The sequence below is a fragment of the Sanguibacter sp. Z1732 genome (assembly GCF_051020515.1).
Lineage (GTDB): Bacteria > Actinomycetota > Actinomycetes > Actinomycetales > Beutenbergiaceae > CALKWS01.
Genome location: NZ_CP194857.1, coordinates 3,266,659 through 3,324,329 on the forward strand (window position 1 = coordinate 3,266,659; position 57,671 = coordinate 3,324,329).

42 protein-coding genes, 4 tRNA genes and 11 pseudogenes (2 of these 57 only partly in view) are annotated in these 57,671 nt (G+C 69.6%); 37 read left to right on the forward strand and 20 right to left on the reverse strand.

The genetic code is table 11. The annotated features are described in order from the left end of the window. Positions 1-1,934 (forward strand): annotated as a pseudogene (gene gcvP, locus ACRRRO_RS17065) (aminomethyl-transferring glycine dehydrogenase) (it extends 863 nt beyond the left edge of the window). A 239-nt stretch (positions 1,935-2,173) separates the two neighbouring features. After that, positions 2,174-3,564 (forward strand): annotated as a pseudogene (locus tag ACRRRO_RS17070) (RNA polymerase sigma factor). A gap of 147 nt (positions 3,565-3,711) precedes the next feature. On the opposite strand, the gene ACRRRO_RS17075 reads toward ACRRRO_RS17070, so the two are convergent. Beyond that, complete coding sequence (locus ACRRRO_RS17075; RefSeq protein ID WP_424786051.1) at positions 3,712-3,936, reverse strand: DUF7455 domain-containing protein; 225 nt, start codon at positions 3,934-3,936, stop codon at positions 3,712-3,714. Positions 3,937-4,058: 122 nt separating this feature from the next. Between ACRRRO_RS17075 and ACRRRO_RS17080 the strand changes: the two genes are divergently transcribed. Together ACRRRO_RS17080 and ACRRRO_RS17085 are read left to right on the forward strand one after the other, a co-directional pair. Further along, complete coding sequence (locus tag ACRRRO_RS17080) at positions 4,059-6,233, forward strand: DNA gyrase/topoisomerase IV subunit B (RefSeq protein WP_424796077.1); 2,175 nt, start codon at positions 4,059-4,061, stop codon at positions 6,231-6,233. Positions 6,234-6,342: 109 nt separating this feature from the next. After that, positions 6,343-7,377, forward strand: coding sequence for a GNAT family N-acetyltransferase (locus ACRRRO_RS17085; protein WP_424796078.1), 1,035 nt, complete (start codon positions 6,343-6,345; stop codon positions 7,375-7,377). A 247-nt stretch (positions 7,378-7,624) separates the two neighbouring features. On the opposite strand, the gene ACRRRO_RS17090 is transcribed toward ACRRRO_RS17085, so the two are convergent. Beyond that, entirely contained in the window at positions 7,625-10,075 is a 2,451-nt protein-coding gene (locus ACRRRO_RS17090; RefSeq protein ID WP_424796079.1) for a DNA gyrase/topoisomerase IV subunit A, read from the reverse strand. Positions 10,076-10,147: 72 nt separating this feature from the next. Here ACRRRO_RS17090 and ACRRRO_RS17095 point away from each other — a divergent pair, with 72 nt between their 5' ends. From ACRRRO_RS17095 to ACRRRO_RS17115, 5 genes are all read left to right on the forward strand, one after another. Further along, the gene (locus tag ACRRRO_RS17095; protein WP_424796080.1) at positions 10,148-12,811 is read left to right on the forward strand and encodes a GNAT family N-acetyltransferase; all 2,664 of its coding nucleotides are present in this window, start codon (positions 10,148-10,150) and stop codon (positions 12,809-12,811) included. Between the two features lie 79 nt (positions 12,812-12,890). Next, positions 12,891-13,472: a DUF5998 family protein gene (locus ACRRRO_RS17100; protein WP_424786046.1), complete on the forward strand. Its 582-nt coding sequence runs from the start codon at positions 12,891-12,893 to the stop codon at positions 13,470-13,472. 5 nt (positions 13,473-13,477) lie between these two features. Next, positions 13,478-14,221: an alkaline phosphatase family protein gene (locus ACRRRO_RS17105; protein ID WP_434080626.1), complete on the forward strand. Its 744-nt coding sequence runs from the start codon at positions 13,478-13,480 to the stop codon at positions 14,219-14,221. Further along, entirely contained in the window at positions 14,194-14,616 is a 423-nt protein-coding gene (locus ACRRRO_RS17110) for a hypothetical protein (protein ID WP_434080627.1), read from the forward strand. The genes ACRRRO_RS17105 and ACRRRO_RS17110 overlap by 28 nt, the downstream gene beginning before the upstream one ends. Continuing rightward, on the forward strand, positions 14,616-15,308 hold the full coding sequence (locus ACRRRO_RS17115) for a thymidine kinase (protein ID WP_424796082.1): 693 nt from the start codon (positions 14,616-14,618) through the stop codon (positions 15,306-15,308). Before ACRRRO_RS17110 ends, ACRRRO_RS17115 begins: the two co-directional genes overlap by 1 nt. A 4-nt stretch (positions 15,309-15,312) precedes the next feature. Here ACRRRO_RS17115 and sepH read toward each other — a convergent pair whose 3' ends face one another. Then, entirely contained in the window at positions 15,313-16,515 is a 1,203-nt protein-coding gene (sepH, locus tag ACRRRO_RS17120) for a septation protein SepH (RefSeq protein ID WP_424796083.1), read from the reverse strand. A 323-nt stretch (positions 16,516-16,838) separates the two neighbouring features. Here sepH and ACRRRO_RS17125 point away from each other — a divergent pair, with 323 nt between their 5' ends. Next, positions 16,839-17,138, forward strand: coding sequence for a DUF4193 domain-containing protein (locus tag ACRRRO_RS17125; protein ID WP_424786042.1), 300 nt, complete (start codon positions 16,839-16,841; stop codon positions 17,136-17,138). 31 nt (positions 17,139-17,169) lie between these two features. On the opposite strand, the gene ACRRRO_RS17130 is transcribed toward ACRRRO_RS17125, so the two are convergent. Next, positions 17,170-17,676 (reverse strand): DUF3093 domain-containing protein, encoded by a 507-nt coding sequence (locus tag ACRRRO_RS17130; protein WP_424796084.1) that lies wholly within the window; start codon positions 17,674-17,676, stop codon positions 17,170-17,172. An 89-nt stretch (positions 17,677-17,765) separates the two neighbouring features. On the opposite strand from ACRRRO_RS17130, the gene dut reads away from it, so the two are divergent. The 7 genes and pseudogenes from dut (at position 17,766) to ACRRRO_RS17165 (ending at position 24,257) form a co-directional block, all read left to right on the forward strand. Beyond that, positions 17,766-18,275, forward strand: coding sequence for a dUTP diphosphatase (gene dut, locus ACRRRO_RS17135; RefSeq protein ID WP_424796085.1), 510 nt, complete (start codon positions 17,766-17,768; stop codon positions 18,273-18,275). Next, positions 18,272-18,586 (forward strand): annotated as a pseudogene (locus ACRRRO_RS17140) (DUF3710 domain-containing protein); the annotation flags it as partial. The gene dut and the pseudogene ACRRRO_RS17140, both read left to right, overlap by 4 nt. 88 nt (positions 18,587-18,674) lie before the next feature. After that, positions 18,675-19,073 (forward strand): DUF3710 domain-containing protein, encoded by a 399-nt coding sequence (locus ACRRRO_RS17145; protein ID WP_434080628.1) that lies wholly within the window; start codon positions 18,675-18,677, stop codon positions 19,071-19,073. Continuing rightward, positions 19,070-19,933, forward strand: a complete 864-nt coding sequence (locus tag ACRRRO_RS17150; protein ID WP_424796086.1) for a DUF3159 domain-containing protein — start codon at positions 19,070-19,072, stop codon at positions 19,931-19,933. Before ACRRRO_RS17145 ends, ACRRRO_RS17150 begins: the two co-directional genes overlap by 4 nt. A 78-nt stretch (positions 19,934-20,011) precedes the next feature. Then, positions 20,012-20,794 (forward strand): TRAM domain-containing protein, encoded by a 783-nt coding sequence (locus ACRRRO_RS17155; RefSeq protein ID WP_434080629.1) that lies wholly within the window; start codon positions 20,012-20,014, stop codon positions 20,792-20,794. Next, positions 20,707-21,288 (forward strand): class I SAM-dependent RNA methyltransferase, encoded by a 582-nt coding sequence (locus ACRRRO_RS17160; protein ID WP_434080630.1) that lies wholly within the window; start codon positions 20,707-20,709, stop codon positions 21,286-21,288. Before ACRRRO_RS17155 ends, ACRRRO_RS17160 begins: the two co-directional genes overlap by 88 nt. Before the next feature lie 123 nt (positions 21,289-21,411). Next, a pseudogene (locus tag ACRRRO_RS17165) lies at positions 21,412-24,257 on the forward strand (aconitate hydratase). 200 nt (positions 24,258-24,457) lie between these two features. Here ACRRRO_RS17165 and ACRRRO_RS17170 read toward each other — a convergent pair. Beyond that, positions 24,458-25,917, reverse strand: a pseudogene (locus tag ACRRRO_RS17170) (GuaB1 family IMP dehydrogenase-related protein). A 109-nt stretch (positions 25,918-26,026) separates the two neighbouring features. Here ACRRRO_RS17170 and dxs point away from each other — a divergent pair. Both dxs and ACRRRO_RS17180 read left to right on the forward strand, forming a co-directional pair. Next, positions 26,027-27,958 carry a 1-deoxy-D-xylulose-5-phosphate synthase gene (gene dxs, locus ACRRRO_RS17175; RefSeq protein WP_424796090.1) on the forward strand — a complete coding sequence of 644 codons (1,932 nt, stop codon included), beginning with the start codon at positions 26,027-26,029 and terminating at the stop codon, positions 27,956-27,958. A 45-nt stretch (positions 27,959-28,003) separates the two neighbouring features. Further along, positions 28,004-28,980 (forward strand): annotated as a pseudogene (locus tag ACRRRO_RS17180) (ribose-phosphate diphosphokinase). Between the two features lie 34 nt (positions 28,981-29,014). On the opposite strand, the gene ACRRRO_RS17185 reads toward ACRRRO_RS17180, so the two are convergent. From ACRRRO_RS17185 to ACRRRO_RS17200, 4 genes are all read right to left on the reverse strand, one after another. Next, on the reverse strand, positions 29,015-31,048 hold the full coding sequence (locus ACRRRO_RS17185; protein ID WP_424796091.1) for a 3-hydroxyacyl-CoA dehydrogenase NAD-binding domain-containing protein: 2,034 nt from the start codon (positions 31,046-31,048) through the stop codon (positions 29,015-29,017). Continuing rightward, positions 31,045-32,250 (reverse strand): thiolase family protein, encoded by a 1,206-nt coding sequence (locus ACRRRO_RS17190; RefSeq protein ID WP_424786031.1) that lies wholly within the window; start codon positions 32,248-32,250, stop codon positions 31,045-31,047. Before ACRRRO_RS17190 ends, ACRRRO_RS17185 begins: the two co-directional genes overlap by 4 nt. A 75-nt stretch (positions 32,251-32,325) precedes the next feature. Next, on the reverse strand, positions 32,326-33,624 hold the full coding sequence (locus tag ACRRRO_RS17195) for an HRDC domain-containing protein (protein ID WP_424796092.1): 1,299 nt from the start codon (positions 33,622-33,624) through the stop codon (positions 32,326-32,328). Next, a complete protein-coding gene (locus ACRRRO_RS17200) occupies positions 33,621-34,196 on the reverse strand; it encodes a DUF3000 domain-containing protein (protein ID WP_424796093.1) in 576 nt (191 codons plus the stop codon). Before ACRRRO_RS17200 ends, ACRRRO_RS17195 begins: the two co-directional genes overlap by 4 nt. 83 nt (positions 34,197-34,279) lie before the next feature. Here ACRRRO_RS17200 and ACRRRO_RS17205 point away from each other — a divergent pair, with 83 nt between their 5' ends. Together ACRRRO_RS17205 and ACRRRO_RS17210 are read left to right on the forward strand one after the other, a co-directional pair. Continuing rightward, positions 34,280-35,167: a hypothetical protein gene (locus tag ACRRRO_RS17205; protein WP_434080631.1), complete on the forward strand. Its 888-nt coding sequence runs from the start codon at positions 34,280-34,282 to the stop codon at positions 35,165-35,167. Next, positions 35,140-35,589 carry a hypothetical protein gene (locus ACRRRO_RS17210; RefSeq protein ID WP_434080632.1) on the forward strand — a complete coding sequence of 150 codons (450 nt, stop codon included), beginning with the start codon at positions 35,140-35,142 and terminating at the stop codon, positions 35,587-35,589. Before ACRRRO_RS17205 ends, ACRRRO_RS17210 begins: the two co-directional genes overlap by 28 nt. A gap of 27 nt (positions 35,590-35,616) precedes the next feature. Here the strand turns inward: ACRRRO_RS17210 and ACRRRO_RS17215 are convergent, their stop codons facing one another. Continuing rightward, positions 35,617-36,099 carry a hypothetical protein gene (locus ACRRRO_RS17215; protein WP_424786027.1) on the reverse strand — a complete coding sequence of 161 codons (483 nt, stop codon included), beginning with the start codon at positions 36,097-36,099 and terminating at the stop codon, positions 35,617-35,619. A gap of 53 nt (positions 36,100-36,152) precedes the next feature. On the opposite strand from ACRRRO_RS17215, the gene ACRRRO_RS17220 reads away from it, so the two are divergent. The 3 genes from ACRRRO_RS17220 to ACRRRO_RS17230 are packed head-to-tail and all read left to right on the forward strand — an operon-like array spanning position 36,153 to position 37,010. Further along, the gene (locus ACRRRO_RS17220) at positions 36,153-36,455 is read left to right on the forward strand and encodes a thiamine-binding protein (RefSeq protein ID WP_424786026.1); all 303 of its coding nucleotides are present in this window, start codon (positions 36,153-36,155) and stop codon (positions 36,453-36,455) included. Beyond that, positions 36,448-36,708 carry a hypothetical protein gene (locus ACRRRO_RS17225; RefSeq protein WP_434080633.1) on the forward strand — a complete coding sequence of 87 codons (261 nt, stop codon included), beginning with the start codon at positions 36,448-36,450 and terminating at the stop codon, positions 36,706-36,708. Before ACRRRO_RS17220 ends, ACRRRO_RS17225 begins: the two co-directional genes overlap by 8 nt. A 23-nt stretch (positions 36,709-36,731) precedes the next feature. Then, the gene (locus tag ACRRRO_RS17230) at positions 36,732-37,010 is read left to right on the forward strand and encodes a GNAT family N-acetyltransferase (RefSeq protein WP_434080634.1); all 279 of its coding nucleotides are present in this window, start codon (positions 36,732-36,734) and stop codon (positions 37,008-37,010) included. Between the two features lie 34 nt (positions 37,011-37,044). Here the strand turns inward: ACRRRO_RS17230 and ACRRRO_RS17235 are convergent, their stop codons facing one another. The 9 genes and pseudogenes from ACRRRO_RS17235 to ACRRRO_RS17275 form a co-directional block, all read right to left on the reverse strand. Beyond that, entirely contained in the window at positions 37,045-37,473 is a 429-nt protein-coding gene (locus ACRRRO_RS17235) for an HIT family protein (protein WP_424796096.1), read from the reverse strand. Positions 37,474-37,553: 80 nt separating this feature from the next. Next, entirely contained in the window at positions 37,554-39,317 is a 1,764-nt protein-coding gene (treZ, locus tag ACRRRO_RS17240) for a malto-oligosyltrehalose trehalohydrolase (RefSeq protein ID WP_424796097.1), read from the reverse strand. Next, complete coding sequence (locus ACRRRO_RS17245; RefSeq protein ID WP_434080635.1) at positions 39,314-39,460, reverse strand: hypothetical protein; 147 nt, start codon at positions 39,458-39,460, stop codon at positions 39,314-39,316. Before ACRRRO_RS17245 ends, treZ begins: the two co-directional genes overlap by 4 nt. Positions 39,461-39,467: 7 nt before the next feature. Then, entirely contained in the window at positions 39,468-41,804 is a 2,337-nt protein-coding gene (treY, locus tag ACRRRO_RS17250) for a malto-oligosyltrehalose synthase (protein WP_434080636.1), read from the reverse strand. Next, positions 41,804-43,977, reverse strand: a pseudogene (gene glgX, locus ACRRRO_RS17255) (glycogen debranching protein GlgX). Before glgX ends, treY begins: the two are co-directional and overlap by 1 nt. Positions 43,978-43,996: 19 nt before the next feature. After that, positions 43,997-46,132: a DEAD/DEAH box helicase gene (locus ACRRRO_RS17260; protein WP_424796100.1), complete on the reverse strand. Its 2,136-nt coding sequence runs from the start codon at positions 46,130-46,132 to the stop codon at positions 43,997-43,999. A gap of 83 nt (positions 46,133-46,215) precedes the next feature. Further along, positions 46,216-46,290, reverse strand: a tRNA-Val gene (locus ACRRRO_RS17265). A gap of 3 nt (positions 46,291-46,293) precedes the next feature. Further along, positions 46,294-46,364: transfer RNA gene (locus ACRRRO_RS17270), tRNA-Cys, on the reverse strand. A 47-nt stretch (positions 46,365-46,411) separates the two neighbouring features. Continuing rightward, positions 46,412-46,484: transfer RNA gene (locus ACRRRO_RS17275), tRNA-Gly, on the reverse strand. Between the two features lie 82 nt (positions 46,485-46,566). Between ACRRRO_RS17275 and ACRRRO_RS17280 the strand changes: the two genes are divergently transcribed. From ACRRRO_RS17280 to ACRRRO_RS17340, 13 genes and pseudogenes are all read left to right on the forward strand, one after another. Further along, positions 46,567-47,679, forward strand: a complete 1,113-nt coding sequence (locus tag ACRRRO_RS17280) for a chorismate-binding protein (protein WP_424796101.1) — start codon at positions 46,567-46,569, stop codon at positions 47,677-47,679. A gap of 107 nt (positions 47,680-47,786) precedes the next feature. Further along, on the forward strand, positions 47,787-48,629 hold the full coding sequence (locus tag ACRRRO_RS17285) for an aminotransferase class IV (protein WP_424796102.1): 843 nt from the start codon (positions 47,787-47,789) through the stop codon (positions 48,627-48,629). Positions 48,630-48,723: 94 nt separating this feature from the next. Further along, positions 48,724-48,798: transfer RNA gene (locus tag ACRRRO_RS17290), tRNA-Val, on the forward strand. Positions 48,799-49,060: 262 nt separating this feature from the next. Next, a pseudogene (gene thrS, locus ACRRRO_RS17295) lies at positions 49,061-50,933 on the forward strand (threonine--tRNA ligase). A gap of 76 nt (positions 50,934-51,009) precedes the next feature. Then, entirely contained in the window at positions 51,010-51,573 is a 564-nt protein-coding gene (locus ACRRRO_RS17300; protein WP_424796104.1) for an HIT family protein, read from the forward strand. Next, a pseudogene (locus ACRRRO_RS17305) lies at positions 51,479-52,093 on the forward strand (CDP-alcohol phosphatidyltransferase family protein); the annotation flags it as partial. The gene ACRRRO_RS17300 and the pseudogene ACRRRO_RS17305, both read left to right, overlap by 95 nt. A gap of 133 nt (positions 52,094-52,226) precedes the next feature. Beyond that, entirely contained in the window at positions 52,227-52,676 is a 450-nt protein-coding gene (locus ACRRRO_RS17310; RefSeq protein WP_434080637.1) for a hypothetical protein, read from the forward strand. Next, positions 52,667-53,287, forward strand: coding sequence for a hypothetical protein (locus tag ACRRRO_RS17315; protein ID WP_434080638.1), 621 nt, complete (start codon positions 52,667-52,669; stop codon positions 53,285-53,287). The genes ACRRRO_RS17310 and ACRRRO_RS17315 overlap by 10 nt, the downstream gene beginning before the upstream one ends. Then, a complete protein-coding gene (locus ACRRRO_RS17320; protein WP_434080639.1) occupies positions 53,287-53,778 on the forward strand; it encodes a glycosyltransferase in 492 nt (163 codons plus the stop codon). The genes ACRRRO_RS17315 and ACRRRO_RS17320 overlap by 1 nt, the downstream gene beginning before the upstream one ends. Beyond that, a complete protein-coding gene (locus ACRRRO_RS17325) occupies positions 53,685-54,452 on the forward strand; it encodes a glycosyltransferase family 4 protein (RefSeq protein WP_434080640.1) in 768 nt (255 codons plus the stop codon). Before ACRRRO_RS17320 ends, ACRRRO_RS17325 begins: the two co-directional genes overlap by 94 nt. Next, positions 54,449-54,748, forward strand: a complete 300-nt coding sequence (locus ACRRRO_RS17330) for a hypothetical protein (protein ID WP_434080641.1) — start codon at positions 54,449-54,451, stop codon at positions 54,746-54,748. The genes ACRRRO_RS17325 and ACRRRO_RS17330 overlap by 4 nt, the downstream gene beginning before the upstream one ends. After that, positions 54,652-55,017, forward strand: a complete 366-nt coding sequence (locus ACRRRO_RS17335) for a hypothetical protein (protein WP_434080642.1) — start codon at positions 54,652-54,654, stop codon at positions 55,015-55,017. The genes ACRRRO_RS17330 and ACRRRO_RS17335 overlap by 97 nt, the downstream gene beginning before the upstream one ends. A 133-nt stretch (positions 55,018-55,150) precedes the next feature. Beyond that, positions 55,151-56,550: pseudogene (locus ACRRRO_RS17340) on the forward strand (IS1380 family transposase). A 147-nt stretch (positions 56,551-56,697) separates the two neighbouring features. Here the strand turns inward: ACRRRO_RS17340 and ACRRRO_RS17345 are convergent. After that, positions 56,698-57,671 (reverse strand): annotated as a pseudogene (locus tag ACRRRO_RS17345) (IS110 family transposase); it runs 227 nt beyond the window's last position.

Genomic DNA, 57,671 nt, shown 5'->3' on the forward strand with positions numbered 1-57,671 from the left:
GCACTGCGGTTGGCCCTGCAGACCCGCGAACAGCACATCCGGCGGGAGAGGGCGACCTCCAACATATGCACCGCTCAGGTGCTGCTGGCGGTGATGGCCGCGATGTACGCCGTGTACCACGGCCCCGAGGGGCTGCGCCGGACGGCGCCCGGGTGCACACCCACGCAACGGATCTGGCGACCCGGCTACGCGAGGCGGGTGTCGCCGTCGTCCATGCCAGTTTCTTCGACACCGTCCAGATCCGTGTGCCCGGCCGTGCCGACGCCGTGCTGGCCGCCGCCCTGGAACGAAACATCACCCTCTGGCGGGAGGACGCCGACACAGTCGCTATCGCCTGCGACGAGACCACCACCGCTGAGGTCCTGGACGATCTGGTCGAGGCAGTGGTCGCCGCAGCGGACGACGCGGGCGCTGACGACGCCGAGACGGGCGAACCGTTCGCCGTCGATTCCGAACTGGCCCGCACCAGGGAGTTCTGCACGCACCCGGTGTTCTCCTCCTACCACTCCGAGACGGCGATGATGCGCTACCTGCGCCGCCTGTGCGACAAGGACTACGCACTGGACCAGGGGATGATCCCGCTGGGTTCGTGCACGATGAAACTCAACGCCGCCACCGAGATGGCCGCGATCAGTTGGCCGGAGTTCGCCCGGATCCACCCGTTCGCCCCGGCCGGGGACGTGGCCGGGTATCACGAGCTGATCCAGTCGCTGAACACCTGGCTCGCGGACTTGACCGGGTACGCCGCGGTGAGCGTGCAACCGAATGCCGGCTCCCAGGGGGAGTTGGCCGGGCTGCTGGCGATCCGGTCCTATCACCGCGCCAACGGTGACACCGAACGCACCATCTGCGTGGTCCCGGCCAGTGCGCACGGCACCAACGCCGCCTCCGCGGTGCTGGCCGGCCTGCAGGTGAAGATCGTGGCCAGCGCCGACAACGGCGACATCGACACCGCGGACCTGCGCCGGGTCCTGGCCGAGAACGAGGGCAGGATCGCGGCGCTCATGGTGACCTACCCCTCCACCCACGGGGTGTATGAACACGGCATCACCGAGGTGTGCGACCTGGTCCATGCCGCCGGGGGCCAGGTCTACATCGACGGCGCCAACTTCAATGCGCTGGTCGGCTACTCCGGCCTGGGGGACATCGGTGGGGACGTATCCCACCTGAACCTGCACAAGACGTTCTGCATCCCGCACGGCGGTGGGGGACCGGGCGTGGGGCCGGTGGCCGTGGCCGAGCACCTGGTGCCGTTCCTGCCCGGGCACCCGATGGCCGAGGAACTCGGAAGTGGCGCCGCGGTCAGCGCCGCCCCGTACGGGTCGCCATCGATCCTGCCGATCAGTTGGGCCTACATCCGGCTGATGGGCAGCGCCGGGTTGCGCGAGGCCACCGCGGCGGCGGTGCTGTCGGCGAACTACATCGCCGCCCGCCTCGATCCGTACTTCCCGGTGCTCTACCGCGGTGAGAACGGCCTGGTCGCCCACGAGTGCATCCTGGACCTGCGTCCGCTGACCGCCAGGACCGGGGTCTCGGTGGAGGACGTGGCCAAGCGGCTGATCGACTACGGCTTCCACGCCCCCACGATGTCCTTCCCGGTGGCCGGGACGCTGATGGTCGAACCGACCGAGTCGGAGGACCTGGGCGAGATCGACAGGTTCATCGAGGCGATGCGGTCCATCCACGACGAGGCAGAGCAGGTGGCCGCGGGAACCTGGTCCCGCCAGGACAACCCGCTCGTGCACGCTCCGCACACCGCGGCCAGTGTTCTCGGTGACTGGGACCGCCCCTACAGCCGGGAGCAGGCGGTGCACCCGGTACCGGCGGTGGCTGCGGACAAGTACTGGCCGCCGGTGCGCCGGGTGGACGGGGCCTACGGGGACCGCAATCTGGTCTGCACCTGCCCACCGGTGGAGGCCTACCAGGACGGCTGAACCGGGCCTCGCCGGGAAGAATTGGGAATGTCTGGCGCCCGCTGACGTTATAATGGAAAGGCACCGACACCGCGCCGCAGTGGCAGGCCACCGCTTGACCATCGGCGGGGACCCGATCGACACAGGATCGCATGCAGCGTCACCGGCGTCGATGCCCAGGGCAACACATCACCGGTCCGACCCAGACCGCACTGTTCGTTGCCTTGACATGACCCCGCGACAAGGAGATTTCCGAAGAGATGCCGGACACCACGATCGAGGACAATCCCGCGACGTCGACTCGCTCCCGTCGTACCAGCGGCACCGGGGCGAAGGGCACTGCGGCCACCAAGCCTGCGGCCAAGTCGGCCACCACGAAGAAGTCGGCCACCAAGACCGCGACCAAGCCACCCGCGAAGAGCGCTGCCAAGTCCACCACCAAGCCTGCCACGAAGAGCGCACCCAAGAGCGCCGGTACCGCCAAGAAGGCGACCAAGGCCGCTGCGAAGTCCACCAGCACCCGGAAGGCGGGTGCGAAGAAGCCCGGTGGTAACGGTTCCGAGGCCAACCTGACCGTGGTCGGGGAGACCGATGAGCAGGTCACGGGCAAGGACGACGTTGAGAAGACCGAGACCGAGGGGGTCGCGTTCGTCTTCTCCGACGCCGACGACGACGACGCACCCGCCCAGCAGGTCGTCACCGCCGGTGCCACTGCCGATCCGGTCAAGGACTACCTGAAGCAGATCGGTAAGGTCGCGCTGCTCAACGCCGTGCAAGAGGTGGAGTTGGCCAAGCGGATCGAGGCGGGTCTGTTCGCCGAGGAGAAGTTGGCCAACCCCCCGTACGGGTCGGATTGGGACAGGGCGAAGGCCAAGGCGGAGGAGCGGCGGATGTACCGCGACCTGCAGTGGATCGCCCATGACGGTAAGCGCGCCAAGAACCACCTGCTGGAGGCGAACCTGCGCCTGGTGGTCTCCCTGGCCAAGCGCTACACCGGCCGTGGCATGCTCTTCCTGGACCTGATCCAGGAGGGGAACCTGGGCCTGATCCGCGCGGTGGAGAAGTTCGACTACACCAAGGGTTACAAGTTCTCCACCTACGCCACCTGGTGGATCCGCCAGGCGATCACCCGGGCCATGGCCGACCAGGCCCGCACCATCCGGATCCCGGTGCACATGGTCGAGGTCATCAACAAGCTCGCCCGGGTGCAGCGCCAGAGATGCTGCAGGATCTGGGCCGTGAGCCGCTGCCGGAGGAGCTGGCCGCTGAGCTGGACATGACCCCGGAGAAGGTCGTGGAGGTGCAGAAGTACGGGCGTGAGCCCATCTCGCTGCACACCCCGCTGGGTGAGGACGGCGACAGCGAGTTCGGCGACCTGATCGAGGACTCCGAGGCCGTCGTCCCGGCCGACGCGGTCAGTTTCACCCTGCTGCAGGAGCAACTGCACGCGGTGCTGGACACGCTGTCCGAACGGGAGGCCGGCGTGGTCTCGATGCGGTTCGGGCTCACCGACGGGCAGCCGAAGACCCTCGATGAGATCGGCAAGGTCTATGGCGTCACGCGGGAGCGGATCCGCCAGATCGAGTCCAAGACCATGTCGAAACTGCGGCACCCGAGCCGTTCGCAGGTGCTGCGCGACTACCTGGACTGATCCTCGCCGGAGGAGTTCCGGAGGATCCGTTGCCCAGCAGACATGACTGTGGCCGGCAGGTTTCCCTGCCGGCCACAGTCATGTCTCGCGGTGGTGTCCCCGGCCGTCGTCACGCATGTGCGGACGACGGCACCGCGGCTCGCAGGATCAGACGCGCTCGTTCTGATCCTCGGTCAGGAGGCGCTCGCTCTCGTCCTGGATGTGAGTGGCCACGTCGGCCAACGGCTCGGCGTACTTGCGCCCATGGTGCGCGCAGAACAGAAGCTCGCCGGCCTCGAGGTGGACCCGGACGTAGGCCTGGGCTCCGCAGGCGTCGCAACGGTCGGCGCCGGTCAGTTCGGCAGTGGCATGTTCTGTGGTTAAGGCAGTCACACTGCTATGTAATCACCCGCCGGGCTCAAAGTCAGATCCGGGCGGGGTGGTTCGCTGACCGCGTAGCGCTATTCCCCACCCGGGGTGTGCCGTGGCCGACACCAGGACCGGCCTCGATCCGCATGGCGCTCCCGCGAACGGGCCCCTGTGCCTTCTACGATGGGGGTGTGGCACGTACTGACTCCAGTTACACCGCCCGGCACCTGTCCGTCCTGGAAGGGCTGGAGGCGGTGCGCAAGCGTCCGGGCATGTATATCGGTTCCACCGACTCGCGCGGACTGATGCACTGCCTGTGGGAGATCATCGACAACAGCGTCGACGAGGCCCTGGAGGGTCACGCCGACGCCATCGAGGTGATCCTGCACCAGGATGAGTCGGTGGAGGTCCGCGACAACGGCCGCGGCATCCCCGTGGACAACCTCACCGCCCTGAACATCTCCGGGGTGGAGGTGGTCTTCACCAAGTTGCACGCCGGCGGCAAGTTCGGCAACGGTTCCTACGCCGCCTCCGGTGGTCTGCACGGCGTGGGCGCCTCCGTGGTCAACGCGCTGTCCGAGCGGCTCGAGGTGCAGGTCGATCGCGGTGGGAGAACCCACGCGATGTCCTTCCACCGGGGCGAACCAGGAGTGTTCGCCGACAACGGCCGGCTGGACCCGGCCGCTCCGTTCACCCCGTTCGTGAAGTCCTCCGAACTGGCGGTGGTGGGCAAGGTGCCGCGCAAACGCACCGGAACCCGGGTGCGGTACTGGGCCGACCGGCAGATCTTCCCGGCCAGCGCCACGTTCTCCTACGACGAGTTGATCACGCGGGCCAGGCAGACCTCCTTCCTGGTCCCGGGACTGACCCTGACCGTGCGGGACGAGCGCAGGCTGCCCGGTACCCCCGGCGCAGAGGGAACGGTGGAGGAGGTGTTCCGCCATGACGGCGGGGTGCTGGACTTCGTCGACTTCCTGGCCACTGACGGGCCCGTCAGCGACATCTGGCACGTGCAGGGCGAAGGCACCTTCACCGAGACGGTCCAGCAACTCGACAGCAAGGGGCACCTGCGGCCGCACGAGGTGGAGCGGACCTGCAAGGTGGAGATCGGCCTGCGGTGGGGCGTGGGGTACGACACCGAGGTGCGCTCCTTCGTCAACATCATCGCCACGCCCAAGGGTGGAACACACCTCGCCGGGTTCGAGCACGGCCTGGTGAAGGTGATCCGCAAGCAGATCGAGGCCAATGCCCGCCGGCTGAAGATCTCGGCGAAGAGTTCCAAGGACCGGATCGAGAAGGACGACGTGCTGGCCGGGTTGACCGCCGTGGTCACCGTGAGTCTGCCCGAACCCCAGTTCGAGGGGCAGACCAAGGAGGTGCTCGGAACCTCCCAGGTGCGCTCAATCGTGGCCAAGGTGGTGGAGACGAACCTGACCGAGCGGCTCACCGCTACCAAGCGGGCCGACAAGGTCCAGGCCTCCGCGGTGCTGGAGAAGGTCGTGGGGGAGATGCGTGCCCGCGTCTCGGCACGGATGCAGAAGGAGTTGTCCCGGCGCAAGAACGCCCTGGAGACCTCTACCCTGCCCACGAAACTGGCCGACTGCCGCACCGACGAGGTGGAGCGCTCGGAACTGTTCATCGTTGAGGGTGATAGCGCCCTGGGCACGGCCAAACTCGCCCGGAACTCTGACTTCCAGGCGCTCTTGCCGATCCGGGGCAAGATCCTCAACGTGCAGAAGGCCTCGGCGGCCGACATCCTGAAGAACGCCGAGTGCGCCTCGATCATTCAGGTGCTCGGCGCAGGTTCGGGGCGTACCTTCGACCTCGATCAGGTGCGGTACGGCAAGGTGGTCCTGATGACCGACGCCGACGTGGACGGCGCGCACATCCGCACCCTGTTGCTGACCCTGTTCTTCCGGTACATGCGCCCGCTGGTGGAGGCCGGACGGGTGTTCGCAGCGGTCCCGCCGCTGCACCGGGTGCAGACGATGGCCCAGGGTTCGCGCAAGGGTGAGGTCACCTACACCTATTCCGAGGCCGAACTGCGCAAGTACCTGGCCAAACTCGAGCGCACCGGACGACGCTACGTCGAACCGATCCAGCGGTACAAGGGCCTGGGGGAGATGGACGCGGACCAACTCGCCGAGACCACGATGGACGTGGGCAAGCGAACGCTGCGCAAGATCACCATGGCCGACCAGCAGGCGATCGAGGAGGCCGAGAGCGTCTTCGAACTGCTGATGGGCAACGACGTGGCCCCGCGCAAGGACTTCATCGTGGCGGGGGCCGGTGCACTGGATCTGGAGCGGATCGATGCATGAGACCGCCGGCAGCGGCTCGGGAGTTTTTTGCTCGAACGGCCCCGGACGCATACCCTCTCGATGTGATCTGCCCGCTGCGTGTTGACCCGGTCCGCCCGAGGAGGCTGCGGTGAGTGAGAACCCCACGTCACTGCCCGAGCGGGCTCAGGCGCCCACGTTGCTGCCGATGCCGTCGGCCGAACTGGGCCTGACCTGGCGCGCGCTGCAGGTCGAGGACGCCCCGGCCCTGCACCGCCTCTTCCGCCGGATCGAGGTGCATGACAACCCGCCGTACCGCACCACCCTGGAAGAAGCCCGGGAGAACTTCTCCGGGGAGTGGAAGGATCCGCTGAACAACTCCTTGGCCGGGTTCGACGACGAGGGGACCATCTGCGCCTACGGCACCGTTGTGGTGCACCCGGGTGACACCCGCGTGGTGCGCGCCTTCCTGGAGGGCGGGGTGGATCCGCAATGGCGGCGCCTTGGGATCGGATCGGCGCTGGTGGACTGGCAGATGGCCAGGGCCCGTCAACTCCTGGCTGCCTCGGGCAAGGATGTGCCCGGACGAATCCTGGTGCACGTGGAGGAGGGCATGGCCGACGCCTCCAGCATGCTCACCGAGCGCGGCTTCCGCCCGATCCGCCACTACACCGAGATGCGCCGGGATCTGAGCCAGCCCATCCCGGAGGGCCCCCTGCCCAATCATCTCGAACTCGTGCCCTGGCGGGAGGAACTGGACGATCAGGTCCGGTTGGCCCACAACGACGCGTTCGCCAAGCACGACGGCTCCGAGCCGCACACACCGGAGACCTGGACCGACGGCCGCACCTACTTCGTGCCGTCCTGGAGCTTCCTGGTGCTGGACCGCACCACCGACCGGGCCCAGGTGGCCGGCTACCTGTACTCGGGCCGGTACGAGCAGGACTGGGAGGCCGTTGGCGGGTCCGAGGGTTACATCGACATCCTCGGGGTCCGGGAGGCGTGGCGCGGCAGGGGTGTCGGGACGGCACTGATGGCGCAGGCGTTGCGTGCCTACGCCGCGGACGGCATGCAGTACGCAGGCCTCGGGGTGGACGTGCCGGCGCTCCCGGCCGACTTCGGGCTCTTCGACAAACTCGGTTTCGAACGGTTCCGCCACTCCACCATGTACGCCGTGGAGATCTGACCCCACCGAGCCGTGGAGGTCTGACCCCACCGATGGGGCAGCGACGAGGTCTCCTCATCACCGGCCGCCTGCTCCTGGCAGGCTCCACCGTGGTGCACCTGGTCGCCCGACTCGGCGGCACCGCGGTGGTGTTCGTGGTTCCCGACGCCGGGGTGAACGGTGCTCGGAATCGGGCGCCGGCTGGTCCGGGAGAGTACCGCACCGGCGTGGGCACGCCCCTCTGGTGCCGCGACCTGACCAGGCCTGGTCAGCCCAGACCGGCGATCGGGGCGGGTACCGTCCGTCCGGAACCGTCCCGGCGCTCGTCGACCTCCGGCAGGTCCACCGCCTGACCACCGGAGCCCACCGCCCGTGCCGGCGCCGGAACCACCCCGGCCAGGTACAACGCGTCCTCCCCACGCAGGAACCGGTGGGCGCGCACCCCACCGGTCGCGCGTCCCTTGGCCGGGTAGGCGGCCAACGGAGTGACCTTGGCGCTACCCGGCACCGTCCCGGGAAGTGCGTCGACCGGCCCGGCCACGGTGACCACCTGGGCGTCCGTGCCCTGGGGCACCACCGCAAAGTGGATGACCCGCCCACCCTGGGGCAGTTTCACACCGGCGACACCGCCACCTGCGCGTCCCTGGGGACGGACCGCACCGGCGGAGAACCGCAGCAACTGGGCGCTGTCGGTGACGAACACCAGGTCGTCGTCGTCGCCGGCATGGGCGCCCCCGACCACCTCGTCGCCGCCCTTCAGGGTGATCACCGGCCAGGAATCGCGCTGCAACTGCTCGGGCGTGACGCGCTTGACCACCCCGTCCCGGGTACCGAGCGCCAGCGGTGGGCCCGCTGCCTCCAGGCTGGTGATCGTGACGACGCGCTCACCGCGCTCAAGCATCACCATCTCCGCCACCGGGACACCGCCCGAAGCGCTCGGCGGCCCATCGGTGGGGGGCAGCGCGGGGATCTCCACCACGCTGAGGCGGACCAAGCGGCCGGTGTTGGTCAGGACGGCGACCAGGCCGCGTGCCGTGGTGCGGACCGTGGCGGTCAGGGCGTCGTGGGCACTGCGTGCACCGGCCCGGACCACGTCGGCGTCATCGGCCGTGCGGGCCAGCAACCCGGTGGCCGAGAGCAGCACGTAGCAGGGGGAGTCGGGTACCTCCAGCGGGATCGCTTCGGCCTTGGACCGACGCACCGCGCCGGTCTCCACGGCAGCATCGGGGGCCGACTCCAGGAGCACCGTTCGCCGGGGCGTGCCGTGCTCGGCGGCCACCTGCGCGAGTTCGTCACCGACCACCTGGTGCAACAGTGCCTCGTCGTCGAGGATCATCCGCAAGTTCTCGATCTCGGTGGCCAGTTCGTCGCGCTCGGCCTCCAGCTCCAGCCGGGAGTACTTGGTGAGGCGGCGCAGGCGCAGCGCCAGGATGTAGTCCGCCTGGGCCTCGGACAGGTCGAACACCGTCATCAGCCGGTCCCGGGCGGATTGGATGTCCTCACTGGTGCGGATCACCTGGATGACCTCATCGATGTCCGCGATCGCGACCAGCAGGCCCTCCACCAGGTGAGCCCGCTCCAACTTCTTGTTCAGGTGGTAGTCGGTGCGTCGGCGCACCACCGTGATCCGATGGGCCAGGTACACCTGCAGCAGTTCCCGCAGCCCCAGCGTGCGAGGCTGGCCCTCCACCAGCGCGACGTTGTTGATCCCGAAGGATTCCTCAAGGGGGGTGTACCGGTACAACGCCGCCAGCACCGCCTCGGGATTGACCGAACTCTTTACCTCGATCACCATGCGGAGCCCGTGTTCTCGGTCGGTCAGGTCCGTCACCGCGGTGATGCCCTGCACCTTCTTGGACTGCACAGCGTCCTTGATCTTCTCGATCACCCGCTCTGGGCCCACCTGATAGGGCAGTTCGGTCACCACGATGGCCTTGCGCCGGGCGGTGATGTTCTCGATCCGGGCCGTGGCCCGGGTTCTGAAGGAGCCGCGGCCGGTCGCGTAGGCGTCCCGGATGCCCTCCAGGCCCACGACCTTGCCCCCCGAGGGCAGGTCGGGGCCGGGCACGAACCGGATCAGTTCGGCGAGTTCGGCGTCGGGGTTGGCCAGCAGGTGCCGCAGGGCGGCGACGACTTCGACCAGATTGTGCGGGGGCATGTTCGTGGCCATCCCGACCGCGATCCCGCTGGCACCGTTGACCAGCAGGTTCGGCAGTGCCGCGGGTAGCACCTCCGGTTGGGTGAGTTGGGAGTCGTAGTTCGGGACGAAGTCGACCACGTCGGCGTCCAGGTCCGCCACCATCGCCATCGCGGCCGGCGCCAGCCGGGCCTCGGTGTACCGGGCGGCGGCCGGACCATCGTCGAGGGACCCGAAGTTCCCGTGCCCGTCCACCAGCGGGAGCCGGAGCGAGAACGGCTGGGACATCCGCACCAGGGCGTCGTAGATGGCACCGTCACCGTGCGGGTGCAGTTTGCCCATCACGTCCCCGACCACGCGGGCGGACTTCACGTGCCCACGGTCCGGGCGCAGACCCATCTGCGACATCTGGAACAGGATTCGTCGCTGCACCGGCTTGAGCCCGTCGCGGGCGTCGGGCAGTGCGCGTGCGTAGATCACCGAGTAGGCGTACTCCAGGAACGAACCGCGCATCTCGGTGGAGACGTCGACGTCGAGGATCGTGCTCTGGGCAGCATCATCTGGGGTGGAACGACGGGCCATGGTGGCTATTGTCGCCCATCTGGACCGGTCGGTCCGGCCCACACACCGTGAGTGCCCGCATAGGATCGTCAGATGGCGCACAGCGGCAACTACCCAGCGCACTGGGAAGCCGACGTGGTGCTGCGGGACGGATCCACCATGCGCATCCGACCGATCCGCCCCGAGGACGCCGAGGCGCTGCAACGCTTCCACATGAGCCAGAGCGAACGCTCCACGTACTTGCGCTTCTTCGCTCCGATGGCCCGTCTCAGCGAGGAGATGCTGGCCCGGTTCACCCAGGTCGATCACCGCGACCGGGTGGCCCTGGTGCTCGTGGACGGGGAGGCCATCCTGGCCGTCGGCCGGTTCGAGCGGCTGGACGGCGGTGACGCCGAGGTCGCGTTCAATGTCGCCGACTCGGCCCAGGGGAAGGGTCTGGGGTCGGTGCTGCTGGAGCACCTGGCCGCAGCCGGGCGCGAGCTCGGGGTGCGCCGGTTCGTTGCCGATGTGCTGCCGCAGAACGCGCGCATGCTGCGGGTGTTCGCAGATGCTGGGTATGACGTGCAGTCCACGATGGACGACGGCATCCTCGCGGTCTCCTTCACCATCACCTCGACCGACAAGTCCCTGGCGGTGCTGGCCGAGCGTGAGCAGCGCTCCGAGGCCCTGAGCATGGCGGCACTGATGCGTCCGGCCGGGGTGTTGCTGGTGTGTGCCGGCCAGGAGGGACAGGCGTTCGGACGGGTGCTGCTGGGATCATTGACCCAGGAGGGTGCCCCGGGGGTGCAGGTGGTCGGCCTGGACGGGGCGCCGGGGGCGCTGAGTTCGTTGGACCAGGTGCGGCCCGGACCGGATCTGGCGCTGCTCGCGGCCCCGCCCGCGCAGGTGTTGGACCTGCTGGAGCCCCTGGCCGGGCTCGGGGTGCGCGGGGTGGTCCTCTATACCGGTGGGTTCGCCGCGCAGGCCGGCTCGGAACGCGTCTCCCAACGCATCCTGCGTCGTCGTGCGCGCCGGCACGGGCTGCGCTTGGTTGGCCCGAGGTCCTACGGGCTGATCACCAGCGCCGCCGACCGGGACGGGCCGGCGCCGCGGATCGAGGCGAGTCTGTACCCCAGCCCGCCGCGGCCGGGCTCGGTGGGAGTCTTCTGCCAGTCCGCCGCAGCCGGCCGGGCGTTACTGTCCGGCGCGGCGGCCCGGGACATGGGGGTGGCCTCGTTCGTCTCGGCCGGGCATCGCGTAGACGTATCCGGTAACGATGTGATGCAGCGATGGGTGGGCGATGAGTCCACCGCGGTGGCCTGCCTGCGACTGGAGTCGATCGGTAACCCCCGCAAGTTCTCCCGCGTGGCCCGCCGACTGTCCCAGGAGGGCCCGGTGGTCACCACGATCGCGGGCACCACCGGCCAGTTGAACCCACCCGGCCACGAGGTGGCCACCAGTGCGCTGCCCCGGCGGGCGCTGGATGAACTGATGCGCCAGGCGGGGGTACTCGTGGCCGAGACCGTCGATGATTCCCTGGACCTGGCCCTGTTGCTGTCCGAACAACCGCTCCCGGCCGGTGACCGGGTGCTGGTGCTGACCAACTCGGGCGCACAGGCCGCGATGATCACCGAACTGCTGCGTGGCGCCGAGCCCGCGCTCACCGGGGAAGTGCACACCCTCTCGCCCACCGCCGGGGTTGAGGCCTACAGCGAGCAGGTACGCGCCTTCGCCGGCCGCGACGACTGGGACGCCGCCCTGGTGGGGTACGTGCCGCTGCTGACCGACGACGGCGTGGGGGTGGCCGGGCAGGTGGCGCGTCTGAGCGCGACGTCCGGGCGCACCACCGTTGCGGTGATCGACGGGATGCGCGGCCTGGACGTCCACCTTCGTGCTTCCGGCCCCGACGGGCCGGTGCGGGTCCCGGCGTTCCCTACCCTTCGAACCGCCACCACGGCACTGGCCAAAGCGACAGGCTACGTGCGCTGGCGCGAGGCGGACCGGGGGGCCAGGGTGGACCCTGCGGGTGTCGACCGGACCGGGGCCAAGGCGCTCGTCCAGGCCGAACTGGCCTCTCTGCCGACCGGAAGTACCCGACGGCTCGCCGGGCAGGCGACCACCGACCTCCTCCGCATGTACGGGATCGAGTTGTGGAGCCAGCACACCGTCAGCAGCCTGGCTGAGGCACTGGAGGTAGCCGAGCAGATCGGCTGGCCAGTGGCGCTGAAGACCTCCGATGAGTTGCTGCGCCACCGGCTGGATCTGGGTGGCGTGCGGCTGGACCTGGGGTCCCCGACCGAACTCGCCGAGGCCTACCGCAGCGTTCAGCAGCGGGTGCGCTCGGTACTGGGACACGAGACCACCCTGGACATCCAGGCGATGGCCCCGGGTGGGACGGCGACCGTGATCGAGGCCGTGGAGGACCGTATGTACGGCCCGATCATCAGTTTCGGGCTAGCCGGGGACGCCAGTGAACTCCTCGGCGACGTCTCCTATCGGGTGCCTCCGCTGACGAACGTGGACGTGGCCTCCATGGTGCGTTCGCTGGGGGCGTCCGCCCGGCTGCTGGGCGGGGGCGGCCTGCCCGCGCTGAACATGGCGGGGGTGGAGGACGTGCTGGCGCGGGTGAGTGTGCTGAAGGAGGAACTGGCCGAGGTGTCCGCGGTGGCGTTGCACCCGGTGCTGGTCACCGAGACCACGATCACGGTGCTGGGTGCGCGCATCGATGTGGCCCACCCCGGCCGCGGGGATGCGGCCCGGCGGTTCCTGCCGGCCTGACGACGGCGGACGGCCGGGTGCCGGCAGTGAATCAGGTGTACGGACACCGAGGGTTGGCAACAAGTGGGACACTAGAGGCGTGCCAAAGTCACACACACAGCAATTGCGGCAGTTGCGGTCCGACATCGACCGTGCGGGGTACTACCCGGCACTGGTTGCCGAGGTCCTGGAAATCGCCCTTGCCGATGAGGAGATCGTGGCCCACCTGGTCCACCCCGAGACGGTGTTCGACCGTTCCGAGGTGCGCCGTCATGTGACCGCGCTGACGCTGACCCCGACCCGGCTGATCATCGCCCACGTCGACGACGTACCCGGCTCCAGCCCCGACGACGGGCACTCGGCTGCGGCTACCACCGAGTCGGTGGCGCTGTCCTCGATCCGGTCGGTGGCACTGACCCACGTCGTCTCCGACCCGGCCACCTACACCCCGGGCACAGGGGCCAGCGAGATCACCCTCGCCCTGAACTGGGGTTCGGTGCAGCGACTGGACCTTGAGCCCGCCAGTTGCCCGGACCCCGACTGCGAAGCGGACCACGGCTACGCCGGTACCGCAGTCCCCGATGACCTCGTGGTCCGGATCAGTGCCGCCGCGGAGGGCCGCGAGGCCACGGCCGCGGCGCTGGCGTTCGCCGCCGCGCTCTCGGCGGCTACCACGCAATGATCCCGGTGCTGGGCGACGTCCTGCTCGGTGCCGCCACGGGTGATCGTGAACCCTTCAGCGACGCCGCCGGGCGCGCCCGCGCGTCCCTGGGGCTACCGTCGGTGCGGTGCTGGTGTGTGGTGCTCGTCGACGGCCTCGGCTGGCACAACCTCTCCGGCCGGGGCGAGCACGCGCCGTTCCTGACCGGACAACTGACCGCCCAGACGGGCGCGGGGGCGCCGGTGACCAAACTGGCCGCGACGCTGCCCACCTCCACCGCCACGAACCTGTCCTACCTGGGCACCGCTCAGCGCGCGGGCGCCACCGCGATGCTCGGGTACGCCGTGCGCAACCCGGCCACGGCCGGGCTGCTGAACCTGATCTCCTGGAACGGGGGCGCGGATCCGGGCACGTGGCAGCGCGAACCCACGGTGTTCGAGCAGATGCTCGCCTCCGGTAGCCTGGCCGTCTCGATCGGTCCGTGGCAGTTTGAGGATTCCGGGCTCACCGTCGCCGCGCTGCGCGGAGCCCGGTACCACCCGGCTGAATCGTTGCCCGCCCGCGTCGACACCGCTATCGCACAGTTGCGTGACCCCGGGGTGGACCTGGTCTACCTGTACTGGGGGGAACTGGACTCCATCGCCCACCAGCACGGTTGGGAGGGCGCGGACTGGGCCGGCGGACTGGCCCGCTCGATTCCGAACTGGAGCGTCTGGCGCGGTTGCTCCCGCTGGGTACCGGCATGCTGGTCACCGCTGACCACGGCATGATCGATATCCCCCGGCAGGAGATGGACGATAGGGCGGGTCGGATCGATGCCGCCACGCACCCCGAACTCTCCCGAGGGGTGGACCTGATCGGGGGAGAGGACCGCTTCCGCCACGTCTACACCCGTGAGCCGGAGGTGGTGGCCGCTCGCTGGGCCGAGGTTCTCGGGACGCGCGCGGTGGTGCTCACCAGGGCGGATGCGATAGCGGCGGACTACTTCGGCCCGGTGGCCCCGCATGCCGAGGAGATCATCGGGGACGTGGTGGTGGCCACGCAGGGACGGGTCGCCATCCAGGACAGCGCACAACAGTCCGCCGCATCACTGGGATTGGTGGGGATGCACGGCTCCACCTCAGCAGTCGAGCAGGACGTGCCCCTGGTGGCGGTACTGGGCTGATGGCGGAACTGGTGTTCTTCGCCGGGACGATGGATTGCGGCAAGTCGACTCTGGCGATGCAGATGGACTACACCCACGCCCGCCGGGGACGGCGGGGGCTGATCTATACCCAGCATGACCGGGCCGGTGATGCGAAGATCTCCTCCCGGCTCGGGCTGAGTCGTGCCGCGATCGAAGTGGGTCCTGGGACCGACTTCTGGGCGGATGTGACCCAGCGCCGGATGCGCGGCTGGGTGGTGGACTACCTGGTCTGCGACGAGGCGCAGTTCTACTCCGCCACACAGGTGGACCACCTGGCCCGCCTGGTCGATGAGTTGGACATCGACGTCTTCACCTTCGGAATCATGACGGACTTCCGCACCCGGATGTTCGCCGGCTCGGCCCGCTTGGTGGAACTGGCCGACCGCGTCGAGACGCTGCAGGTGCAGGCACTGTGCTGGTGCGGGCGGCGCGCCACCCACAACGCCCGGACGGTCGGTGGACGGATGGTCATCGACGGCGAGCAGGTGGTGGTGGCCGACACCGGCTCCAGTGCGCAGGTCGCCTACGAGGTGCTCTGCCGCCGCCACCACGTGCGTCGACTGACAGCAGCCGCGGCGCGCGCGGTCACGCCGTCACCGGACACGCTCAGTCTGGACGGGTTCGGCGTGGACGCCAAGACCCGCGGCCTGCCCGGGGTTGACGGCGACTGACTGCTCAGTCGTTCTTGGCGCCGAAGACGATCTCGTCCCAGGACGGCACACTGGTGCGACGACTGCGCCGCGCACGTCGGCCGGCGCGTTTGTCCGGCCCGGTGGACGCCTCGGACGGCTTTGCGCCGGGCCTGGTGGTGCCGTCATCTCCTGCGGTGCTGTCGCGACCGTTGCTGTCGGCACTGCGGTCGTTGCTCGCCGGTTCGGCCACCGCGTCCGGAGCCGATCCGGGGCCGGGCAGGATGGTGGCGTCGGTGGCGTCCTGCGGCCGCGAGGCGGCCGGATGGGCACCTGGGGCCTCATCCCACAAGGTGGGTTGCTGCTCGCCGTCGCGCAGGACCTGCTCGGCCAGTGCCTCATCGTCGATCTCCACCCGTTGGCGGACCCCGCGTGAGCCGTTCAGCTCCGCCAGCAGGGTCTCGGTACTGGCCTCCTGGGCCGGCGAGTCGGCGTCGCCGTGCTCCGCCGAACCGGCCGGGGTGTCGTGGTCGGCCTCGGGATCAGCGGGACGGATGTCCGGCACGATCCGGGGCCGGGAGTCCCGGATCACCGCATCCACCGCATGCAGCGCCGGGGCGATGTCGGCGTCGGTCTCCACGTCGTAGAGGCGGGCACCGCGTACCGAACTCAGGTGCCGGCTGCCGCCGGCCAGGTCGGTCTCGGAGAGCCAGCGGCTCTCGTCGTCGAGTGCGGTGAAGGTTCCCGCAGTCAGATCCACTTCCCAGGCCGCTTCCTGGTCTTTGTCGCCGGCATGGAAGGAGGCGACCACGTGCCAGGGGTCGGTGTTCTGACGGCGCGCGTCCCAGGTCAGCGACTCCTCGCTCACGCCCCGCGCCGCCAGCCGGTCCAGGACCACCTCACCCAGGGTGGGGGAGCCGGCGGAGTGGCCGATGTGCAGCGCGCGCGCCCGGCCGGCCACGTACTCGCGCTCGGCCAGTACCGGGCCCTCGTAGCGGCGCACCTGCTCCACCGGCAAGCCGGCTTCGGCCGCCACGGTCTCAGCCGAGGCGCCGGCCCGGATCATCGATTGGATCTGGCGTGGTCGCGGCGCGACTTCGGAGCGCACCTTCTCCAGGTGCGGACGGTCCCGGCGTACGGCGGCACGCAGTGCCTCATCGATCGTGAGCCGGTGCCGATCGCCGTCGGGGTCGATCAGGATGAGGTGATCCCCGTCGGGGTGGATCCCGACGAGTTCTAGATCAGCCATGGCACCTCCAGAAGGTCTGCGGTCTTCACCCTGCCAGCAGATGTCCGGCTCCGCCCGGATTCTGCTCGGTGTGGCGCATGAACTCTGGGCCCGCGCGCCCGTTCCACGCGGCCGTCGCGGACCGACTCCGGGCGCCCGGGCCCGGGCCGGAACGGACTTGAGTTCACGCGATGGGCGAACAGACGTGCAATTTCGGTTCGGATCAGGCACAATCCCATCGCCACCTCCACGCACCAGAGCCGATCGGAACAAAATCTGACCGCGTGCGTTGAGCATGCTACAGACCTGCCGAATCACTGTTTACGAACGGGAGTCCCCGCCCCATGGCCACCGACTACGACGCACCGCGCAAGACCGAAGAGGACCTCAGCGAGGACTCGCTGGAGGAGTTGAAGGCCCGTCGGGCAGAGAAGAACTCCCCCTCGGTGGACGAGGACGAGGCGGAGGTCGCCGAGGGTTTCGAACTCCCCGGGGCCGACCTGTCCGGGGAGGAACTCTCGGTCACCGTGGTGCCGCCGCAGGCCGATGAGTTCACCTGCTCCCGGTGCTTCCTCGTTCACCACCGCAGCCAGTTGGCCTACCAGGAGGGTGGCCAGCCGGTCTGCTCGGAGTGCGCCGCCTGAGTTAGGCCGGTCCCAGCGAGCCAGTGCTCGGTCAGTTCGCGTGCTGCTGACCGAGCGCGGCCACGAGACGCTCGGGGAACCGGGTGCCGACCAGCCAGTACGGGGTGGGATCGGTCGGATCGATCACCGGCACCCGCACCCCGGTGCGCACCCAGGGCCGCTGGCACACGTAGGCGTCGCTGCGCAGTTGGGGCCCCATCGCCTGTTGCATCTGGACCACGTCCAGGCTGCGCGCCGGCCCCAGGTGGTCCGCCTCGATGCGGGCCCGGCCGGCGTGCAGCCATCGCACGCCCTCCGGTGCCGCGCGGACCCGGACCACCGGGGAGCCCGCCCACAGCGCCGCGGCGACGCCGAGGGCACCCAACAGCGCCACCACGGTGCCGGCCACGTTGTGCACAGCGGAGAAGATGAACCACAGGGCAAGGCCCACCGCGGGCGCGAGCAGCCACATCAGCGGGGTGGGGAGGAGACGTTCGGAGTAGACCTCATCGGTGCCCGCGGGAGCGTTCCCGGGCGGCGGTGCAGCGGAGCCGGACATGCTCCAAGCCTGCCACGCCCGGCGGCCACCGGCGCGCGCCCCACGGACACCGCGGAGAGGACGCCGATGCACCGAGTAGGCTCGAGCGTGTGACACAGCCTGATGATCCCGGCGCGCAGGTACCGGTACTGGTCCAGCAACTGGACGCCGACCTCCCGCTGCCCTCCTACGCCCATCCCGGCGATGCCGGTCTGGACCTGCACGCCCGCACCGACGTCGAGTTGCCTCCGGGTGCACGGGCGAAGGTGCCGACCGGAATCGCCATCGCCCTGCCCGAGGGGTACGCCGCGTTCGTGCACCCGCGCTCGGGTCTGGCCGCACGGCACGGGATCACCGTGGTGAACGCACCCGGCACCGTCGACGCGGGCTACCGGGGGGAGATCAACGTTATCCTGGCCAACACGGACACCAGAGCACCGGCCCACCTGAAACGAGGGGACAGGGTCGCCCAACTGGTCATCCAGCAGGTGAGCAGGGCCCGCCTGATTCAGGTGGACCGGTTGCCGGGAACCGCGCGTGGGGACGCGGGGTTCGGGTCGACCGGTGGTTTCCTCCCGCAGGAGCAGGCCACCCGGAGCGGAGGAGAGGCCAAGTCATGAGGTGGTTCAAACGAAAGGACCGGCGCACCCGCGCCGGAGGCGTGATCGGGCCCGACGAGTCCGAACTCGCCCACTGGAACACCAGCGAGGACGAGCGTGATGACGCGGACCTCGAGGACCCCGATGGCGCCGTCGATGCCGACGAGGACGGGTCCGGGGCCGACGACGCCCGTGGCGAACCGGCCCATGGTCCCTGGGACGTGGCCGAAGCTCCGTCCGAGGAGGGTCTGATCGATCTCGGTGCGGTTCGTATCCCTAAGCGGCCCGGGCTGCAGGTTCGGATGGAACTGGACAAGAAGACCCGGCGAATCGTGGCGGTCAACCTTGCCCTGGAGGGGTCCGCGCTGCAGGTGCAGCCCTTCGCTGCACCCCGCAGCGAGCGAAGGGCTGTGGGAGGAGTTGCGGGCCGAGATCGCCGAGTCGATCAAGAAGCAGGGCGGCAGCGCGGACGAACGCACGGGTGCGTTCGGTCGGGAACTGCTGGCCCGCCTGCCGGTGCGGATGCCGGACGGTCGCAGCGGGACCAGACCCGCGCGGTTCCTGGGGGTCGACGGCACTCGTTGGTTCCTGCGCGGTGTGCTCACCGGGAAGGCGACCGTGGAGGCCCAAGCCGCCGAGGTGATGGAGGACATCTTCGCCGGGATCGTGGTGGACCGTGGCAATGAACCGCGTCCGCCGCGTGAATTGCTCAGCCTGCACCTGCCTGGCCAGTCGGCGCAGCCCCAGGCACCGGCCCAGGAAGAACGGCTCACGATCCGGCTGCCCAAGCGGGGGCCGGAGATCACCGAGGTGCGATGACCTCCGCCGATCGCCCCGCCGGGTCCGGTCCGGCCGTGCCCGGCCGCGGCGTGCAACAACTGGGTCAGGGGCGGTTCGACCTGACCGCCTCTGTCGGCGGTGTTCGCGGGTTGCTGGAGTCGATCGCACCGGGCCTGGTGTTCGTGGTGGTCTTCGTGGCCACCCGGGATCTGACCTGGTCGCTGATCGGCGCAGGAGCATTGGCGGTGGTGGCGGCATTGAGCCGCCTGGTCTCTCGCAGTTCGTTGAACTACGTCTTCGGCGGTCTGGTCGGGGTCGGCATCGGGACCGTCTGGGCGTGGCGGACCGGGCAGGCCGAGGACTTCTTCGTATGGGGGCTGTACGTCAACGCGATCGGCGTCCTGGTGTCGCTGGGCTCTATCCTTGCGCGGCGCCCACTGGTGGGAGTGCTCGTCGGTGCGTTGATGCCCGGTTTCGGGCAATGGCGCCAGGACCGTGCCGCGGTTCGGATCCTGAGTTGGGCCACGGCGCTGTGGGTGCTCTTGTTCGGGCTGCGACTGGGGGTGCAGTTGCCGCTCTACCTCAATGCTCAGGTTGGCTGGTTGGGGACCGCCCGGCTGGTGATGGGGGTGCCGCTGTGGGCGGTGGTGCTGTATCTGACCTGGTTGCTGGTGCATCCGCTGATCAAGGCCTCGAGGCAGGCACAGGAGGAGGCCATCGTCGACGCCCCCGAGGCTGACAGCACCGTTGACGGCCCGGCCACCACTGACGCCGTGGCCGGGCCCGATCGCGCGCCGAACCCGGACGGCGCGGCCGGCCCGGATGGTGCGGCCGGCCCGGATGGTGCGGCCGGCCCGGACGGTGGCCCGAGCACGGACGGCGCCCGCCCCCGGCGCTAGCCCTGCGTTCGAGGGTCAGGACCGGGGTCGAGGGCCAGTACGCTCGAACGTCACTCACACCCGCGAAGGCGAGCACCAATGCCCGATCAGTTGCTGGACCTGACCATCGGCCCGCCGGCCCACGGCGGCCACTGCGTGGCGCGCCACGACGGGCGGGTGGTGTTCGTGCGGCACACACTGCCCGGCGAGCGGGTCCGGGCCAGGGTCACCGACGCCACCAGCCGCTACTGGCGCGCTGATGCGATCGAGGTTCTGGAGCCCTCGCCGGACCGGGTCCCCAGCGTCTGGCCCGAGGCCGGGCCCGGTGGCGTGGGTGGCGGGGAACTGGCTCACGTTGCCCTCCCGGCCCAGCGCGCCTGGAAACGGGACGTGATCACCGACGCGCTGCGTCGCATCGGGCATATCGGCCCCGACCACCCCGCGGTGGCGCCGCTGCAGGTCGAGTACGTGCCGCTGCCCGAGGGGCCGAGCCCGGTACCGGGCACCGGGTACCGCACCCGGGTCACGTTGATAGCCGACGGCGAGGGCCGGGCCGGCATGCACGGTCACCGCAGCGATGCGGTGCTCGGGGTGGGCTCCCTGCCGCTGGCCCACGCGCGGATCCATGAGCTGGACCTGCTCGGGCGCACCTGGCCGGCCGGCGCGCGGATCCAGGCGGTCGCACCTTCCGCCGGGGCCCCGGTGGTTCTCGTGGACGGCCGTCCGAGCGAGGCCACACATCACGCGGACGGCGTGCCGCCGGGAACACGGACAGACCCGCCCGGGTTCGTGAGGTGGTCCGGACCGGCGAGCAGACCTACACCTACCGGGTCAGTGCCGATGGCTTCTGGCAGGCCCATGCCGGAGCCCCGGCGGCGTTAGTGGCCGAAGTGCTCCGGGCGGCAGAACTCCGGCCGGGCCAGCGCGTCCTGGAACTGTACTCCGGCTCGGGTCTATTCACCGCGCCACTGGCCGCGGCCGTGGGTGCGCAGGGGCGGGTAGACGCCGTCGAGGGCGCTTCCGGGGCGGTGCGCGATGCCCGCCGAAACGCCCACGGACTGGACCAGATCCATCTCCACGATGCCGACGTGCGCAGATTCGTCACCGGCCACGCCCAGGCGGGTGGCGACGACGGGAGAGCCGACGTCGTCGTCCTGGATCCGCCGCGTTCCGGAGCCGGGGAAGCGGTGATGCGCGCTCTTGTGGCGACCGGCCCGGAACGGGTGGTGTACGTGGCCTGCGATCCGGCCGCGCTCGCCCGGGATGCTGCCGCGGCCAGGAACGTCGGGTATGAACTGGCGAGCCTGACCGCGTTCGACCTGTACAGCCACACCCATCACGTGGAGTGCGTGGCCGTGCTGGCCCCCGGCGTGTGAGTGGCGCATCCGCCGGCACCCCGGTAGGATTATCTCGACATCAAGATAAATATCGGACGCTCGTGTCCCGGAAGTGCCAGGATGGTGCCAGGGACATCCACGCCGTCGACGCAAGGAGCCACCGTGAGCCACGTGGACAGTTTTTCGTCCAAGTCCACCCTGTCCGTCCAGGGAACCGATTACGAGATCTACCGCCTCAGCGCGGTGCCCGGTGCCGAGCGGTTGCCGTACAGCCTCAAGGTGCTCGCGGAGAACCTGCTGCGCACCGAGGATGGTGCCAACATCACCGCCGACCACATCCGCACCCTGGCCGAGTGGGACCCGCAGGCCCAGCCTTCGCACGAGATCCAGTTCACCCCGGCCCGGGTGGTGATGCAGGACTTCACCGGTGTGCCGTGCGTGGTGGACCTGGCCACGATGCGCGAGGCCGTGGCCGACCTCGGCGGGGACCCGGCCTCGATCAACCCGCTGTCCCCGGCTGAGTTGGTGATCGACCACTCGGTGCAGATCGACGTCTTCGGTACCCGGGACGCGTTCGCGCGCAACGTGGAGTTCGAGTACCAGCGCAACCACGAGCGCTACCAGTTCCTGCGTTGGGGTCAGACGGCCTTCGATGACTTCAAGGTGGTGCCGCCGGGCACCGGTATCGTCCACCAGGTCAATATCGAGTACCTGGCTCGCGTGGTGATGACCCGCGAGCACGGTGAGGGCGAGGACGCGGTGCTGCGGGCCTACCCCGACACCCTGGTCGGTACCGACTCCCACACCACGATGGTCAACGGCCTGGGCGTGCTGGGCTGGGGCGTCGGAGGGATCGAGGCCGAGGCCGCCATGCTCGGCCAGCCGGTATCGATGCTGATCCCGGGGTGGTGGGGTTCAAACTCGAAGGGGAGATTCCCTCCGGCGTGACTGCGACCGATGTGGTGCTGACCATCACCGAGATGCTGCGTGAGCACGGTGTGGTCGGCAAGTTCGTCGAGTTCTACGGCGAGGGCGTGGCCCAGGTGCCGCTGGCCAATCGCGCCACGATCGGGAACATGAGCCCGGAGTTCGGCTCGACCGCGGCGATGTTCCCCATCGATGAGGTCACCCTGGACTACCTGCGCCTGACCGGCCGCAGCGACGAACAGGTCGCGCTGGTGGAGGCCTACGCCAAGGAACAGGGCATGTGGCTGGATCCATCGGCCGAGGAGCACATCGAACCTGCCTACTCCGAGTACCTCACCCTGGATCTGTCCACCGTGGAGCCCTCGATCGCCGGACCGAAGCGACCCCAGGACCGGATCGCGCTGAGCAACTCCAAGGAACAGTTCCTCGCGGACCTGAAGAACTATGCGGTGAACGGCGAGGGATCGATCGAGAAGAGCCCGGTGGACAGCCGCCTGGCTGACACGTTCCCGGCCTCCGACGCCACGGCGCAGCCTGCCAACGCGGAGTCATCCCAGGCCGGGGCGCCTTCCCACTCGCCGACGCCACCGGCGTCCTACCACCGGGCCTCCAACCCCACCGAGGTGACCACCCCGGAGGGCACCACGTACGAGCTGGACCACGGGCACGTGGCGATCGCCTCGATCACCTCTTGCACGAACACCTCCAACCCCTCGGTGATGATGGCCGCGGGCCTGCTGGCCCGCAACGCCGTGGACCGGGGGCTGGTCTCCAAGCCCTGGGTGAAGACCTCGTTGGCACCTGGCTCCCAGGTGGTCACGAACTACTTCGAGAAGGCCGGGCTGTGGCCCTACCTGGAGAAGCTGGGCTTCCACCTGGTCGGCTACGGTTGCACCACCTGCATCGGCAACTCCGGTCCGCTGGACGAGGAGGTCACCGAGGCCGTGAACCGGCACGACCTGTCGGTGGTCTCGGTGCTGTCCGGTAACCGCAACTTCGAGGGCCGGATCAACCCGGACGTGAAGATGAACTACCTGGCCTCACCGCCGCTGGTGGTCGCCTACGCGCTGGCCGGCACCATGGACTTCGACTTCGCCAACGAGCCCCTGGGTACCGACAGCGATGGCAACGAGGTGTTCCTGCGGGACATCTGGCCCGACACCGACGAGGTACAGCGCACCATCGACGAGAACATCAACCGGGAGATGTTCGCCTCCGACTACGCCGACGTCTTCGCCGGTGACGATCACTGGCGCGCGCTGCAGACCCCGGAGGGCGACACCTTCGCCTGGGACCCGGAGTCGACGTATGTGCGCAAGCCCACGTACTTCGAGGGCATGGAGCGCGAGGCGACACCGGTCGAGGACATCACCGGGGCCCGGGTGCTCGCCAAACTCGGCGACTCGGTCACCACCGACCACATCTCGCCGGCCGGTGCGATCAAGCCGGACTCCCCGGCGGGCCGGTACCTGACCGAGAACGGGGTGGCCCGGCGGGACTTCAACTCCTACGGCTCCCGCCGTGGTAACCACGAGGTGATGATTCGGGGAACCTTCGCCAACATCCGGCTACGCAACCAGTTGCTGGACGGCGTCGAAGGCGGGTTCACCAAGAACCTCCTCACCGGCGAGCAGACCTCCATCTACGACGCCGCGCAGGCTTACGCCGAGGAGAACATCCCGCTGGTGGTGCTGGGTGGCAAGGAGTACGGCTCCGGTTCCTCCCGGGACTGGGCGGCCAAGGGCACCTTGCTGCTGGGCGTGCGGGCGGTCATCACCGAGAGTTTCGAGCGGATCCACCGGTCGAACCTGATCGGGATGGGCGTGCTGCCCCTGGAGTACCCCGAGGGCGAGAGCGCCGACAGCCTCGGATTGGACGGCACCGAGACGTTCGACATCAGCGGTATCACCGAGCTGAACGAGGGCCGTACCCCGAAGACGGTCAAGGTCACCGCCACCAAGGACGACGGCGAGGACGTCACCTTCGACGCCGTGGTGCGGATCGACACCCCGGGTGAGGCCGACTACTACCGCAACGGCGGCATCCTGCAGTACGTGCTGCGCTCCCTCGTGGCGGCCTGAACCGACACAGCGCGCTCCGAACCATTCCGACCCGCAGCCGGACACACCCGGCTGCGGGTCGGCCCGTCTACCCGCCGCGGCGGCGTGTCCGCCGGCCTCGAATGCCCTGATCACCGATCCTGTCTCGGCTCAGCCACTGGACCTCTTCCCGGCCGCCATCGCCGACCCGCGGGGTGGCACCGCAGCGCGGTTGGCCCTGGCTACCATCCCGCCGGCAGCGGACGTCCCTCCTCATACCCTGCAGCCGACTGCAGGCCCACCACCGCCCGCTCGGCGAACTCGGCCATCGTGGTGGCTCCGGCATACGTGCAGGCGCTGCGCAGGCCGGAAGTGATGTGGTCCAGCAGATCCTCCACCCCCGGGCGGTCCGGGTCCAGGTACATCCGCGAGGAGAGGAGATGCCCTCCTCATACAGGGCCCGGCGGGCCCGCTCGAACGCGGTGGCGGCAGCGGACGCGCGGGCGGCGACCGCCCGCGCCGAGGCCATCCCGAACGACTCCTTGTACAGGCGCCCATCGGTGTCGGTGTGCAGGTCGCCCGTTGACTCGTGGGTACCGGCGAACCAGGATCCGACCATCACCTGGCTGGCACCGGCCGCCAGGGCCAGGGCGATGTCGCGCGGGTAGCGGACCCCGCCGTCGGCCCACACGTGGGCACCGAGCGAGCGGGCCCGCTCCGCACACTCGGCCACCGCAGAGAACTGTGGCCTGCCCACCGCCGTCATCATCCTCGTGGTGCACATCGCCCCCGGACCAACACCGACCTTGACGATGTCGGCACCTGCCTCGACGAGGTCGCTGACGCCGTCGGCGGTGACCACGTTGCCCGCGATCACCGGCACCTGAGGATCCAGGCCGCGCACCGCCCGCAGCGCGGTGAGCATCTTCACCTGGTGCCCATGCGCGGTGTCCACCACGAGCATGTCCGCGCCCGCCGCCAGCAACCCCTCGGCCCGCGCGACGACGTCACTGTTCACCCCGATCGCAGCCCCTACGAGCAACCGGCCCGAGGAGTCGGTGGCCGGGGTGTAGATGGAGGATCGCAGCGCTCCGAGGCGGGTGAGGACGCCGACGAGGGCGCCGTCGTCGTCGATGACCGGAGAGAACCGGCGCCGGTAGCGGTGCTGGGTCTCGAACGCGGTCCGCAACGCGTCGTCGCCGTCGAGCACCGACAGTGGGAGGCAGGTGGGTTCGGGTGTCATCACCTCGCGCACCTGCGTGAACTGGTCCACCCCCTGGCAGTCCCCGCGGGTGAGGACACCGACGGGCCTGTCGTCGGTATCGAGCACCACGGCCGCACCGTGGCTGCGCTTGTCGATCAAGGTGACCGCGTTGTGCACGGTGTCGGTGGGGGAGAGCACCACCGGGGACTCCAGCACCGGGTGCCGGGACTTCACCGAGGCGATCGTGCGTGCCACCTCCTCCAACGGCAGGTCCTGGGGCAGGATCGCCACGCCTCCGCGTCGGGCGACGGTCTCGGACATCCGCCGGCCGCTGACCGCGGTCATATTGGCCACCACCACCGGGATCGTGGTGCCGGCGCGGTCGACCGGGGTCAGGTCGACGTCGAACCGGGAGCCCACGTCGGAACGGGTCGGGACCAGGAAGACGTCGCCGTAGGTCAGATCGGAACGCACGGTGTGTCCGGGCAGGAATCTCATGGTTCCAGGGTAAGTGGCTTAGTATGAAGCGCGCGCACCGACGCGTGCCACTACCCTGCGGACCAACGACACCCCAGTCGGCGTCGCTGGGGTAGGGAAGGAGAAACGAGTGGGTGAACTTCAACGCATCACCTCCCCGTCGTCCCTGCGAGGTCTGAGTCCACGGCGGCTGCGCGCCCTCGCCGCGGAGATCCGCACCTTCCTGGTCACCGAGGTGTCCAAGACCGGAGGGCATCTGGGTCCGAATCTGGGCGTGGTGGAGTTGACCATCGCGCTGCACCGGGTCTTCGAGTCGCCCCGGGACCGGATCGTCTTCGACACCGGCCACCAGGCCTATGTGCACAAGCTGCTCACCGGCCGCACCGATTTCTCCGCGCTGCGTAAACGCGGCGGGTTGTCCGGCTACCCCGCGCGGGCGGAGTCCGACCACGACGTGGTGGAGAACTCCCACGCCTCCACCGCGATCTCCTGGGCTGACGGCATCGCCAAGGGCAACGTCATCGCCGGGCGCACCGACCGCCACGTGGTCGCCGTGATCGGTGACGGTGCGCTGACCGGCGGGATGGCGTGGGAGGCCTTGAACACCATCGCCGACGGCCCGGACCGACCGCTGGTGATCGTTGTCAATGACAACGGGCGCTCCTACTCACCCACGATCGGGGGACTGTCCCGGCACCTGGACGCCATGCGCGTCGACCCCAACTACGAACGCATCCTGGGCTGGGGGAAGCGCACCCTGAACCGTGGCGGTGCACCCGGACGGTTGACCTACGACGCCCTGCACGGCATGAAGAAGGGCATCAAGGACGTGCTGCGGCCCTCGGGCTGGTTCGAGGGTCTGGGGATCAAGTACCTCGGCCCGGTGGACGGGCACGACGTGCACGCGCTGGAGCGCGCACTGCGCGCGGCAAAGGACTTCGGTGCGCCCGTCATCGTGCACACCATCACCCAGAAGGGCCGTGGTTATGCCCCGGCCGAGACCGATGCTGCCGACCGTTTCCACGCCGTCGGGGTAATCCACCCCGAGACCGGGCTACCGGTGCAGGCCTCCCGGTTCGGGTGGACCAAGGTGTTCGCCGATGAGATCTGCAGGATCGCGCGGGTGCGCTCCGACGTCGTCGGGATCACCGCGGCCATGCTGGGCCCGGTGGGCCTGGCGCCGATGGCCGAGGAGTTCCCGGACCGGGTTTTCGACGTCGGCATCGCCGAACAACATGCCGTGACCTCCGCCGCCGGGCTGGCGTTCGCCGGGATGCATCCGGTGGTGGCGGTCTACGCCACCTTCCTCAACCGTGCGTTCGACCAGGTGCTGATGGACGTCGCCCTGCACAAGGCCGGGGTGACCTTCATGCTGGACCGCGCCGGATTGACCGGAGACGACGGCGCCAGCCACAACGGTATGTGGGACATGGCACTGCTGCGCAGTGTGCCCGGCTTGCGCCTGGCCGCCCCGCGCGATGAGGACACTCTGCGGCGTGCGCTGCGTGAAGCCGTCGACGTGCGCGACGCCCCCACGGTGCTGCGTTACCCCAAGGGTGCCCTGCCCGAGGCGATCCCCGAGATCGGCAAGCAGGGCACGGTGGACGTGCTCGCCAGGACCGCCGGTGACGGCGGGGCCAGGGTGCTCGTGGCCGGATTCGGCGCTTTCGCACGCACCGCTATCGAGGTGTCGCAGCGGTTGGCAGACCAGGGGATCGGCGCCACCGTGGTGGACCCGAGGTGGGTGCTGCCGGTTCCCGATGACCTGGTGGAACTTGCCCGCGCCCACCACCTGGTCGTGACCATCGAGGACGGTCTGGTGAGCAACGGTCTCGGCTCGGCGATCCGGGACCGCCTGGCCGAGCGCGGGCTGCACATGCCGGTGCAGGCGCACGGGATTCCACTGCGGTTCCTGAGCCACGCCGCCCGGGCCGAATTGGTCGCGGACCTGGGCCTGCGCGCCCAGGATGTCGCGTTGCAGGCGGCCTCGGTGGCAGTGGAACTGACCCACCAGGCAACGGTGGGGCGCGAACAGTTTCCGCGCACCGCGGTGGATCGCTAGGCTCGGGAAGATCCTTCACACCTCGATCGAACCTCTAGGGCGGGTATGCGCAACATCGTGGTCTTCAGCGGCAGCGCTCATCCGGGGTTGGCCGGCCAGATCTGCGCACACCTGGGTGTGGAGGTGGCACCCTCACGCGTCAAACGATTCAGCAACGACTGCCTGGAAGCCCGACTGGGGGAGAACTGCCGCCGCGCGATGTCTACATCATCCAACCCCTGGTGCCGCCCACCCAGGAGCACCTGATGGAACTGTTGCTGATGATCGACGCCGCCCGCGGCGCCTCGGCCGCGCAGATCACCGCGGTCATGCCGCACTTCGCCTACGCCCGCTCGGACAAGAAGGACGCCTCCCGGATCTCCCTGGGTGGGCGCCTGGTGGCGGACCTGCTCACCACCGCCGGCGCGAACCGGGTGCTGACGATGACCCTGCACGCACCCCAGGTGCACGGGTTCTTCTCCGTTCCGGTGGACCACCTCACCGCGCTGGGGGTACTGGCCGAGCACTTCCGGGATCGGATCAATCCCGAGGAGACGGTGGTGGTCTCACCGGACCTGGGCAACGCGAAGTCCGCCACTGTGTTCGCCCGGTTGCTCGGGGTGCCGGTGGCGGCCGGCAGTAAGCAGCGCCTGACCGATGACCGGGTGGTGATCGACGCCATCGTGGGAGATGTGGCCGGCAAGCGAGCCATCGTGCTCGACGACGAGATCGCCACCGGGGGCTCGATCGTCGAACTGCTCGAGCGGCTGCGGGAGGAGGGATGCGTCGAGGCCGCGGTGGCGTGCACGCACGGGCTGTTCACCGGCCGGGCTGTGCCGCGGCTGAGCCAGCATCCGATGATCTCCGAGGTGGTCACCACTGATACCGTTCCGGCGCCGGAGGGGTGGCCGGGGTTACGGGTGCGCTCGATCTCGGGACTGTTCGCCGAGGCGATCCATCGCATCCACCTGGGTGAGTCCGTCTCCAGCCTCTTTGACGGCGTGGACCCCGCCTACGCCCCGCCCCAGCCCGGTCTTTTCTGACTTTCGCCGCTCCGGGCTGGGGAGGTGCCCGGGGTCAGGCCGTGCGCGCCAGGTAGGGGGTGATGCCGCCCAGGTGGAACGGCCAGCCGGCGCCCATGATCATGCCCAGGTCGATGTCCTCCCTGTCTCCCACGACGCCCTCGGCGAGCATCAGGTCCACCTCCTGGGCCAGCGCGTCGCGCACCCGGTTGAGCAACTCGGTCTCACTCTGCGCGCCGGCCTGCTCGGCGCGGGAGCCGAAGTAGGAGCCGATCTGCATGTTCACCGGGGAACCGGCGCCGGGCCGGCCCTCGAACTCCACGAAGCGAGCGCGGTCCTCCACGATCCGGCGCAGGCCGGGCGAGGTGGGGTACCGGTCGCCCAGCTGCTCCCGCAGCGTGTCCAGCACGTGTTCGGCCACCGCCGGACCCACGAGCTGCAACAGTTGGAAGGGTCCCATCGGCAGCCCGAGGGGACGCAGCGCCGCATCGGCCACCTGCACGCCGGTACCGTCCTCCAGTGAGCCGAGGACTTCACCGAGCAACCGCACCAGCAACCGGTTGACCACGAACCCGGGGGCGTCGGCCACCGCGATCGCCGTCTTGCGGCACTCCTTGGCAACCGCGAACGCGGTCGCGTAGGCGGCGTCATCGGTCTGCTCCGCACGCACGACCTCCACCAGCGGCATCTGCGCGACCGGGTTGAAGAAGTGCAGGCCCACCACCCGCTCCGGATGGTTCAGGCCGGCGGCCATCGCCGTCACCGACAGCGCGGAGGTGTTCGTCGCCAGGATCGTTTCGGGGGCGATGACCTGCTCGAGTTCGGCGAACACCGTCTTCTTCACCTGCAACTCCTCGAAGACCGCCTCGATCACCAGGTCCTTCCCGGCCAGGTCGGCCAGGTCGGTGGTGACGGTGACCGCCGAGCGCAGCCGGTTGGCCTCATCGGCGCCGATACGTCCGGACTCGGCGAGTTTGTCAACCTCGGCGTGCACGAACGACAGGCCCCGCTGAGCACGCTCGTCGTCCAGGTCCCGCATGACCACCGGCACCTTCATCCGTCGGGCGAACAACAGCGCCAACTGGCTGGCCATCAACCCGGCACCGGCGAGTCCGACCGAACGCACCGGGCGGGCCAGTGCGGAATCGGGTGCACCGGCAGGTTTCTTCGCCCGTCCGGTGGTCAGCCCGAAGGCGTACACCCCGGCGGAGAACTCCGGCGACAGGATGAGTTCGGCTAGTGCGTCGTTCTCGGCTTCATAGGAGACCTCCCGGTCACCCCGGGACGCCACCTCGAGCAGGTCCAGGGCCCGATAGGGGGCCGGTGCGGCGCCGTGCAGACGCTGGTCCACTTTGGCCCTGGCGCCCTCGATCACCTGCTGCCACACCTGCGGGTCCACCGGGTCGGGCCGGTTCACCTGTACCTCCTCGCGCAGGATCGCCGCGCTCCAGCGCAGGGACTGGGCCAGGAAGTCCGCCGAGTCCAGCACCGCATCAGCCAGCCCCATCTGCACCGCCTGGGTGGCATCGAGCTGACGGTTGTTGCGAAGCGGGTTCTCGATGATCACCTTCACCGCGTTCTCGATCCCCACCAGGTGCGGCACCAGGAACGTGCCACCCCATCCGGGGATCAGGCCCAGGAAGGTCTCCGGGAGCCCGATGTTGCGCACCGGCGCGGCCACCGTGCGGTAGGTGGCGTGCAGCGCCAGTTCCAGCCCGCCACCCAGGGCGGCGCCACCGATGTAGGCGAACGTGGGCACCGGCATGTCGGTGAGCAGGGCGTACACCTCGTGCCCGGTCTCGGCGATACCGCGCGCATCGGCCTCGGTGGTGATGGCGGCGGCGCCGTGCAGGTCGGCACCCGCGGCGAAGTGGAACATCTTGCCGGTCACCGCAGCCGCCACGATCTCGCCCGCACGGGCCCGGGCGGTGATGCCCTCCAGCGCGGTGCGCAGTTCGGCCATCCCGCCGGGCCCGAGCGTGTTCGGCTTGGTGGGACCGGCCTGGTTGTCCAGGGTGACCAGGGCCAGGGTGCCCACACCCTCCAGTTCGATGTCGCGCACCAGGGCGCGGGTGATGCGTTCGCTCATCGGCTCTCCTCGATGTGGTGGGGGTTCTCCCAGATCACGGTGCCGCCCTGGCCGAGACCGACACACATGGTGGTGATGCCGTAGCGCACCTCGGGGCGGGTTTCGAAGGCCCGGGCCAGCTGGGCCATCAGGCGCACTCCGGAAGCCGCCAACGGGTGACCCACGGCGATCGCACCGCCGTAAGGGTTCACGCGGGGGTCGTCGTCGTCGATCCCGAAGGCATCCAGGAAGGCCAGCACCTGCACGGCGAACGCCTCGTTGATCTCGAACAGGCCGATGTCCTCGATGCTCAGCCCGGCCAGTTCGAGGGCACGCTGCGTCGCGGGCACCGGGCCCACTCCCATCACCTCCGGGGCAACGCCGGCATAGGCGTAGGAGACCATCCGCATCCGTGGCGCCAGGCCCAGTTCGGCTGCGGTGTCAGCGGCCATCAGCACCGCCCCGGTGGCGCCATCGGTCAACGGGGAGGAGGTGGCCGCCGTCACGCGTCCGCCGGGACGGAACGGGGTGCGCAGGTCTGCCATTGCGGCCACGGTGGTGCCCGGGCGCGGGGGTTCGTCCGCAGTGGCCAGACCCCACCCGCGTTCGGGGTCGGGAATCCCGATCGGCACCAGATCGGCCCCGATGTGCCCGTCGGCGAGCGCCTGGGCGTACTTGGCCTGGGAGGCGGCGCCGTAGGCGTCGGCACGCTCCCTGGTCAGTTCGGGGTAGCGGTCGTGCAGGTTCTCGGCGGTGGCACCCATCACCAGGGCGTCGGAGGAGACCAGTCGCTCGGTCATGAAGCGCGGATTCGGGTCCGCGTCGCCGCCGAGGGGGTGGCGGCCCATGTGCTCCACCCCACCGGCCAGGGCCGCATCGATCGCCCCCACGGCGATCGAGGCCGCCACCTGGGTGACCGCGGTCATCGCCCCGGCACACATCCGGTCGATCGCGTACCCGGGCACGTGCTGGGGCAGCCCGGCGAGCAAGCCTACGGTCCGGCCCAGGGTCAGGCCCTGGTCCCCGGACTGGGTGGTTGCGGCGAAGGCCACCTCCCCGAGACGCTCCGGCGGCAGCTCCGCGTTGCGGCGCAGTAGGTCCCGCACCACCGCCACCGCGAGGTCATCGGCGCGGGTGTGGGCGTACAGGCCGTCCTCGCGGGCACGCCCGAACGGGGACCGCGCGGCATCGACCAGGACGACATCACGACCGTGCAACGTCATCGTCTACCTCCAAAGCGGGAGACTGTCAGTACTAGATACTGATGCGCACCTTATCTCACGACGGCGCGGTAGCGCTCAGGAGGCGTTCTCGCCTGCTGTTTCGGTGACCTTGCCCGCCGTTTCGGTGGCCTCGTCCGCGGTGTCAGCGACCTCGGGCACCCCGACCGGCGTTCCGGTGGCCAGCGCCTGGGTGAGGCGCTCGGTGACCTGCTCCACCTGCCAGCGTCGGGCACCCAGGTCGCGGAGTGCCTGGGCGACGAGTTCCTCGGTGGCCGACGACGGCGGTCGCCAGGCAATGCGGCGCTGGGTATCGGGGGAGAGCAGGTTCTCCTGCGGAAGTTCCAGTTCGTCCGCCAGGGCCCGGATCGTGGGCCGCACCGCATCGAGCCGGACGGCGGCCTCGGGGTTGCGGTCCTTCCACGAGCGTGGCTGGGGCAGGGCGTCGGGGGAGTGCGGGGCCCGGTGCGCGGGAAGTTCGTTCTCGGGCAGTTCCAGAGCCGTCTCGATGGCGCCCGCCCAGGTGCGCAGCCGGCGGCGCGCACCACGGTTGGTGAACGGACGCAGTGCCAGAAGGTCATCGGTGTTCTTCGGCAGCGCCTGGGCGGCGGCGATGATCGCTCGGTCCGGCAGCACCCGGCCCGGCGCCAGGTCGGCCTGCGCGGCCGCGGCATCACGAGCGATCCACAACTCCCGGACCACCGCCAGACCGCGCCGGTCCCGGATCTGGTGGGTCCCGGAGGTGCGCCGCCAGGGGTCCACCCTCGGGGGAGGCGGGGGCGCGGTGCGGACGTACTCGAACTCCTCCAGGGCCCACTCCAACTTGCCCGCCTCGTCCAACTGGCGGGACAGGATCTGGCGCAACTCGATGAGCACTTCCACGTCGAGAGCCGCGTAGCGCAACCAGTCGTGCGGAAGCGGACGGGTGGACCAGTCGGCTGCGGAATGCTCCTTGGCCATGGAAAGGCCGAGTTCGGCCTCCACCATGGTACCCAGGCCCACCCGGGCCCGTCCCAGCAGTCGGCCCGCCAGTTCGGTGTCGAAGAGCGAATCGGGGCGAAGGGCGACCTCGGCCAGGCTCGGCAGGTCCTGGTTCGCGGCGTGCAGCACCCACTCGGTACCGCCGAGGGCCCGTGACAACTCGCCCAGGTCGGGCACCCCGAGCGGGTCGATCAGGGCGGTGCCGGCGCCGGCCCGGCGCACCTGGACCAGATAGGCGCGCTGACCGTACCGGTACCCCGAAGCCCGCTCGGCATCGATGGCGACGGGTCCGGTTCCCTGCGCCAGACGCTTGATGACCTCGCGCAACTGCGCGTCGGTGGCGACCACCTCGGGTACGCCGCCGGACGGCTCGGTGAGGGGCTGCGGCTGGTTCATCGGCGCCGGTTCAGCGATGAGACGTTATCCGGCATCGGAGGCAGCCCGGCCGCCTGGCAGGCCAGGAGCGCCCAGGCGCGCAGGTGCGGGGCCAGGTCGGTGCTGGTGGGTGTCCAGGATGCACGCACCTCGATCTCCACCTCGCCTCCCCGCAGTTCCAAGCCCCCGAAGGTCTCCGAGAGCACCCGGGTGACAGTACCGGACAGGGAGTGGTAACCCGCCTCCTCGGTGGCCAGGGCGTCGGTGAGCCAGCTCCAACCGACCTCCCCGAGCATCGCATCGGCGCCCAGTTCGTCCTCCAGGCGGGCCCTGGCCATGACGATCACCCGGAAGGTGCCGTTCCAGGCCTCCTGACCCTCCGGGTCGTACAGGACCACGAAGCGGCCGTTGCCCAGGAAGTCATCCGGGTCGGTGCTCGGGTTGATCTCACCGGTCAGGGCGAGGGCATAGGGAGCGATCCGCGTGGGCGGAGGCACCTCCTCCAGGCGCAGTTCCGGGCGCAGCCGGTGCCCACGCAGACTCAACAGCGCCGCCTCGAACTCCTCGGGCGCGACCGGACCTGGTGCGTTCACCCGTCCAGGTTATGCCGGGTGGCACGTGGCGCCGGTAGGGCGCGCCGCTCCCGACGACACCGCCCGTTGGGTAACGTAGCCAGGTGCGCACCAAGGACTCCCGACCCTCCGATACGCCGGGCGCCCCAGCGGTCCGGCCCATCCTGGTGGGTGGTGATATCGGTGCCTATGCCACCGCGAGGGCCTTCCATGAGGCCTATGGCGTCTCCAGCGTGGTGCTGGCCGGGGTGCAGGTGGGCGCGGTCGCCCACAGCGCGATCGTGGACCTGCGGATCCGCGCCGGGTTGAGCAACACCGACACCCTGGCCCAGACGATCCTGGAGGTGATGGCCGAGCAACCGGATTCCACCCACCTGGTGCTGGGCAGCGCGGACTGGCTGGTGACCGCGATCGTGGCGGTCCGGGACCGGCTCGAGGACGCCGGCGCGGTCGTGCCCTACCCCGGAGCCCACCTGCTGGAGCAGGTCGCGGACAAGGCGGTGCTGATGGCCATGGCCGAGGAGACCGGCGTGCCCCATCCCCGCACCGCCCGGGGTGTGCCCGCCGAGGAGGAGCCACCGGGCGGGGATCTGGACTTCCCGGTCGTGGTCAAACCCGCCAGCACCGCCGCTGCAAAGGGCGTGGACTACCCGGGCAAGGCGAAGGTGCACACCGTCGCCGACGCCGGGCACCTGCGCGCACTGTGGCACACGATGGCCACCGCCGGGGTGGCGGTGCCGATGCTGGTGCAGGAGTACATCGACGGTCCGGACAGTGCGATGGCGGCCGTGAACGTCTTCATCGATCCCGGTGGGCGGGTGCGCCTGGCCCAGTTCGGTCAGGTGCTGCTGGAGGAACATGCGCCCAGCGCGGTCGGCAACTCCGTGGCACAACTCACCGGAGACCCGGTGGGCGCTCAGGCCCGAGCGGTGGCACAGGTGGTGAACCTGCTGCAGGCCATCGGATGGCGGGGATCGCCAACGCGGATCTGAAGCGGAGCCCGGAGGGGCACTACCAGCTGCTGGAGATCAACCCACGGGTGGGTCGCAGCGGGTACGCGGTGACCGCCTCCGGGTACAACGTCGCAGCCATGTACGGCCAGGCCTTCCTGGGCCTCGGTCCGGGCGAGGATGAGCGCGCGGGCCCGGTGCGCCAGATGACGGCGCAGGCCGGCGGCGGCGAACCCATTCCGGTGGCGACGGCCCAACACCTCTTCGCCGTGGTGCCCTGGCCGGTGCTGCGCCGCTACCTGCCCGCGCCCGGGCGCGGGCAGGTGAACCGGATACGGCGCAGCGGGGCGGTGACGAACCCGCTGTACTACCGGGCCGAGCGTCACCCCCGGCGGCTGCTCTACGTCGCGATGGCGATGGTGAACTACGCCCGGAAACTGGCCCGGCACCATCCGGGGGTCTGAGAGTCTGCGGCCCGGTGTCCGCGACCGTCAGCCGACGTGGTCGGTACCGGAGTAGAAGTGCAGCACCGGCACCTCGAGCGTGTCCTTGGCCGTACTGGCCCAGTCGGAACTGAAGATCTCCTGCACCGCCTGGGGCTCGGTCACCACGATCACCTCGGTGATGCTGCGATCCCGTGCGGCGGCTGTCAGCTGGGCCATCGGATCGGCGCTCGTCAGTGCCCCGGTGGCGGTCGCCCCGGCCTGTTCGAACAGGTCCAGGGAGGAGGCCAACGCGTCCCTGGCCGCCGCCCGGTCCGCCCCGGCGTCCTCGGTGCCGGTGATCCTGTCCCATGCCTCGCGCAGGTCTCCCAGGCTCAGATGGTTGATCACCTCGGTCACCGTGGAGGCATCGGACCCCACGGGGACCAGCACCAGGTACTGCATCTGCTCGGTTCCGGCGTGCAGTTGCAGGATCCGGTGCACATCCCGGGGTCGCAGGGCTTGCGCGGTCAGGACGGCGGTGCTTGGCATGGCTCCGAGTCTACGGACGGGACGGCACGTTGCCACCGCAGTACCGTGGCTGCATGTTGTTCGCCTTCTCGATCGCACCAGCCACCACCGACGCACCGGACGGCTCGGTCAGCGCCGCGGTGGCCGACGCCGTCCGGGTGGTCCGCGACAGCGGGCTGCCGCATGAACTGACGTCGATGTTCACCACCATCGAGGGGGAGTGGGAGGAGGTCATGCCGGTGATCAAGGCCGCCTGTGACGCCGTCGCCGCCCACTCCGACCGGATCTCACTGGTGCTCAAGGCGGATCTGCGCCCGGGACGTCGAGGGGAGTTGACCGGCAAGGTGACCAGGGTCGAGGAGCTGCTCGATGAGTGATCCCGGGGCGGCCGCCGGGGAGCGGGCCGCCACCACCACCTGGGGCGACTACGAGATCGGCCCGTTGCGCCCGGCCGAGGTGGAGGAACTGGCGGCCGCGCACCGCCGTACCTGGCAGAGCACCTACGCGGGGTTGATGACCGCACAGTCGCTGGCACGACTGAGGCCGGAGGCGTTCGTGCACCCCTGGACCGAGCGTGTGCCCGACTCCTGGCCCAGGACGAACCGCTCCCGGGCGGGGAGCAGATCCTGATCGCCAGGCACGGGGGAGTGCCGGTGGGGTTCATCAGCGTCGGTGATCCGCGCGAGGACGAGGCCCCGGCCCCCCGTCAGGTGTGGGCGCTGAACCTGCTTCCCGAACACCACGGGACCGGACTGGCGCAGGAGATGATGCGCAGGGGGCTGGGGGACCGGGAGGCCTACCTGTGGGTGGCCCGTGGCAACGACCGCGCGGTGGCGTTCTACCGCCGCCAGGGGTTCACCACCGACGGCGCCAGCCGGGAGCGCCGGGACGGCATGACCGAGGTCCGCATGCTCCGCCGCCCCGCGGGCTGACCCGCACCCCGGTCATCTCCACCGGGAGGTGACCTCACCCCTGCGGGACGAACTCGCCGTGGCCGTGGGCGCGTAACCGGGACCGCAGCTGTTCGGCGGCTGCGTCCATGGCGGCCGGGTCCGGGTCGCGCTCGGCGTTGCCCGGGTCGAAGTCCTCGGGGGAGACGCTCGGCCAGACGTGCAGGTGCACGTGCGCCACCCCGTAGCCCTCCACGAGCAGGCCCACCCGGCGCGGGTCGAACGCGTTCCGCTGCGCCCGGCCGATGTGCCGGGCCACGGTGAACAGGTGCTGGGCCAGGTCGTCGGGTACGTCCAGCCAGTGATCGATCTCGGCACGGGGAACCACCATGGTGTGCCCGGGCCGTAGGGGCTCCACGGTCAGGAACGCCACGCACTCCGGATCGGACCAGACGAACCGGCCCGGGATCTGCCCGTCGATGATCTTGGTGAAGACGCTGCTCATTCCGCCACGGTACCGGTCCTGGCCGGGGCCGGTCCTGCCGAAGGGATCCGCCCAGCAGGGCCGTGAGCGGACGGAAGGGCTCAGCCGAGGACGACGACGCAATCCGCACCCAGGTGCACCCGGGCGCCGTCGTCGGTCAGGAAGGTACCGTCCGGATCCCAGGCGGCCAGCACACCACGCCCGGTGCCGGCGGGAAGCGGGACCTGCTGGGCGGTGCCGGTGTTGAGCGCGACGACGGAGGAGCCGCGCCGCATCGTCAACCAGCCGGCGTCGTCGTCGAAGTCCACCGTGGTCACGGTGCGGTCGCCTCCGGCCAGGTCCGGGTGGTCTCGGCGTAGCGCGACCAGGTCGGTGTAGAAGGCGAGCAGCCGGGCGTGGTCTGCCCCGGCGGGTTCGGACCAGTCCAGCACCGAGGCGGTGAACGTACGCCGATCCTGGGGGTCGGGCACCGTCAGGTCGGCACGGCCGTAGAGCCGGGCCCATCCGTGATCGCCGAACTCGGCCTGGCGGCCCGCACGGATCGCCTCGGCCAACTCCTCCTCGGCGTGGTCGGTGAAGAAGAGCCAGGGGGTGGTGGCACCCCACTCCTCGCCCATGAACAGCATCGGGGTGTAGGGGCCGGCCAGCAGGAGCGCCGCCCCGATCGCCAGTCGCCCGGGGCTCAGGGTGGCACTGGGACGGTCGCCCAGGCCCCGGTTGCCGACCTGGTCGTGGGTGTTGAGGGAGGCCACGAAGGCATGCCCGCTGACCTCGGGCGGCACCGGTGCACCCCAGTGGCGGCCGCGGAAGGATGAGTAGGTGCCGTCGTGCACGAACACCCGCGTGAGCGCCTTCGCCAAGGTGGCGGCGTCGCCGAAGTCGGCGTAGTACCCGTGCCGCTCTCCGGTGAGGTAGGCGTGGATCGCGTGGTGGACGTCGTCGGCCCACTGCGCGTCCATGCCGCGCCCGCCCGCGGTGACGGGGGCGACCATCGCGGCGTCGTTGAGGTCCGACTCCGCGATCAGCCCCAGGGGCCGGCCGACCCGGCTGCTCAGGTCCGCCACCGCGCGAGACAGTTCGGCGAGCAGGTGCTCACCGGAGTCGTCCTTCAGTTCGTGCACCGCGTCCAGGCGCAGTGCGTCGATGTGGAAGTCATCCAGCCACCGCAGGGCGCACTCGATGATGAAGGCGCGCACCGGTGCGCAGTCGGGGCCGTCGAGGTTGACCGCCGCGCCCCAGGGCGTGTGGTGGCGGTCGGTGAAGTAGGGGCCGAACTCGCCCAGGTAGTTACCGGAGGGCCCCAGGTGGTTGAAGACGACGTCCAGCGCCACGCCCAGCCCCGCGTTGTGGGCGGCGTCGACGAACCTGGCAAGCCCGGCCGGTCCACCGTAGGAGTGCTGCACGGCGTACAGCCCGACGCCGTCATACCCCCAGCCGCGTTCACCCGGGAAGGCCGCGACCGGCATCAGCTCCACGATGTCCACACCCAGGGCCACCAGGTGGTCCAGCCGTTCGATCGCGGCGTCCAGTGTCCCGCCCGGGGTGAAGGTGCCGATGTGCAGTTCGTAGATCACCGCGCCGTGCACGTCCTTGCCGGCCCACCCCTGGTCGGTCCAGTCGAAGTCGGCCGGGTGGTACCAGCGTGAGTGGGCGTGCACGCCCTGGGGCTGCCACGGCGAGCGGGGATCGGGGCGCAGCGGGCCGCCGTCGAGGCTGAAGGCGTAGTCGGTGCCCGCCTCCAGTACCGGGTCGCTGGCCCACCAGCCCTCGCCCCCGGGATGCATCGGCGCACGGGCACCGGGGCCGGGCAGGTCGATCTCAACCCGTTCGGCGTTCGGGGCCCAGACTCGGGCGGGGACGCTCAACTCTCCTCCTGGTCCGCGGGCCGGTCGGCCACCTCCAGGATGGCGACCGGGCCGTGTCGCAGCACCTCGCCCACCGGTTGGGCGCCCCCGGGGTGCTCGGCGCCGCTGATCACGTCACGCCAGTGGCCCGGCGGCAACACCACGGTGTGCTCACCCCACCCACCCAGGCGGCCCAGGGCAACCGGCAGCCGGGTCGCGATCGTAACCGCCTGTGGTCGCTCGTCGGCGGAGCGGGCGAACGCGATCGCGTGGCCGGTGGAGGTCGCCAGTGGTTGATAGCCGGCGCGGGCGCCGACGAAGACCTCGGGACGGCGCCGGCGCAGTCGCAGTACCGCGGGCGACCAGGCGCAGTTTCTCCTCCGCCGGCCCGGAGGGTCCGGCCCCGGAGTCCAGCCGGGCGAGCATCTCGGTGAGTGCGTGGTGATCCACGGGGCCGCGGTTGTCCGGATCCACCAGGGCAACCCGGGTGGTCTCGCTGCCCTGGTACACATCCGCCACGCCGGGCACCGTCAGTTGCAGGGCCTTGGTGGCCAGGGTGGCCACCCGCACCGATTCGGTGGTGCGGGCCACCCAGGCCTGCATCAGTTCGTGCACTGCCGGGTCGGTCACCAGGTGCTCGGCGAAGTCGGCCAGGGCCTGCTCGCCCTCGGCGTCCACGGAGGTCCAGGTGGTCCAGTCCTTGGCCTCCCGGGCCGCCTTGATCAGGTAGTCGCCCAGCCGGGAGGCGTTGATCGGGCCCTTGTCGGTCCAGGTGCCGGCCAGGGTCTGCCAGGTCAGATTCTCGGTGCGTCCGTGCAGGTCCGGTCGGACCGGGGCGGTGACCTCACGCAGCTGGTGCACCAGGTGGATCCACGCCTCGGCGTGCTCGGAGATCACCCCGATGCGGGCCCGCACGTCCTCCCCGCGCTTGTTGTCATGGGTGGATCCGGCGGTCATCGAGGCCGGCCGTGCGGTCTGGATGGCACCGGCCCACGCGTGCAGTTCGTCCGACCCCACCGAGAAGGTGCCGGGGGCGCCACCGACCTCGCACAGGCTGGTCAGGTGCGTCCACCGGTAGAAGGCGGTGTCCTCCACACCCTTGGCGGTCACCGCTCCACACACCTGCTGGAATCGTGTGATCACCTCACCGCGGCGGGCCTCGTGGCGTCGTCCGGCGCTGCCGGTTTCGCGTCCCAGCACCAGGTCGGTGACGACGTCGAGGGTCTCCAGCCGTTCCGGGGACAGCCGGGTCGCGGCCTGCTCGGCCCACTGGGCCACCACCGCCTGGGCGGCGGCGGGGGCCGGCTCGCCCGGCACCACGTAGGCCCGGTACCGGTCTGCGGCCACCACCAGCTCGGTGAGACAGTCGGTGATCGCGGCCCGGGTGTGATCGCGCAGCCGAACGTCGTCGTGGCAGATCTCCGAGATCACCCCGGCCAGGCGGCCCACCTCGGCGCGCAGGGAGGTGGTGACGATCTCGCGTTTGGCGTCCGCGATCAGTTCCGGGAGCAAGCCGAGGGTATCGCCGGTGAGTTCGTGCATCAGCGCGCCCAGCGGGGCAGAGCCGGCCGGGTCGATGAGCACCTGCCCGATCCGCCACGAAGCGTCGTACCCGGTGGTCCCGGCCGTGGGCCAATCGGCGGGGATGGTCTCGTGCGGTTCCAGGATCTTCTCAGCCACGCTCCACCGACCACCGGTGGCCTCGTGCAGGCGCCGGAAGTACCCACGCGGATCGGCCAGCCCGTCCGGGTGGTCGATCCGTAGTCCGTCGATCAAGCCCTGTTCGATCAACTCCAGCAGCAGGGCGTGGGTGGCCTCGAAGACAGCCGGTCGTTCCACCCGCACCGCCAGCAGGGTTCCCACATCGAAGAAGCGTCGGTAGTTCAGTTCCTCATCGGCCACCCGCCAGTACGCCAGCCGGTAGTGCTGGCGTTCGAGCAGTTCCGCCAGCGGCAGGTGCTCGGTGCCCGGACGCAGTGGGAAGCGGTGTTCGTAGTAGCACAGCACCGGGCTCGTGCCGTCCAGGCCGTGCTCGGGTTCGTCCACATGGGCCACGGTGAGTTCCCCGGCCGCCATCGCCGCCCCCAACCGCCGCCCGAGCACCGGCATCAGGACCTGGCCGTCCTCGGCCCAGTCCACGTCGAACCAGTCGGCGTAGTCCGAGTCCGGCCCGTAGGTGAGCATCGACCACAGCGCCGTGTTCTCACTCGCAGGGGTGGGGGCGGCCATGTGGTTGGGCACCACGTCCACCACGATGCCCATCTCGCGGGCGCGGGCGGCGGCGACCAGTCGTTCGAATCCGTCCCGCCCGCCCAGAGCAGGGGAGATCCGGGAGTGGTCGACGACGTCGTAGCCGTGGGTGGAGCCGGGTGCGGCGGTCAGGATCGGGGAGAGGTACAGGTCGGTGACGCCCAGGGAACTCAGGTAGTCGAGCCTGACGGCGGCGTCATCGAAACTCAGGTCCGGGCCGAGTTGCAGCCGGTAGGTGCTGATCGGGGTGCGCGGCATCAGCGGTCCTGGTGGCGCGTCGGTTCCTGGTCATCGCCCTCGTCGGTGCCTTGGGAGGGCGGCCGGGAGAGCACCACGATCGAGCGCGAGGTCACCGTCAGCGCCGCGTCCGGTTCGTGCAGGTGCGTGAGGTCGCTCTCCGGGTCGGTGCTGACCGCCACCACCCAGGAGCCGCCGTAGTCAGGCCCGGGAAGGTGGAAGGTGAGGTCCTCGCTGCCGGAGTTGATGAGCATCAGGAAGGAGTCGTCCACGACGCGCCGGCCCCGATCGTCGGGCTCCTCGATCGCTTCCCCGTTCATGAACACCGCGACCGCACGCTGATCCTCGTCCTCCCACGCCTCGGGATCCATGGGTGCCCCGGAGGGGTTGAACCACGCCAGGTCGGGGAGTTCGGGCAGCCCGTTGGAGGCCGAGTGGGACCCGTCGAAGAACCGGCGCCGGCGCAGCACCGGATGGTCCTGGCGCAGCGCGATCAAGCGCGAGGTGTACTCCAACAGGGAGCGCTGCTCCTCGTCGAGGTCCCAGTCCATCCAGGCAATCTCGTTGTCCTGGGCGTAGACGTTGTTGTTCCCGCCCTGGGTGCGGCCCATCTCGTCGCCGTGGGAGATCATCGGCACCCCCTGGGACAGCAGCAGGGTGGTGAGGAAGTTGCGCTGCCGACGCAGCCGCAGGGCGTTGACCTGCGGATCGTCGGTGGGTCCTTCGGCGCCGCTGTTCCAGGACCGGTTGTGATCCTCGCCGTCCTGGCCGTCCTCACCATTGGCGTCGTTGTGCTTGTCGTTGTAGGAGACCAGGTCACGCAGCGTGAACCCGTCGTGGGCGGTGACGAAGTTGATCGAGGCCACCGGGGTGTGCGGCCGGTGTGCTCATACAGGTCGGAGGAACCGGCGATCCGGCTGGCGAACTCACCGAGTGTGCCCGGCTCGCCGCGCCAGAAGTCTCGCACCGTGTCGCGGTACTTGCCGTTCCACTCCGTCCACAGCGGCGGGAACCCACCCACCTGGTAGCCGCCCTCACCCAGGTCCCACGGCTCGGCGATGAGCTTGACCTGGGAGACCACCGGGTCCTGATGGACCAGATCGAAGAAGGAGGAGAGGCGGTCCACCTCGTGGAACTGCCGCGCCAGGGTGGCGGCCAGGTCGAACCGGAAGCCGTCCACGTGCATCTCGGTGACCCAGTACCGCAGCGAGTCCATGATGAGTTGCAGCACGTGCGGGGAGCGCATCAGCAGGGAGTTGCCGGTGCCGGTGGTGTCGAAGTAGTGGCGCTTGTCGTCATCGACCAGCCGGTAGTACTCGGCGTTGTCTATCCCGCGGAAGGACAATGTGGGGCCCAGGTGGTTGCCCTCGGCGGTGTGGTTGTACACCACGTCCAGGATCACCTCGATGTCTGCCTCGTGCAGGGCCTTGACCATCGACTTGAACTCCGGCACCTGCTCACCCCGGCTGCCGTAGGCCGCGTAGGCGTTGTGCGGGGCGAAGAAGCCGATGGTGTTGTAACCCCAGTAGTTGCTCATCCCCTGTTCCTGCAGGTGGGAGTCCTGCACGTACTGGTGCACCGGCATCAGTTCGATCGCGGTGACACCCAGGTCCTGCAGGTGCCCGATCACCGCGGGGTGGGCCAGGGCGGCGTAGGTGCCGCGGATCTCCTCGGGTACCTCCGGATGCAACCGGGTCAGCCCGCGCACGTGCGCCTCGTAGATGACGCTCTCGTGGTACTCGTGGTTGGGTGGCCGGTCGTGGCCCCAGTCGAAGTAGGGGTTGGTCACCACCGAGGTCATCGTGTGGGGGGCCGAGTCCTTGGTGCTGAGTTCTCCACCTTCACCCTGGGCGAAGGTGTAGGAGAACAGCGCCTCGTTCCCGTCGATCTGCCCGTCGATGGCGTAGGCGTAGGGGTCCAGCAGAAGTTTCGCCGGGTTGCACCGGTGCCCGGCGTCGGGGTCGTGCGGCCCGTGCACCCGGTATCCGTACCGTTGCCCGGGTCGCACCGAGGGCAGATAGACGTGCCACACGAACGCATCGACCTCGGTGACCTCGATACGTTCCTCGGCGCCGTCGTCGTCCAGCAGGCATAACTCAACTCGCTCGGCGGCTCCGGAGAAGATCGCGAAGTTCGTTCCGGAGCCGTCATATGTGGCGCCCAGTGGATAGGGACGGCCGGGCCAGGTTTGCATGAGGACTAGCGTCTCACGCTCATCCCTCGAGCGCGCCCCGCATCAGGTGGACCAGGGCGTCGAGCTGCACCGAGTCACCGGTGCCGACCTCGACGTCGGCGCCATCGAGTGCCCGGGCGGCCAGACCGGCCTTGGCGTCGATCAGTTCGGCGATCTTGGTGTCGATGGTGTGCGCGGCCAGGATCCGCCAGGCGGTCACCGAGTCGTCCTGGCCGATCCGGTGCACCCGGTCGATCGCCTGCTCCTGCTCGGCTGCCGTCCAGGACAGTTCTGCCAACACCACGTTGGAGGCCGCGTGCAGATTCAGCCCGACGCCCGCGGCTGTCAGCGAGCACACCGCCACCGACACCTCCGGGTCGTTCTGGAAGGCGTCGATGGCGTTCTGGCGGGCCTTGGCCGACTGGTCCCCACGCACCGACACGGTGCGCAGGCCGGCCTCGGCGAGCATGTCCTCGGCGGTATCCATGACGTCGATGTGCTTGGCGAAGAAGACCACCTTGCCCACCGAGCGCACCAGCTGGGCGGTGTAATCGGCGGCCAGGGCGGACTTGGCCTGGCCGATCCTGCGCACCATGGTGAACACGTTGTCGCCGCTCTTGGCGTTCCGGGAGGATTCCAGTTCGGCCAGGGCCACCTTGCGCAGCAGGGCCACGTCGAGCTGACCGGGCGGGACGTAGGAGACCTCCTGGGCCGCCTCCAGCCGGCGGTACTGGGCGGCCAGTCGGCGGCCTACCTCGGCCTCGGCGGCTCGGATCGAACGTCCGATCTCATCGTCCAGCTCCACCGGTAGGTCGGCCACGCGCTTGGCCGGCAGGTCCTTGGCCACCTCGGACTTGGTGCGGCGCACGATGCCCAGATCGATGACCGCGGCGCGGGCCGCTGGGTAGAACGCCCGGTCGGCCGGGGTGAGCCCGGTGGTCTCGAGGCCCTGCATCAACTCGGTGCAGGGCTGTTGCCCGTCGGTCCAGCCCAGGAACTGCCAGATCGCGTTGAAGTCCTCCACGTCGTTGATCAACGGGGTACCGGTCAGCGCCATCATCAGCGGCTTGCCGCCGGGCGTGCCGGCGCGGATCTGGCGGGACAGGTTGAGCACATGCTGGGAACGCTGGGAGGACAGGTTCTTGATGAAGTGGGCCTCATCGACCACCATCGAGCGGAAGCCGAGGGTGGACAACCAGGACAGGTGCCGGTCCAGCACCGTGTAGTTGACCACGAACACGTCGGCGAAGGCGTCCATGTCATCACCGTCGCCGTGGATCACCGTGACCCGGCGCTGCGGCGTCCACCGCTGCACCTCCCGCGCCCAGTTGATCTTCACCACGTTGGGCACCACCGCCAGCATCGGATAGGTGTCCGCGACGGAGGCGGCCAGCACCGACTGGGCGGTCTTACCCAGCCCCGGCTCGTCGGCGAGCAGGAACGAGCGGTGCCCGCGACGCACCGCCTCCAGGAGCCGGATCTGGTGCGGCATCAGTTCCATCCCGGGCGGGGAGAACCGGTCGAAACGAGGCATCGGCGGCAGGTCCATGGTGGCCACCCCGCCCCCGGAGCCCTGCTCGAAGGCCCGGTACAGGGGATCCATCAGGTCCCATCCGGACAGGTACCCGGGGCTGGAGTCGGCGCGCAACTGCTGCAGGTCCGGGGCCAGGAACGGGTTCGCCCTGATCCGGGCCTTCACCGAGGCCGGCACCACCTGCTTCTCCGCCAGTTGGGCCGGCACGGTCTCCCGCTCGGGGACCTGCGGGGCCTTGATCTCCATCTCGTCGGCACTGAGTGCCTTGCCCGAGTCCAGCAACCAGTCCCGACGCATCCGCTGGGCGGCCGGGGAGGGGGTGGCGTCGTCCTTGAGGACATTCAGCAGGCTGGTGTCCTGGGCGGCGGTGCGGGCCAGGATGGTGGCCACCCCATCCAGCCGCTTGAGCAACTCGGTGCGGGTGGCTGAGGAGAGGTCCTCATCGGCCTTGATCCGGGCGCGTTCCTCGCGCACCAACAGGGCGATCACCTGGAACTTGGTGCGGTTGGTCGGACCCACCCGGCCGCTCTTGGCGGCCTTGGCCTCCACCTCCCGAACGCGGCGCGCCAGGATCGGCAGCAGGGGTGCGTCCTCGTCGGGTCGGATACGGCCCGACGGGCGCCGCCGAGTAGTGGTCGCCACATGTCCTCCAGTGCATGGGTGCGCGCGGATCTGGGAATGCGTACACCGAACGCCCCATCCGCTGGTCGAGTGCGGATGTGCGTTGGTGGGCGATACTGGGATCGAACCAGTGACCTCTTCCGTGTCAGGGAAGCGCGCTACCGCTGCGCCAATCGCCCGTGAGGTGGGTACGGGATTCGAACCCGTGTATACGGCTTTGCAGGCCGCTGCCTCGCCTCTCGGCCAACCCACCAGTGCTGCTTCTGGGACCCGATGAGTCCCGTGTGGGCCGGGCCACCGAGCGGACGACGGGACTCGAACCCGCGACCCTCACCTTGGCAAGGTGATGCTCTACCAACTGAGCCACGTCCGCGTGCCACGCTTGTGCGTGCGTCCAGAACTTTAACCCACCGGCCTCGGCTGAGTCCAACCGGGCTCGCCGTTACGGTTGAGGCATGAATCACGGTCGGGCGGAATTCGCCGGGGTGGTGGCTCGGCGGGCCGTCGACTACGCCGATCTTCGCACCGATGCCCGCGCCCTGGCCGGTGGGGGCTGGTGGGCCGTGGTGGCAGAGTTCGACGGGCCCTGGCACGCCTGGCGCTTCGCCGATGTGCGGCGGGACGCACCCCCCGGGCATGCCCGCTCCGGCGAGCCGGCCCGGGCTCGCGAGGCCGACGACGGTGATACGGCGGACGCGGGTGCCTGGCACGGCCCGGCGGGGTCGTCCTGGGTGTCATCAATGTCACAGCAGAACTATGTGGATGCGGTGGTCCGGGTGCGTCGCTACATCCGGGACGGCGCGGTCTACCAGGCGAACATCTGCCGGATACTCGCAGCCTCCATGGCAGCACGTCCCGACGCCGGCGCCCTGGCCGCGATGCTCGCCGAGGGCAACCCTGCGCCGTACGCCGGCTACATCGACGTCCCGGGCGGTGCGGGCGCCGACGGCGCAGTGGGCCTTCCGCCCGCGTGGGTGGTCACCGCGTCCCCGGAGCTGGGTCTCGGAGTCTCTGCGGGGATGGTCACCTCCGGTCCGATCAAGGGCACCGCACCCGCGCCGGAACTCCTCGCGGCGAAGGATCGCGCGGAGAACCTGATGATCACCGACCTGGTGCGCAACGACCTGCACCAGGTGTGCGATCCGGGAACGGTGGCGGTCACCGACCTGCTCGCACTGGAACACCATCCGGGCCTGGTGCACCTGGTGTCCCGGGTCCAGGGCCGGCTCTCGGCCACGGATCTGAGCGTCGGCGGTGCCGGCTGGTCGGACCTGCTCGCGGCGACCCAGCCCCCCGGATCGGTCTCCGGTGCGCCGAAGGCGGCCGCGCTGGAGATCATCGGGGAACTGGAACCGGCCCGTCGCGGACCCTACTGCGGGCAGATCGGCTGGATCGACGCCGATGCGGGCACCGCGTGCCTGGCGGTGGGCATCCGGACCTTCTGGTGGGAGTCGGGCATCCTGCGCTTCGGCACCGGGGCTGGGATCACCTACGGGTCGGACCCGCAGGGAGAGTGGGCCGAGACCGAGCTCAAGGCCGCGCGATTGGTGGGCCTGGCCTCGTCCTGACCCCAGCGCGGGGACGAGACGGTGGCGGCCGCCGGGTACGGGGTGGCGGCCACCGGGGAGGAGCGGGGTGGCGGTGCGCCGCCACCACCTCTGGCAGAGTGGTGACCATGATCGTGTGGTTCGACGGATCCATCCGCCCCTCCAGCGCCGGCCTCGTTGACGCCCTCGACCACGGACTGACCGTGGGTGACGGGGTGTTCGAGACCTGCGAGCTCCGCCAGGGACAGGTCTTCGCCCTGACTCGGCACCTGCACAGGCTCCACCGTTCGGCCACCGGGTTGGGTCTGAAGGCGCCGCAGGAGCAGCAGGTGCGCGAGGCCGTGGAGGCAGTCGCCCAGGAGTGGCGGCGCACCCGGGGCGAGGAGGAGTTGGGCCGGCTGCGGATCACCTGGACCGACGGGCCCGGGCCGCTAGGTTCGGAGCGTTTGGAGACCCCCGGCACGCTGGTGGTCGCCGCTGCCCCCGGCAAGGCTCCCGGGCCCGTGCGGGTACGGGTGGTGCCGTGGACCCGCAACGAACGCTCCGCCGTCGCCGGGCTGAAGACCACGTCCTACGCCGAGAACGCCCGCGCGCTCGCCTACGCCGCCGAGCAGGGCGATGGGGAGGCGATCTTCGCCAATACCCGGGGAGAGTTGTGCGAGGGCACCGGTACGAACATCTTCCTCGAGTCCGACGGGGTGCTGATCACCCCGCGGTTGGAGTCGGGCTGCCTGGCCGGGATCACCCGAGCGTTGGTGCTGGAGTGGGCCGGGGATTACGGCATCGAGGTGCGCGAGGAGACGTTGCCGCTCTCGGCGCTGCACGAGGCGCAGCATGCGGCTCTGACGTCCTCCACGCGAGGCTTGGTGCCGGTCGTGGCGGTGGACCGACGGGAACTCCACCCCGGCCCGGCCACATCGATGCTCGGGCGGGAGTTCACCGCTCGCTCGGTTCAGCAGATCGATCCGTAGCACGCGCGGCAACTGCGGTCCGGATCACGCTCGCGGTGTGCAGAACCCGAGCGCGGTGCTGGTAATATCCTTTACTGCGTCCACACGACGCCCCGGGCGATTGGCTCAGCGGTAGAGCGCCTCGTTCACACCGAGGAGGTCACTGGTTCGATCCCAGTATCGCCCACCACACCGAAAGGCTCCGGGCCGGTGGAATCCGCGGACGGAGCCTTTTCAGGTATGTACCGACGGTTCCGAGCCGGGGGTACCGGCATTTGCCGTGTGAGGACCTGGGCGTCCCTGGGTAGGATCAACCGGTCCCTGCACCCCACCTGAACCAGGAGTTCGCCGTGTCCGATGACGCAGTGCACGCCCCGTCCCAGCAGCACACCGGGGGCGAGCCGGGCACCACGGGAACCGACCTGTACGGCGATCGCCGCGAGGTAGTCGCGATGCGGGTGAACGGGGAGCTGCAGGACCTCTTCCGCAGCGTGCCCGCCGGCGCCGACGTCGAACCGGTGCTCATCGACAGCCCCGACGGCCTGGACATCCTGCGCCACTCCGCTGCGCACGTGCTGGCCCAAGCCGTGCAGCAGGCGGACCCGCAGGCGAAGCTGGGTATCGGGCCGCCGATCAAGGACGGCTTCTACTACGACTTCGACGTCGCCGAGCCGTTCACCCCGGAGGACCTGAAGAAGCTGGAGAAGGCGATGCAGCGCATCATCAACTCCGGGCAGACCTTCGCCCGCCGGGTGGTCGATGAGGACGAGGCACGCGCCGAACTCGGGACCGAGCCGTACAAACTGGAACTCATCGGGCTGAAGGGCAGCAGCGCCGCCGACGACGCCGAGGGTGCCTCGGTGGAGGTCGGTGGCGGTGAACTGACCATCTACGACAACCTCGACCGCACCGGCGAGGTGGTCTGGGGCGACCTGTGCCGCGGCCCGCACCTGCCCAGCACCAAGATCATCGGCAACGCCTTCACCCTCATGCGCAGCGCGGCCGCGTACTGGCGGGGCAGTGAGAAGAACCCGCAACTGCAGCGTCTACGGCACGCACCGCGTGGCCGAGCAAGGCCGAACTGCGCGGACACCTGGACCGCATCGCCGAGGCGGAGCGCCGCGATCACCGCCGACTGGGCGTGGAGTTGGACCTGTTCTCCTTCCCGGAAGAGTTGGGCTCGGGCCTTCCGGTGTTCCACCCCAAGGGGGGCGTGCTGCGCCGTGAGATGGAGGACTACGTCCGGCGCCGCCACATCGAGGAGGGTTTCGAGTACGTCGCCACCCCGCATGTGAGCAAGGAGGGCCTGTTCCACACCTCCGGCCATCTGCCCTACTACGCCGACACCATGTTCCCGGCGATGGAGTTCGAGGGCTCGAACTACTACCTCAAGGCGATGAACTGCCCGATGCACAACCTCATCTATCGCTCGCGCGGCCGCTCCTACCGGGAGCTGCCGCTGCGGCTGTTCGAGTTCGGGTCGGTCTACCGGTACGAGAAGTCCGGGGTGGTACACGGCCTGACCCGGGTGCGTGGGCTGACCATGGACGACTCCCACTCCTACGTCACCGCCGAGCAGGTGCCCGGTGAGATCCGCCACCTGCTGGACTTCATCCTCGGGCTGCTGCGCGACTTCGGACTGACCGACTACTACCTGGAACTGTCCACCCGCGGCGAGGGGGACAAGTTCATGGGTACCTCCGAGCAGTGGGAGGAGGCCACTGCGGTGCTGCAGCAGGTGGCCGAGGAGTCCGGGCTGGAACTGGTGCCCGACCCCGGTGGTGCAGCCTTCTACGGACCGAAGATCTCGGTGCAGGCCCGCGATGCGATCGGGCGCAGTTGGCAGATGTCGACCGTGCAGTTGGACTTCAACCAGCCCGAGGGCTTCGACTTGGAGTACCAGGCCGCCGACGGCACCCGGAAGCAGCCGGTGATGATCCATTCGGCCAAGTTCGGCTCCATCGAGCGGTTCATCGGTGTCCTCACCGAGCACTACGCCGGGGCGTTCCCGCCCTGGTTGGCGCCGGTGCAGGTGGTCGCGATCCCGGGGCGGAAGTGTTCAACGACTACCTGGAGCAAGTGGCCGAAACGTTGCGCACCGAGGGCATCCGGGTGGAGGTGGACACCGGCGATGACCGGTTCGCCAAGAAGATCCGGACCCACACCAAGGCCAAGGTCCCCTTCCAACTGATCGCCGGTGGCGAGGACGTGGAAGCCGGGGCGGTGTCCTTCCGGTTCCGGGACGGCTCTCAGCGCAACACGGTGCCGGTGGCCGAAGCGGTCGCGCTGATCACCGCAGCGGTGCGGGACCGGGTCCAGGTCTGACCGCCCGCGCCCGGGCGCGGGCGTGAACGCGCCGGAGGACCCGGCTAACCCGCCCGCAGTCCGTAGGATCACCGGTATGCCGATCGGACCAGACCAGCCACCGATGCAGGACGGTGCGCCGCTACCGGGGACCCCGGACGGTTTCGAGCGACTGTGGACCCCGCATCGGATGGCCTACATCGACGGTGAGGCCAAGCCCCGTAGTTCCGACGCCGGTGCGGACTGCCCGTTCTGCCGGGCACCGGAGGGCGAGGATGCCGACGCCCTGATCGTGCACCGCGGTGACCGTTGCTACGTGGTGCTGAACCTGTTCCCGTACAACCCCGGACACCTGCTGATCTGTCCCTACCGGCACGTACCGGACCTGACTGAGATGGACACCGGTGAGCGACACGAGATGATGGATCTGAGCGAGACCGCCATGCGGGTGCTCCGCGCCGCGAAACGGCCCGACGGGTTCAACCTGGGCATGAACTCCGGTCACAGCGCCGGGGCGGGGGTCGCCGCACACGCCCACCAACACATCGTGCCGCGATGGGCGGGGGATGCGAACTTCCTGCCGATCATCGCCCGCACCAAGGCGGTACCCGAACTGCTGGCCGACACCCGAGCGGCGCTGGCCGCGGCGTGGACCGGGTGAGCCGGTGCTGGGCAAACACGGCAGGGGAGTGAGTGGCCGGATCTTCGGACCGGTCGCGCAGTGGTTGTTGCGCCGGGGGATCGACCCCAACACCGTGTCCATCACCGGCACCGTTGCAGCGATCGTCGCCGCGCTGGCCCTGCTCGGAACGGGCCGGTTGGTGATCGGGCCGATCGCGATCGGCCTGATCCTGTTGACCGACTCGCTCGACGGCATCATGGCCCGTCAGGGCCCCGGACCCACCGACTTCGGTTCCTTCCTGGACTCCACCCTGGACCGCCTGGCCGACGCCGCGGTGTTCCTGGGTCTGGTGATCTACTTCGTACGGTTCACCGAAGGACCCGTGAGCGGCTACGGGGTGGTCGCCGCGACGGTGTGCATGGCGCTGGCGATGACCGTCTCCTACGCCCGGGCGAAGGCCGAATCGTTGGGACGGACCGCCGGTGTGGGGTTGGCCGAGCGGGCCGACCGGCTCGTGGTAGCGCTGGCGGCCGCTCTCGCCGTCGGGCTGGGACTGAGTCCGTGGCTACTCGTGGTGGTGCTGGGCCTGTTGGCGCTGGCCAGCGCGGTCACGGTGACCCACGAATCGTGGCGGTGTGGCGTCAGGGGGAGGCCAGGTGAACTCAGCACGTCTGTTCGCCCTGGCCTGGCGGGTGCTGCCGTACTTGCCGGAGGTATGCACCCGGACGTTGTTCGACGTCGCGGCCCGGGTGGTCCACGTCCTGCGGATACCGGCGGTGCGTCAGCTGGAGGCCAACCTGTCCCGGCTGCGCCCGGACCTGGACCGGCGCGCGCTGCGCCGGGTGAGCCGGGCCGGGATGCGCTCCTACCTTCGTTACTTCGGTGAGGTCTTCACCCTGCGGGGATTGCGCCCCGAGCAGATCGCGGCCCGGGTTCGCGCCGTCGATGACCAGGTGGCCCGGCGCCACCTCGACCAGGGCCGGAGCGTCGTCGCGGCGTTGGGGCACACCGGCAACTGGGATCTGGCCGGAGCCTGGAGCGGACAGCACCTGGCCCGGGTGCTGACCGTGGCCGAGGTACTGGAACCGAGGGGATTGTTCGAGGAGTTCCTCCGCTTCCGGCCGATCTGGGGATGGACGTGATCGGACTGACCAAGGACGGCTCGGTGCTGCGCACCCTGATCCGCAGATCCCGCGAGCGCACGTACCTGGTGCCGTTGCTGGCAGACCGGGACCTGAGCCGGCGCAGCGTGGAGGTCCGGGCCGCCGGGCACCCGATGCGGGTGGCCCCCGGCCCGGCGGCGTTGGCGCTGGCGCTGAAAGCACCGCTGGTGCAGGCCTTCGTCCGGCACGAACGGTTGCGCGGGCGCCGCCGGAAGGCAGCAGGCTCACCGTGGGGGACCGTGATCGAGTTCGTTCCGATCGAGATTCCACACCACCTCAGCGGGAGCGAGCAACTGGTTGCGATCAGCCAGGCCTGGGTGGATGTGCTCGTCGAGCGCATCCAGGCCTATCCGGACCAGTGGCACATGCTCGCGCCTGTCTTCACCGCTGATCTCGACCCGCAGCGCCTGGCCCGCGCGCGCGCCGGGGCCGACGACGACGTGCTCGCCGGCGTCGTGGCGGACGACGACGTCAGCGGCCGGGGGGCGACGACGGTCACCGACGACGGCGGCGAGCCCGGGGCGGCCACGAGGCCCGAGGAGGACGGGCCGGCGCAGCAGCGGCCCGAATCCCGCGAGGATGGCCGCTGATGCGTATCGGTCTGGTCTGCCCCTACTCCTTCGACATGCCAGGCGGTGTGCAGTTCCACGTGCGTGACCTTGCCGAGAAGTTGCTCGAGCAGGGCGAGTCGGTGCAGGTGCTGGCCCCCGCGGATGAGAAGACCGAGATCCCGGACTACGTCACCTCCTCCGGCGGGGCGTTGCCGGTGCGCTACAACGGTTCGGTGGCCCGTTTGAGTTTCGGGCCGGTCGCCGCCGCCCGCACGCAGCGGTGGCTGGCCGGCGGCGACTTCGACGTCGTGCACATCCATGAGCCGTTCGCTCCCTCGGTCTCCCTGATCGCACTGCGCCAGGCGGAGGCCCCGGTGGTGGCCACCTTCCACTCCGCCCAGACCCGTCCCGGGCACTGCAGGCGGCCTACCCCCTGGTGCGCCCGGGTCTGGAGCGTATCCGGGCCCGGATCGCCGTCAGCGAGGATGCCCGCAGCACCGTGGTGGACCACCTCGGCGGGGACGCGGTGATCATCCCCAACGGAGTGTTCACCAGGCGGTTCGCCCAGGCCCGCGGCGCGCAGGAGTGGGTGGGGACGGCCCAGGAGCCCACGATCGCCTTCCTGGGACGGTTGGACGAGCCACGCAAGGGCCTGCAGGTGCTCGCCACCGCGGTACCCACGGTGCTGCAGCGCCATCCGGGAGCCCGGTTCCTGATCGCCGGGCAGGGCGATGCCACACCGGTGCGTGCCGAACTGGCGCACCACGGGTCCGCGGTGCAGTTCCTCGGGGGCATCAGCGAGCGGGACAAGACGGCGCTGCTGTCCTCGGTGGACCTCTACATCGCGCCGCAGACCGGAGGGGAGAGTTTCGGGATCGTGATCATCGAGGCACTCAGTGCCGGCGCCGGGGTGATCGCCTCCGATCTGTTGGCTTTCCAGCGGGTCCTCGATGGTGGCCGCAGCGGGTACCTGTTCCGAACCGGGGACGCCGCGCATCTGTCCGAGGTCATCGATGAGGCGCTCACCGACACCGACGGACGCCTCCAGCGGCACGAGTACGCGCGCGAGGCGGTGCGCCGGTACGACTGGGACACCGTCACCGCCCAGATCCGGGAGGTCTATCAGATGGTCGCCGAGGCCGCACAGGTCCAGGCCACCTCCCGACGCCCGAACCTGCGCGACTGGCTGGGCCGGAACCGATGAGCGCCGCCGAGATCGTCCTGGTCGCCCTCGCGGTCGCGGCCCTGCTCGCCCTCCTGCTCTGGAGCGTGGCCCAGCGCCTGGATCGGCTGCACCGCCGTGAGTTCCAGACCCGCGCCACCCTGGAGGCACAACTGGTGCACCGCGCCGATACCGCCGCGGAACTGGCTTCCAGCGGGCTGTTGGATCCGGCGAGTTCGGTGTGGTGGCCGACGCCGCGCTGGCCTCGATGGGGGCGGTGCGCCTGGTCGGGGAGGAGGAGGCCAGTGGGGCGGTCACCGCAGCCGAACGGGGGCTGATCGAGAGCGACCTGAGTCGTACGCTGCGGGCGGCCCTGGATACCGAGGGAGAGGGCGCCCGGCAAGTGCCACCCCAGCCGGGGGATGAGTCCGACCTGGTCGGCAGGATGCGTCAGGTGCAGAACCGGGTGCAACTGGCGCGCCGGTTCCACAATGACGCGGTGGTGCAGATCCAGCAGATCCGACGGTTGGCGCTGGTCCGGATCTTCCGATTGCCCGGGCACGCACCGATGCCGGTCACCTTCGAGATGGATGACGCGCGTGTGTGAGTTCTGCCTCTAAGCCTGGATCCACCGATTGAGTTGGCGCAGGTGCGGCGCGTAAGAGCGAGAATGCCCTCCTGACCTGGGAAAATACGACTTGTTCAAGGTACGTATCCCACGCAAGAAGGGCATCTCGTAGATGCAACTGTCTCATAGGTCGCCGGTAGTTTCGGCGAGGTTCGATGATCCCAATCTCGTGTCGGCCGCTGGGTTGGTGCCGTTGATGGCCCTGGCCCGTAAAGCCGACCTGGGCGCCCTGGCGCAGGAGCGGTTGAGTATCGCTGGTGACAAGGGCGCCAACGCCGGGGCGAAGATGTCCTCGCTGGTGGCTGGGATGGCCGCCGGGGCGGACAGTATCGATGACATGGCCCTGTTACGGCATGGGGCGATGGGCAAGATCTTCACTCGCCCTTATGCGCCGTCGACGTTGGGCTCGTTCTTGCGGTCCTTCACCTTCGGACACGTACGCCAAGGCGATGCCATCGCCTCGCGGTTTCTGGGCAACTTGGCCCAGCACACCGACCTGCTCGGCGATGGCGCCGATACCGGACCGGTGATGGTCGATATCGATGACACCATTATCGAAGTCCATGGCTATGCCAAGCAGGGAGCGGGGTTCGGCTACTCCGGGGTGCGGGGGCTGAACGCACTGCTGGCCACCGTCTCGGGTGAGTCCTTCGCCCCGGTGATCGGCGCCCAGCGGCTACGCAAAGGCTCAACCGGCTCACCCCGCGGGGCCAAACGGCTGGCTACCGATACGTTGGCGCTGATCGGCCGCACCCATCTGGCCGGGCGGGCGGTGCTGGTGCGTGCTGATGCGGCGTTCTACTCCCGATCTTTGGTGGCCGCCTGCCAAAAGGCCGGAGCGCAGGTGTCGATCACGGTGCGGATGGACCCTGCGATCAAGCGCGCCATCGCCGCCATCGAGGAGTGGGAGACGATCAAGTACACCGAGGCGATCTTCGATGAAGCTACCGGCAAGTGGATCTCACGGGCCGAAGTTGCTGAGATCGACTACACCGCTTTCACTTCCAAGAAGAAGGCCCAGCACATCCCCGGGCGCTTGTGGTGCGCCGCATCTCAGAATTGAACCCGAAGAAGAACACCGGGCAGGGCACGTTGTTCGATACCTGGCGCTTCCACGCCTTCTTCTTCACCACCAGCAGCACCGACCAGCGCGATACCGTCGTTGCTGATCAGGTCCACCGGGCCCACGCGATCATCGAAAACGTCCACGCCGATCTGAAGGCCGGGCCGCTGGCGCACCTGCCCTCAGGGGTGTTCAACGCCAACGCCGCCTGGCTGGTCTGCGCGGTGATGGCCTTCAACCTCACCCGCGCCGCCGCCACGACCACCAAGAACAGCGACCTGGCCCGGGCCCACACCGCCACGATCCGGCGCAAGTTGATCAACATCCCCGCCCGGGTGGCTTCCTCAGCCCGGCGCCTGCGGCTACATCTGCCAACGAACTGGCCCTGGCACCAGGCCTGGACGAACCTTTACGACCACGTCCTGCCGGCCCGAGCACCATCCACCTGAGCGCCAACTCCTGCACCGACGACCAAGGAATTCCAAGTGGAAAAGCCGGAAAGACCGGCGGCTTCCCCCTGCCCTTGCAGCGTTTCGAGCACCTCAACCCGCATCAACTCGCCTTATCGGCCCATCGGTGGAATCTCAATGAAGTTGTCAAGCGGTTCGTAGCGGTGGATTCGACGTGAAGACGCGGTTGTCGCGCAGTAGCGCCCAGAGCACGTCGACCCGGCGACGGGCCAGGCAGATGAGTGCCTGGACGTGCTTGTCGCCCTCGCTGCGTTTCTTCAGGTAGTAGTCCCGGTTGGGTCCTTCTCGCATCATCGCTGCGTTGGCGGAGAGGTAGAACACGCGCCGCAGCTTGCGGGAGTAGCGCATCGGGCGGTGCATGTTCTGAGTCCGCCGACCCGAGTCCCGTGGCACCGGGACCAGCCCAGCGGCTGAAGCGAGACGGCCAGCGTTGGCATAGCCGTTGAGATCGCCCGCTGCAGCGATGAGTTCGGCGCCCAGGATCGGCCCCATGCCGGGCAACGACTCCAATGATCTCGGCCTGGGGATGGGCTCGGAACGTATCGGTGACCCGGGCATCAAGGTCCTTGAGCCGCTCATCGAGCGCCAGCAACTGGGTGGCCAGGTCGGCCACGACTGTCGCGGCCACGTCTTGGCCGGGGACCACCGTGTGCTGGGTAGTTGCGGCGGCGACGGCATCGGCAGCGATCTGCGCAGCGCTGCGGACCTTGCGCTTGCCCAGCCAGGCCTGCAGCCGTGACTTACCCATCTTCCGGATCGCCGCAGGAGTCTGGTAGCGGGTCAACAAGGTCAGCGCACCACGGCTGTGGGCATAGTCGAAAGCCCGCTCCAGCGCAGGGAAGTAGCCACTGAGCACGTCACGGAGCCGGTTGACCATGCGGACTCGGTCAGCAACCAGATCGGTGCGGTGAGTGACCAGCAGCCGCAACTGGGCCACCAACGTCGCCGACACCTCCACCTCGCTCAGATCACCACGTTGGCGCACAGACTCAGCGATCACGTAGGCGTCGCGGGCATCGGTCTTCGCCTCACCGCGGTAGGTCTCAGACATCCTGTTCACGATCCGGCCCGGCACATACTTCACCGTCTGGTCATGGGCG

Bases quoted from the DNA above. Each gene is read 5' to 3' on its own strand.
- ACRRRO_RS17080 (WP_424796077.1), top strand. From the start codon at position 4,059: ATGGCGCTCCCGCGAACGGGCCCCTGTGCCTTCTACGATGGGGGTGTG.
- ACRRRO_RS17090 (WP_424796079.1), bottom strand. From the start codon at position 10,075: ATGGCCCGTCGTTCCACCCCAGATGATGCTGCCCAGAGCACGATCCTC.
- ACRRRO_RS17095 (WP_424796080.1), top strand. From the start codon at position 10,148: ATGGCGCACAGCGGCAACTACCCAGCGCACTGGGAAGCCGACGTGGTG.
- ACRRRO_RS17110 (WP_434080627.1), top strand. From the start codon at position 14,194: ATGCTGGTCACCGCTGACCACGGCATGATCGATATCCCCCGGCAGGAG.
- ACRRRO_RS17115 (WP_424796082.1), top strand. From the start codon at position 14,616: ATGGCGGAACTGGTGTTCTTCGCCGGGACGATGGATTGCGGCAAGTCG.
- sepH (WP_424796083.1), bottom strand. From the start codon at position 16,515: ATGGCTGATCTAGAACTCGTCGGGATCCACCCCGACGGGGATCACCTC.
- ACRRRO_RS17125 (WP_424786042.1), top strand. From the start codon at position 16,839: ATGGCCACCGACTACGACGCACCGCGCAAGACCGAAGAGGACCTCAGC.
- ACRRRO_RS17130 (WP_424796084.1), bottom strand. From the start codon at position 17,676: ATGTCCGGCTCCGCTGCACCGCCGCCCGGGAACGCTCCCGCGGGCACC.
- ACRRRO_RS17150 (WP_424796086.1), top strand. From the start codon at position 19,070: ATGACCTCCGCCGATCGCCCCGCCGGGTCCGGTCCGGCCGTGCCCGGC.
- ACRRRO_RS17155 (WP_434080629.1), top strand. From the start codon at position 20,012: ATGCCCGATCAGTTGCTGGACCTGACCATCGGCCCGCCGGCCCACGGC.
- ACRRRO_RS17185 (WP_424796091.1), bottom strand. From the start codon at position 31,048: ATGAGCGAACGCATCACCCGCGCCCTGGTGCGCGACATCGAACTGGAG.
- ACRRRO_RS17190 (WP_424786031.1), bottom strand. From the start codon at position 32,250: ATGACGTTGCACGGTCGTGATGTCGTCCTGGTCGATGCCGCGCGGTCC.
- ACRRRO_RS17195 (WP_424796092.1), bottom strand. From the start codon at position 33,624: ATGAACCAGCCGCAGCCCCTCACCGAGCCGTCCGGCGGCGTACCCGAG.
- ACRRRO_RS17210 (WP_434080632.1), top strand. From the start codon at position 35,140: ATGGCGGGGATCGCCAACGCGGATCTGAAGCGGAGCCCGGAGGGGCAC.
- ACRRRO_RS17215 (WP_424786027.1), bottom strand. From the start codon at position 36,099: ATGCCAAGCACCGCCGTCCTGACCGCGCAAGCCCTGCGACCCCGGGAT.
- ACRRRO_RS17220 (WP_424786026.1), top strand. From the start codon at position 36,153: ATGTTGTTCGCCTTCTCGATCGCACCAGCCACCACCGACGCACCGGAC.
- ACRRRO_RS17225 (WP_434080633.1), top strand. From the start codon at position 36,448: ATGAGTGATCCCGGGGCGGCCGCCGGGGAGCGGGCCGCCACCACCACC.
- ACRRRO_RS17235 (WP_424796096.1), bottom strand. From the start codon at position 37,473: ATGAGCAGCGTCTTCACCAAGATCATCGACGGGCAGATCCCGGGCCGG.
- treY (WP_434080636.1), bottom strand. From the start codon at position 41,804: ATGCCGCGCACCCCGATCAGCACCTACCGGCTGCAACTCGGCCCGGAC.
- ACRRRO_RS17280 (WP_424796101.1), top strand. From the start codon at position 46,567: ATGAATCACGGTCGGGCGGAATTCGCCGGGGTGGTGGCTCGGCGGGCC.
- ACRRRO_RS17285 (WP_424796102.1), top strand. From the start codon at position 47,787: ATGATCGTGTGGTTCGACGGATCCATCCGCCCCTCCAGCGCCGGCCTC.
- ACRRRO_RS17300 (WP_424796104.1), top strand. From the start codon at position 51,010: ATGCCGATCGGACCAGACCAGCCACCGATGCAGGACGGTGCGCCGCTA.
- ACRRRO_RS17315 (WP_434080638.1), top strand. From the start codon at position 52,667: ATGGACGTGATCGGACTGACCAAGGACGGCTCGGTGCTGCGCACCCTG.
- ACRRRO_RS17320 (WP_434080639.1), top strand. From the start codon at position 53,287: ATGCGTATCGGTCTGGTCTGCCCCTACTCCTTCGACATGCCAGGCGGT.
- ACRRRO_RS17330 (WP_434080641.1), top strand. From the start codon at position 54,449: ATGAGCGCCGCCGAGATCGTCCTGGTCGCCCTCGCGGTCGCGGCCCTG.